This is a genomic window from Thermosynechococcus sp. QKsg1, assembly GCF_031586415.1.
Taxonomy (GTDB): domain Bacteria; phylum Cyanobacteriota; class Cyanobacteriia; order Thermosynechococcales; family Thermosynechococcaceae; genus Thermosynechococcus.
Genome location: NZ_CP134200.1, coordinates 1,397,695 through 1,454,495 on the forward strand (window position 1 = coordinate 1,397,695; position 56,801 = coordinate 1,454,495).

Annotated in this window: 57 protein-coding genes (2 of these 57 only partly in view); 29 read left to right on the forward strand and 28 right to left on the reverse strand. The window is 53.0% G+C overall.

Features of this window, described 5'->3' with window-relative positions; translation table 11 throughout:
• Positions 1-386: the 3' portion of a DNA/RNA nuclease SfsA gene (sfsA, locus tag RHP47_RS06995; protein WP_149819431.1), read on the forward strand. The gene continues 340 nt to the left of window position 1, outside the view; the window shows 386 of its 726 coding nt (coding positions 341-726); its start codon lies beyond the left edge, outside the window; the stop codon is at positions 384-386.
• Here sfsA and RHP47_RS07000 read toward each other — a convergent pair.
• Together RHP47_RS07000 and RHP47_RS07005 are read right to left on the reverse strand one after the other, a co-directional pair.
• The gene (locus tag RHP47_RS07000; protein ID WP_149819433.1) at positions 383-736 is read right to left on the reverse strand and encodes a VOC family protein; all 354 of its coding nucleotides are present in this window, start codon (positions 734-736) and stop codon (positions 383-385) included. The two genes, sfsA and RHP47_RS07000, sit on opposite strands and share 4 nt — an antisense overlap.
• Complete coding sequence (locus tag RHP47_RS07005; protein ID WP_190278015.1) at positions 736-1,272, reverse strand: phycobiliprotein lyase; 537 nt, start codon at positions 1,270-1,272, stop codon at positions 736-738. Before RHP47_RS07005 ends, RHP47_RS07000 begins: the two co-directional genes overlap by 1 nt.
• Before the next feature lie 184 nt (positions 1,273-1,456).
• Here RHP47_RS07005 and RHP47_RS07010 point away from each other — a divergent pair, with 184 nt between their 5' ends.
• The 3 genes from RHP47_RS07010 to RHP47_RS07020 are packed head-to-tail and all read left to right on the forward strand — an operon-like array spanning position 1,457 to position 3,275.
• Complete coding sequence (locus tag RHP47_RS07010) at positions 1,457-1,780, forward strand: DUF2605 domain-containing protein (RefSeq protein ID WP_286625093.1); 324 nt, start codon at positions 1,457-1,459, stop codon at positions 1,778-1,780.
• A gap of 36 nt (positions 1,781-1,816) precedes the next feature.
• Complete coding sequence (locus RHP47_RS07015; RefSeq protein ID WP_149819439.1) at positions 1,817-2,098, forward strand: DUF2973 domain-containing protein; 282 nt, start codon at positions 1,817-1,819, stop codon at positions 2,096-2,098.
• Positions 2,067-3,275: a GTPase gene (locus RHP47_RS07020; protein WP_310840060.1), complete on the forward strand. Its 1,209-nt coding sequence runs from the start codon at positions 2,067-2,069 to the stop codon at positions 3,273-3,275. The genes RHP47_RS07015 and RHP47_RS07020 overlap by 32 nt, the downstream gene beginning before the upstream one ends.
• Here the strand turns inward: RHP47_RS07020 and RHP47_RS07025 are convergent.
• The 5 genes from RHP47_RS07025 to RHP47_RS07045 form a co-directional block, all read right to left on the reverse strand.
• Complete coding sequence (locus tag RHP47_RS07025; protein ID WP_310840062.1) at positions 3,272-5,557, reverse strand: ComEC/Rec2 family competence protein; 2,286 nt, start codon at positions 5,555-5,557, stop codon at positions 3,272-3,274. The genes RHP47_RS07020 and RHP47_RS07025 overlap by 4 nt on opposite strands.
• A 95-nt stretch (positions 5,558-5,652) precedes the next feature.
• A complete protein-coding gene (locus RHP47_RS07030; protein ID WP_149819445.1) occupies positions 5,653-5,943 on the reverse strand; it encodes a DUF1816 domain-containing protein in 291 nt (96 codons plus the stop codon).
• 180 nt (positions 5,944-6,123) lie between these two features.
• Positions 6,124-6,804, reverse strand: coding sequence for a 16S rRNA (guanine(527)-N(7))-methyltransferase RsmG (gene rsmG, locus RHP47_RS07035; RefSeq protein WP_310840063.1), 681 nt, complete (start codon positions 6,802-6,804; stop codon positions 6,124-6,126).
• Complete coding sequence (locus tag RHP47_RS07040; RefSeq protein ID WP_286649450.1) at positions 6,791-7,126, reverse strand: hypothetical protein; 336 nt, start codon at positions 7,124-7,126, stop codon at positions 6,791-6,793. Before RHP47_RS07040 ends, rsmG begins: the two co-directional genes overlap by 14 nt.
• 150 nt (positions 7,127-7,276) lie before the next feature.
• Entirely contained in the window at positions 7,277-9,040 is a 1,764-nt protein-coding gene (locus RHP47_RS07045) for an iron uptake porin (RefSeq protein ID WP_310840064.1), read from the reverse strand.
• Positions 9,041-9,349: 309 nt separating this feature from the next.
• On the opposite strand from RHP47_RS07045, the gene radC reads away from it, so the two are divergent.
• Complete coding sequence (radC, locus tag RHP47_RS07050; protein WP_286668544.1) at positions 9,350-10,099, forward strand: DNA repair protein RadC; 750 nt, start codon at positions 9,350-9,352, stop codon at positions 10,097-10,099.
• Between the two features lie 43 nt (positions 10,100-10,142).
• On the opposite strand, the gene RHP47_RS07055 is transcribed toward radC, so the two are convergent.
• Complete coding sequence (locus tag RHP47_RS07055; protein WP_286668545.1) at positions 10,143-11,048, reverse strand: polyphosphate kinase 2 family protein; 906 nt, start codon at positions 11,046-11,048, stop codon at positions 10,143-10,145.
• A gap of 204 nt (positions 11,049-11,252) precedes the next feature.
• On the opposite strand from RHP47_RS07055, the gene RHP47_RS07060 reads away from it, so the two are divergent.
• Both RHP47_RS07060 and RHP47_RS07065 read left to right on the forward strand, forming a co-directional pair.
• A complete protein-coding gene (locus RHP47_RS07060; protein ID WP_149819455.1) occupies positions 11,253-11,672 on the forward strand; it encodes a hypothetical protein in 420 nt (139 codons plus the stop codon).
• 13 nt (positions 11,673-11,685) lie between these two features.
• Complete coding sequence (locus RHP47_RS07065) at positions 11,686-12,861, forward strand: hypothetical protein (RefSeq protein WP_302679207.1); 1,176 nt, start codon at positions 11,686-11,688, stop codon at positions 12,859-12,861.
• A 7-nt stretch (positions 12,862-12,868) separates the two neighbouring features.
• On the opposite strand, the gene RHP47_RS07070 is transcribed toward RHP47_RS07065, so the two are convergent.
• From RHP47_RS07070 to RHP47_RS07100, 7 genes are all read right to left on the reverse strand, one after another.
• Complete coding sequence (locus tag RHP47_RS07070) at positions 12,869-13,450, reverse strand: DUF1997 domain-containing protein (RefSeq protein ID WP_149819459.1); 582 nt, start codon at positions 13,448-13,450, stop codon at positions 12,869-12,871.
• Positions 13,451-13,522: 72 nt separating this feature from the next.
• Positions 13,523-15,148 carry an iron ABC transporter permease gene (locus RHP47_RS07075; RefSeq protein ID WP_310840068.1) on the reverse strand — a complete coding sequence of 542 codons (1,626 nt, stop codon included), beginning with the start codon at positions 15,146-15,148 and terminating at the stop codon, positions 13,523-13,525.
• A 71-nt stretch (positions 15,149-15,219) separates the two neighbouring features.
• Complete coding sequence (gene nadC / locus RHP47_RS07080) at positions 15,220-16,074, reverse strand: carboxylating nicotinate-nucleotide diphosphorylase (RefSeq protein ID WP_315863181.1); 855 nt, start codon at positions 16,072-16,074, stop codon at positions 15,220-15,222.
• A 13-nt stretch (positions 16,075-16,087) separates the two neighbouring features.
• Positions 16,088-17,107, reverse strand: coding sequence for an anthranilate phosphoribosyltransferase (gene trpD, locus RHP47_RS07085; RefSeq protein WP_286668547.1), 1,020 nt, complete (start codon positions 17,105-17,107; stop codon positions 16,088-16,090).
• A gap of 37 nt (positions 17,108-17,144) precedes the next feature.
• Entirely contained in the window at positions 17,145-17,498 is a 354-nt protein-coding gene (locus tag RHP47_RS07090) for a hypothetical protein (protein WP_206200216.1), read from the reverse strand.
• A 96-nt stretch (positions 17,499-17,594) separates the two neighbouring features.
• Positions 17,595-19,091 carry a cobyric acid synthase gene (locus RHP47_RS07095; protein ID WP_310840070.1) on the reverse strand — a complete coding sequence of 499 codons (1,497 nt, stop codon included), beginning with the start codon at positions 19,089-19,091 and terminating at the stop codon, positions 17,595-17,597.
• Positions 19,091-20,770, reverse strand: a complete 1,680-nt coding sequence (locus RHP47_RS07100; RefSeq protein WP_286649455.1) for an alpha/beta hydrolase — start codon at positions 20,768-20,770, stop codon at positions 19,091-19,093. Before RHP47_RS07100 ends, RHP47_RS07095 begins: the two co-directional genes overlap by 1 nt.
• A gap of 382 nt (positions 20,771-21,152) precedes the next feature.
• On the opposite strand from RHP47_RS07100, the gene RHP47_RS07105 reads away from it, so the two are divergent.
• Positions 21,153-21,884: a DUF928 domain-containing protein gene (locus tag RHP47_RS07105; protein WP_302679211.1), complete on the forward strand. Its 732-nt coding sequence runs from the start codon at positions 21,153-21,155 to the stop codon at positions 21,882-21,884.
• Here RHP47_RS07105 and RHP47_RS07110 read toward each other — a convergent pair.
• The 3 genes from RHP47_RS07110 to RHP47_RS07120 form a co-directional block, all read right to left on the reverse strand.
• Positions 21,881-22,720, reverse strand: coding sequence for a fatty acid desaturase (locus RHP47_RS07110; RefSeq protein ID WP_286625115.1), 840 nt, complete (start codon positions 22,718-22,720; stop codon positions 21,881-21,883). The two genes, RHP47_RS07105 and RHP47_RS07110, sit on opposite strands and share 4 nt — an antisense overlap.
• A gap of 94 nt (positions 22,721-22,814) precedes the next feature.
• Positions 22,815-24,197 carry an oxygen-independent coproporphyrinogen III oxidase gene (gene hemN, locus RHP47_RS07115; RefSeq protein WP_310840073.1) on the reverse strand — a complete coding sequence of 461 codons (1,383 nt, stop codon included), beginning with the start codon at positions 24,195-24,197 and terminating at the stop codon, positions 22,815-22,817.
• Between the two features lie 38 nt (positions 24,198-24,235).
• The gene (locus RHP47_RS07120) at positions 24,236-24,967 is read right to left on the reverse strand and encodes a heme oxygenase (biliverdin-producing) (protein WP_149819476.1); all 732 of its coding nucleotides are present in this window, start codon (positions 24,965-24,967) and stop codon (positions 24,236-24,238) included.
• Between the two features lie 273 nt (positions 24,968-25,240).
• Here RHP47_RS07120 and acsF point away from each other — a divergent pair, with 273 nt between their 5' ends.
• The gene (acsF, locus tag RHP47_RS07125) at positions 25,241-26,305 is read left to right on the forward strand and encodes a magnesium-protoporphyrin IX monomethyl ester (oxidative) cyclase (RefSeq protein WP_149819478.1); all 1,065 of its coding nucleotides are present in this window, start codon (positions 25,241-25,243) and stop codon (positions 26,303-26,305) included.
• A gap of 2 nt (positions 26,306-26,307) precedes the next feature.
• Here the strand turns inward: acsF and RHP47_RS07130 are convergent, their stop codons facing one another.
• On the reverse strand, positions 26,308-26,610 hold the full coding sequence (locus RHP47_RS07130) for a DUF3181 family protein (protein ID WP_149819480.1): 303 nt from the start codon (positions 26,608-26,610) through the stop codon (positions 26,308-26,310).
• Between the two features lie 328 nt (positions 26,611-26,938).
• On the opposite strand from RHP47_RS07130, the gene RHP47_RS07135 reads away from it, so the two are divergent.
• The 3 genes from RHP47_RS07135 (at position 26,939) to RHP47_RS07145 (ending at position 31,505) form a co-directional block, all read left to right on the forward strand.
• Complete coding sequence (locus tag RHP47_RS07135) at positions 26,939-29,338, forward strand: dynamin family protein (protein ID WP_310840074.1); 2,400 nt, start codon at positions 26,939-26,941, stop codon at positions 29,336-29,338.
• A gap of 134 nt (positions 29,339-29,472) precedes the next feature.
• Complete coding sequence (locus RHP47_RS07140; RefSeq protein ID WP_286625122.1) at positions 29,473-30,414, forward strand: diguanylate cyclase regulator RdcB family protein; 942 nt, start codon at positions 29,473-29,475, stop codon at positions 30,412-30,414.
• 2 nt (positions 30,415-30,416) lie between these two features.
• A complete protein-coding gene (locus RHP47_RS07145; protein ID WP_149819486.1) occupies positions 30,417-31,505 on the forward strand; it encodes a patatin-like phospholipase family protein in 1,089 nt (362 codons plus the stop codon).
• Between the two features lie 30 nt (positions 31,506-31,535).
• Here RHP47_RS07145 and RHP47_RS07150 read toward each other — a convergent pair whose 3' ends face one another.
• A complete protein-coding gene (locus RHP47_RS07150) occupies positions 31,536-31,955 on the reverse strand; it encodes a photosystem I reaction center subunit II PsaD (RefSeq protein WP_149819488.1) in 420 nt (139 codons plus the stop codon).
• Positions 31,956-32,332: 377 nt separating this feature from the next.
• Between RHP47_RS07150 and RHP47_RS07155 the strand changes: the two genes are divergently transcribed.
• A complete protein-coding gene (locus tag RHP47_RS07155) occupies positions 32,333-32,968 on the forward strand; it encodes a YqiA/YcfP family alpha/beta fold hydrolase (RefSeq protein WP_149819490.1) in 636 nt (211 codons plus the stop codon).
• Here RHP47_RS07155 and RHP47_RS07160 read toward each other — a convergent pair.
• A complete protein-coding gene (locus RHP47_RS07160; RefSeq protein ID WP_302679217.1) occupies positions 32,953-33,939 on the reverse strand; it encodes a methyltransferase domain-containing protein in 987 nt (328 codons plus the stop codon). The two genes, RHP47_RS07155 and RHP47_RS07160, sit on opposite strands and share 16 nt — an antisense overlap.
• A 232-nt stretch (positions 33,940-34,171) precedes the next feature.
• On the opposite strand from RHP47_RS07160, the gene ribBA reads away from it, so the two are divergent.
• The gene (gene ribBA / locus RHP47_RS07165) at positions 34,172-35,815 is read left to right on the forward strand and encodes a bifunctional 3,4-dihydroxy-2-butanone-4-phosphate synthase/GTP cyclohydrolase II (RefSeq protein ID WP_286627175.1); all 1,644 of its coding nucleotides are present in this window, start codon (positions 34,172-34,174) and stop codon (positions 35,813-35,815) included.
• Positions 35,816-35,869: 54 nt separating this feature from the next.
• Here the strand turns inward: ribBA and RHP47_RS07170 are convergent, their stop codons facing one another.
• From RHP47_RS07170 to RHP47_RS07180, 3 genes are read right to left on the reverse strand one after another with little or no spacing between them, the layout of a single operon-like run.
• A complete protein-coding gene (locus tag RHP47_RS07170) occupies positions 35,870-36,457 on the reverse strand; it encodes a 4'-phosphopantetheinyl transferase superfamily protein (protein WP_149819495.1) in 588 nt (195 codons plus the stop codon).
• A gap of 1 nt (position 36,458) precedes the next feature.
• Positions 36,459-36,896, reverse strand: coding sequence for a hypothetical protein (locus RHP47_RS07175; RefSeq protein WP_226971906.1), 438 nt, complete (start codon positions 36,894-36,896; stop codon positions 36,459-36,461).
• 60 nt (positions 36,897-36,956) lie between these two features.
• Positions 36,957-37,991, reverse strand: coding sequence for a Gfo/Idh/MocA family protein (locus tag RHP47_RS07180; RefSeq protein WP_149819497.1), 1,035 nt, complete (start codon positions 37,989-37,991; stop codon positions 36,957-36,959).
• A 143-nt stretch (positions 37,992-38,134) separates the two neighbouring features.
• On the opposite strand from RHP47_RS07180, the gene queC reads away from it, so the two are divergent.
• The 5 genes from queC to RHP47_RS07205 all read left to right on the forward strand — a co-directional run bounded on the left by queC (position 38,135) and on the right by RHP47_RS07205 (position 43,117).
• Complete coding sequence (gene queC, locus RHP47_RS07185) at positions 38,135-38,836, forward strand: 7-cyano-7-deazaguanine synthase QueC (protein WP_310840077.1); 702 nt, start codon at positions 38,135-38,137, stop codon at positions 38,834-38,836.
• A gap of 125 nt (positions 38,837-38,961) precedes the next feature.
• Positions 38,962-40,884 (forward strand): molecular chaperone DnaK, encoded by a 1,923-nt coding sequence (dnaK, locus tag RHP47_RS07190; RefSeq protein ID WP_310840078.1) that lies wholly within the window; start codon positions 38,962-38,964, stop codon positions 40,882-40,884.
• 205 nt (positions 40,885-41,089) lie between these two features.
• Positions 41,090-41,254 carry a hypothetical protein gene (locus RHP47_RS07195; protein ID WP_011057571.1) on the forward strand — a complete coding sequence of 55 codons (165 nt, stop codon included), beginning with the start codon at positions 41,090-41,092 and terminating at the stop codon, positions 41,252-41,254.
• Between the two features lie 10 nt (positions 41,255-41,264).
• Positions 41,265-41,564, forward strand: a complete 300-nt coding sequence (locus RHP47_RS07200; protein WP_149819503.1) for a TMEM165/GDT1 family protein — start codon at positions 41,265-41,267, stop codon at positions 41,562-41,564.
• Between the two features lie 125 nt (positions 41,565-41,689).
• A complete protein-coding gene (locus tag RHP47_RS07205; RefSeq protein ID WP_310840079.1) occupies positions 41,690-43,117 on the forward strand; it encodes a mechanosensitive ion channel domain-containing protein in 1,428 nt (475 codons plus the stop codon).
• 5 nt (positions 43,118-43,122) lie between these two features.
• Here the strand turns inward: RHP47_RS07205 and RHP47_RS07210 are convergent, their stop codons facing one another.
• The 4 genes from RHP47_RS07210 to RHP47_RS07225 form a co-directional block, all read right to left on the reverse strand.
• Positions 43,123-43,497: a YraN family protein gene (locus RHP47_RS07210; protein ID WP_149819506.1), complete on the reverse strand. Its 375-nt coding sequence runs from the start codon at positions 43,495-43,497 to the stop codon at positions 43,123-43,125.
• Between the two features lie 5 nt (positions 43,498-43,502).
• Positions 43,503-44,783 carry a glutamyl-tRNA reductase gene (locus tag RHP47_RS07215; RefSeq protein ID WP_149819508.1) on the reverse strand — a complete coding sequence of 427 codons (1,281 nt, stop codon included), beginning with the start codon at positions 44,781-44,783 and terminating at the stop codon, positions 43,503-43,505.
• Between the two features lie 103 nt (positions 44,784-44,886).
• A complete protein-coding gene (locus RHP47_RS07220; RefSeq protein ID WP_310840080.1) occupies positions 44,887-45,780 on the reverse strand; it encodes an Rpn family recombination-promoting nuclease/putative transposase in 894 nt (297 codons plus the stop codon).
• Between the two features lie 36 nt (positions 45,781-45,816).
• Positions 45,817-47,118, reverse strand: coding sequence for a valine--pyruvate transaminase (locus tag RHP47_RS07225; RefSeq protein ID WP_149819513.1), 1,302 nt, complete (start codon positions 47,116-47,118; stop codon positions 45,817-45,819).
• A gap of 145 nt (positions 47,119-47,263) precedes the next feature.
• On the opposite strand from RHP47_RS07225, the gene RHP47_RS07230 reads away from it, so the two are divergent.
• The 10 genes from RHP47_RS07230 to RHP47_RS07275 form a co-directional block, all read left to right on the forward strand.
• Positions 47,264-48,550: an efflux RND transporter periplasmic adaptor subunit gene (locus RHP47_RS07230; RefSeq protein ID WP_310840081.1), complete on the forward strand. Its 1,287-nt coding sequence runs from the start codon at positions 47,264-47,266 to the stop codon at positions 48,548-48,550.
• A 9-nt stretch (positions 48,551-48,559) separates the two neighbouring features.
• Complete coding sequence (locus RHP47_RS07235) at positions 48,560-48,979, forward strand: VOC family protein (protein ID WP_190278324.1); 420 nt, start codon at positions 48,560-48,562, stop codon at positions 48,977-48,979.
• A 55-nt stretch (positions 48,980-49,034) separates the two neighbouring features.
• Positions 49,035-50,525 carry a leucyl aminopeptidase gene (locus RHP47_RS07240; protein WP_286668552.1) on the forward strand — a complete coding sequence of 497 codons (1,491 nt, stop codon included), beginning with the start codon at positions 49,035-49,037 and terminating at the stop codon, positions 50,523-50,525.
• An 11-nt stretch (positions 50,526-50,536) separates the two neighbouring features.
• Positions 50,537-51,271, forward strand: a complete 735-nt coding sequence (locus RHP47_RS07245; RefSeq protein ID WP_310840082.1) for a 16S rRNA (uracil(1498)-N(3))-methyltransferase — start codon at positions 50,537-50,539, stop codon at positions 51,269-51,271.
• A gap of 56 nt (positions 51,272-51,327) precedes the next feature.
• Positions 51,328-51,732: a 30S ribosomal protein S12 gene (rpsL, locus tag RHP47_RS07250; RefSeq protein ID WP_149819523.1), complete on the forward strand. Its 405-nt coding sequence runs from the start codon at positions 51,328-51,330 to the stop codon at positions 51,730-51,732.
• Between the two features lie 71 nt (positions 51,733-51,803).
• Positions 51,804-52,274 carry a 30S ribosomal protein S7 gene (gene rpsG / locus RHP47_RS07255; RefSeq protein WP_149819525.1) on the forward strand — a complete coding sequence of 157 codons (471 nt, stop codon included), beginning with the start codon at positions 51,804-51,806 and terminating at the stop codon, positions 52,272-52,274.
• 74 nt (positions 52,275-52,348) lie between these two features.
• A complete protein-coding gene (gene fusA, locus RHP47_RS07260; RefSeq protein WP_149819527.1) occupies positions 52,349-54,424 on the forward strand; it encodes an elongation factor G in 2,076 nt (691 codons plus the stop codon).
• Positions 54,425-54,441: 17 nt separating this feature from the next.
• Complete coding sequence (gene tuf, locus RHP47_RS07265; RefSeq protein ID WP_149819529.1) at positions 54,442-55,671, forward strand: elongation factor Tu; 1,230 nt, start codon at positions 54,442-54,444, stop codon at positions 55,669-55,671.
• Positions 55,672-55,771: 100 nt separating this feature from the next.
• Entirely contained in the window at positions 55,772-56,086 is a 315-nt protein-coding gene (gene rpsJ, locus RHP47_RS07270) for a 30S ribosomal protein S10 (protein WP_149819531.1), read from the forward strand.
• A gap of 30 nt (positions 56,087-56,116) precedes the next feature.
• Positions 56,117-56,801 carry the beginning of a PDZ domain-containing protein gene (locus tag RHP47_RS07275; protein ID WP_310840084.1) on the forward strand. It continues 1,091 nt past the right edge of the window, so the window shows 685 of its 1,776 coding nt (coding positions 1-685); it begins with the start codon at positions 56,117-56,119; its stop codon lies off the right edge, out of view.

A 56,801-nucleotide genomic window follows, 5' to 3' on the forward strand; every position in this document is an offset into this window, starting at 1 on the left:
AGGTGGCCTATGGTCAAGAGCGCAGCCGCATTGACTTTTACTTGGCGGATCATCCCCAACAGCCCCCTGCCTATGTTGAGGTGAAAAATACCACTTGGGCGCAAGGGGGGTTAGCCCTGTTTCCTGATACGGTGACCATGCGAGGTCAAAAGCATCTGCGGGAACTGCAATGGCTACGGCAAACCCAACCTGACACTCGTGTGTGTATGCTCTACTTTATTAATCGCGGTGATTGCGATCGCTTTGCGCCGGGAGACAGTGCCGATCCCACCTATGGACAACTCTTACGCGCCGCCTACAACCAAGGGGTGGAAATTTTGCCCTATCGTTTTGCCATTGAGCCAACGGGCATTCAGTTTTTGGGAACGGCCAAGCTGGTACTCTAGGACACTTGGCTAAGTTCAATCAGATTGCCATCGGGATCTGCGACAAAGATTGCGGTTCGTCCTGAGGCACTGCGCTGCAAGGGAATTTGGGCTGCCACTAGGCGTTGTTCGAGACTGGCTAAATCAGTTACGCCAAGAGCAAAGTGGGGGTTACGTCCCCACCGCTGATCTTGACAGGGATCAACCACCTGCTCCGCTGGGATGAGATGAATTTGCACCGTACCGATTTGATACCAGCGGCCGGGGAATTTCAGGGGGCGATCGACGGGGGTAAGACCCAGCAACCCTTCATAGAAGGCCGCAGCTCGCTCCAAATCCGTGACGTTAATAGCAACGTGGAGAAAGACCATCAGGAATTGGCGGGTTGCGTCACCCCTAAGCGAATTTCTGAGCAAAAGGAGGCCATACTAAAGCCACCAAAGCGCTTGAGAATACTGGTGCGCAGGCGTAGATTGGGGCTGGCAAACCAAAGGCGCTCTTCAGAGTACATGGTTTCGTATTCGGTAATCAGTGTTAGGGCACCATCACTGCCCATACTGAAGCGACCGGCAACCGGTGCTTTTTCGGCATAGCCCATTTCCCGCAGGAGCTTGCCTTCCATCCGTGACCCCTGATCCATGATCGGCACCAGTACCGTTGAGCCTTCGTGCTTCTCGCTGTCCCATTCCATCGTGCCGTCCCAACTGACCCGTGCACCGCACACTGCCCAAGCGGGATCCATGTCATATTGCTGACACAGGGCAATGACCGCAGGATCATCCACAGACAGTAATTCAATGGTTAACTGAGACTTGCCTGACTCAGTTTGCTTAAAGGCCAAGTGATGACTGGTACGTTGGGAAAACCAGCGGCCAGCACTTTGGGCAAAAAAGTCGCGGATGTCCATACCTGCGCACACTATGTAATGGGGACAAGAGCAGTATTTTTGAGTCTTTTTTTAGGGTACACCGTCTCTTCGATTCCTTCCAAACGATCGCGCTGAGGAAAGATGCAGTCAAAGATTAACAATGTAACAATATGTAAACGAGTTTAAGATTTAAGATAGAAGTAGGTCGCCCTCATCAATCCCTATGCTGCACTCAAATTTACCTGAACCTCAACTGCTTAAGGTCTTGCTGGAGCCGCTACTCGAAGATTTTCAGTACTGGTTCACGCGATCGCGATCGCTCTTGCAGACAGAAGTGATTCCCTTCTTGAACGTGGCGGAACAGCAGGCACTCCTTGAACGGGTGGAGACGGCCCTCAATGATGTGATTGCTACCCAAAGCCTCTTTCGGGCAACGGACGGCCAAGTGGGGGTTGATACACAGGTACTGATGCAGTGGCATACGCTCTTGATGGAGTGCTGGCAGGTTGCCCACCACTATCGCTTATCCAAATCTTGTGACGCTTAAACCATTCTCGGCGCTTGGCTCGGAGGTGCTCTCTTCATGTTGCAGTTGATCTATATTGTTGCCTTTACAGTCTTGGCACTACTGGCCATGGCTAATCTGATTCGGAGTTTGTTGACCCTCGGCATTGAATCACAACGCCAATTTTCACCGCCACGGGTGACCCATCCCGAACTGTTAGATAGCGATGGTCATGTGATTGATGAGCCCCTGTTGGTGATGCGCTCTCTCAGTGTGGAGGATGCCCGTGCCCAACTGGATGCGATCTACCGCGAATCCCCCAGCTACGGTGACGACGCCCGTGGAGAAACCCAAGCCTAAATTCTTAGGCTCCTATGGGCAGTTCCTGACCCGCTGGTTTCAGGTGGATGCAACGGCACTGGCGGAGGTCTTGGCTAGGGCACGGCAGGAATTAGCGGCGACGGAGGTCTTGCTGATTGGCAAACCTCAATCGGGGAAAAGTTCGATTGTGCGGGCAATGACGGGTGCCGATGCCAGTATTGTCGGGGCGGGGTTTCGTCCCCATACGCGGCAAACACAGCGCTATGACTATCCCACGGCTGAACTGCCACTGCTCACCTTCACGGATACAGTGGGCTTGGGGGAAACGCCAGAGCAAACGGCTGAGGTGGTGGCGGAATTGGATCACCTGTTGCAGCAAAGTCAACGGGCACGAGTGATTATTTTGACGGTCAAGGTAACGGATTTTGCGGGCGATCGCCTGCACCAAGTGGCAAAGGCACTGAAGAAGGCTCATCCAGAGATTCCGTTTATTTTGGCCATTACCTGTCTGCACGAGCTGTATCCCCCCAACCAAGAAAATCATCCCCCCTATCCCCCAGAGATTCCTGAGGTTAATTTGGCGATCGCTGGCCATAAGGAGCGCTTTGCTGACATTAGCGATCGCGTCATTCCCCTTGACTTTACGTTGGAGGAAGACGGCTACACCCCTGTTTTTTATGGCTTTGAGACCCTTGCTACAACCCTAGAGGCAGTGCTGCCCAAAGCAGAAGCCCAACTGCTCCGCAAGCTGATCGCCCAATCCCATCTCAGTGATCAACTGGCTCCCCTCTATCGTCAGGTGGGGCGGCGCTACATTGCCCCCTTTGCAGTGATGGCGGGAACCTTGGCGGCAGTGCCTTTGCCCTTTGCCACGATGCCAGTCCTTGTGGGGGTGCAGGTGGTGATGGTGGTGCTGCTGGGGCAGTTGTACGGTCAGACCCTTTCGCCTTCCCAAGCCGGGGGCATCTTGACCACAATTGGCGGCGGATTTGTGGCGCGGTTGGTGGGGCAACAGTTGATTAAATTGATTCCGGGTTTGGGATCGGTGCTGTCTGCCTCTTGGGCGGCGGCCTATACTTGGGCCTTGGGGGAAGCCGCCTGTGTCTATTTTGGCGACGTGATGGGGGGCAAAACTCCCGATCCGCAGCGCATTCAGCAGGTACTCCAAGAAACATTGGCAACCGCACATTTACGCTTGCGCCAAAGCGAGTCCTAAATCAAGCCATCGTTTTGAGGGGCATTGGCCTTCAGGGAGCCATCCGCTTGCCAGCGCACTTCCCCGGCTTCTCCGACCACAAAATAGGGAATTTCTTTCTCCTTTAGATAGCGGGCGATCGCGGGATCAAGGGCGTTGCGACTAAGAATGACACTGCGCGGCTTAACAATCTCAAAGAGGCGTGGCGTTAATTTTCGCCCCCACCACCAGAGAACCTGCGGTGGCTCCACGGGCGTCACGGCCAGCCAATCCGTTTGAGCGGCATCGCGACTGGGATCACTGACAAAGAGCCACTGACTGTTGCCCATCTCCAAGGTCAAGATAGCCGGATCCGCCCGCAGGACAGTAATTTTCACCTGACCCAGTTGAACGGGTTGCCGCAGGGGAAGCGATTGATGGGGCACCTTGAGGGTGGTCAACATTTCCCGGTAGGCAGGATCACTCTTGGCCGTTGGCACATCCGTAAACTGGCGAATTGGGGTGATCCCATGAATCTCGCGCCAGCCCTGTTGTTGACGGTACTGGCGATCGCTGGCCACCGCCCAATCAATGCGGTTAATGCCCTCTTGAGCCAAGAAAGCCGTTAGCCCTTGGGGATCTCCCCCATTAATGACGACTGTCCCCGCTGGTTGCTGAACCACCAGTGTCGGCACCTGTGTATTGGCCAGAACCGTAGCTTGAAAGAGGGTGTTTTGGCGCAGAATAAAGGGCACGAGAACCAGAGTGACACCAAGGGTAAACAGCAAAAACCAACGGCGCCGCCAGCGAGGACTCAGCCACCCAAGGACAATCAGGCCATAGAGAACAACAACTTGCAGCCAACCCAAACTGCCAAGGGCGATCGTTGCCCCCGGCCACTGGCCGATGGTTTGAATCAGCCACAGGAGGAAAGCTGTGGGGTAGTAGAGGAGCCAAGCAAGCGCCGATCCCACAGGCGGAACGAGGAGGCCGACCATGGCACTGATGAAGCCGCCAACCGTCAAGAGAACCAAGGGCAGATTGGCAAGGACATTAGCCAGCAGACCATACACCGGGAAAATACCGAAGATTGCCAAAGAGAGGGGCAGTACCCAAAGGGTGGCCGCGAGGGGTACCGCGACAAGGTTGCGCAGGGGTGTTGGCAACCAATCGAGGCGATCGCTGATCGGTTGAGCACTGACAATGAGACCCAAGGTGGCTAGGAAGCTCAACTGAAAGCCAATGTCCTCAATCCACAGGGGATTGTAGATCAGCATGGCAGTGGCGATCGCCAGCAGAATCACGAGGGGTTGCCCCTTTTGACCATTCACCAAAGCCACCAGACCCGCCAAGCCCATCAACACAGCGCGAATTGCTGAGGGGGCAAACCCACTCAAACAGGCAAAGAGCACCAAGACCCCAGCCCCCAAACCATAGCGCCACTGCTGCGGCAGGAAACGCGTCACCGCCAAGACAACTGCCAACAAAATCGCCGTATGAAACCCCGAGGCCGCCAGAGCATGGGATAGCCCCACGCGCCGAAAGCTGTCGCGCACCTCAAAGGGAATGGCCACCGCGCGGTTCCCCAGCACCATTGCCGAGACCACCGCACCATAGCGATCGCCCAACCCTTGGGCATGGACTTGGATAATCCGCTGCCGCAGTGCCCACAACCCCCAAGGTGATCCCTGATCCAAAATCGTGACCTTGTTGCCTGCTAAGCCAGCAAAGGTGTGCTGTAACTGAAGCTGCCGCCGAAAGTTAAAGGCACGAAAAAACTCACTGCCCCCCCCACGAGGCAGATAGAGCCGCCCCGAAATCTGGATCCGTTGGCTGGGATGTAGCTTTGCCCCTTCCGCTGCTGGCAGTGTCACATAGAGGCGGCCACTGGCTCTCCCTTGCAGCACCTCACTTTGGGCCGGTACTTGACTGAGATTTTGATAGCGCTCCACCCCTAGGAAAAAGCGTCGTCGCCCAGCGCGATTAGGTAGTGGTGTGGTTTCAACACGCCCCTCGACGAGCACCGTTGACGGTAGGTTCAACCCCTCAAGACGGGGCACTAAACTGCTGATGTCATTCACCCCCGGCTGGGGCGTGCGCAGCCACACATAGGCCATCGCTAAAAGGGCAACCCCGGTGGCGATCGCGAAACTTCGACTCGAAGGCAGGCGCAGCCAAACCTTACCGCCCCAGCGCCGCCCGCTGTAGAGCATCCCTCCTAGGGCCAAGACCCCCAGCCAACCCCACTGAAAGAGACTGAAAACACACCCCGTAATGAAGGCGATCGCCCAGAGAATTCCATCCGCCTTGGTAATGCTGAACATAGCCTTGTTGGGGTTGGCGTCCAGAGACTTAGGAGAAACTTTAAGACGGCATCATGCTGTAGGGACAGAGTTTTAGAACCAATTCAGACTTTAACCTATGTCATGCCAACACTAAGGGGCACCCGCGTCTTTTTTTCGGCGTCAATGGTCACCTCTTCAGGACGGCAGCGCACGACACTGACCTCAAGTCCCTCTGCGCCCTCAGCCTTCAAGTCCTCAATGTAGCCATCCTTCTCTTTTTCCGCCTCCATGGGTGTCAGAAAAGGGCCAAAGTAGTAGGTGCAGGGGGGGGTTTTCGTTTCTATCTTGACCCACCATGCCAGACCCATACCATTGACGAGATCGGCGAGCCAGCTTGTAAAACTTGTATTGCTATCGTTAAACATTGACAGTATTCCTCCGAGACTTGCCAAGTTGCCCTAACCAATCAATTCAATACATTTGTTGGTTTACTCTCTATTTGTGTATAACTGATCCCCCCCTAAATGTGTAGGGTGAAAATTTCAAACCATCGATTGTCATAATTTATTTACATTAAGAGTCCCCACGAGGACAAGATCACTCATTCAACCCTGACGCTGAAGGTAAACGCAGTGGCGCTGGGCATGGCTCAAGGGGGTCGTGAATGCCTGAATGTCTAGCTGTTGACTGCGGTATCGCGGCAAGAGGGTCTCTAAATGCTGGGTATCCTCGTCGCTCCATTGGCCTCGGTACAGGACTAAAATGCCCCCCGATCGCAATAGGGGCAACCCATAGGCACAACAACGAGCCACATCACCGACGGCTCGAATCAAGGCCAAATCATAGCGGCGCTCATGGGCTTCTGCCCGTCCCCATTGCGGCTGAATGTTGGCCAAACCAACACTTGAAGGGAGAGAGTGCAAAAATTTGACTTTCTTTTGGGTCGCTTCAAGGAGGGTCACTGACCAATCGGGGCGGGCGATCGCCACCGGTACCCCCGGAAAACCACCGCCACTGCCAATATCAATGACCTGTTGAATCTTAGTTCCCCAAGGTGTTCCCCCAGTAGGCTGAAGCCATGGCAAAATCCCCCGCAACGAATCCCAGAGGTGCTTCTCCCAGAAATCAGGGACTGCCGTAATCCGCGTCAAGTTGATCCCTTGGTTGGCTGCGAGGATTGCCCCATAGAAGCGTTGGAACTGTTCCTGCTGTTGGGGTGTGGGTTGCCACTGGAGGGTCTCCTGCCAAGGGAATGGCTCAAGCAATAACGGCCTAGGACTCGCCATCACCACCACTGGGCAACTCTTTCTTTGCTGTTAGCACCTCCCACGCCGCTTTGAGTCGCTCCTCAAAATCCTTGACATGGCTAGAGACGGTATCAGCATTCGACTTCAGCTCTGCGATCGCCGTTTCAAGGGCTTTTTGCACATCTGCTGGCAGGGCTTTTAACTGAGCGGCGGCAAAGCGCTGGAGAGCCGCCAGCAGTTCTTTGGCTGCTTCAATCACCTCCTCAGCACTGACGGTTTCTCCAAGGGGCTCAGGGGTGGATGACTCGGCAGCAGCAACCGGTTCTTCAGTTGTTGTGGGTGGGACTTGTTCTTCAGACATGGAGGTAGGCTCCTAAACGTACTCATTCATAACTGCACAACTGGTACCCTTACCTTAGCAAATGCTGCCTTTGATCTTTTGCGGTAACTCGAAAACAAAACCCCACCCCCCTAGGGGTAGGGCATCTATTTCCTCACTAGCTAGGGACAGCTAGAAGCTAAAGGTTGTTCGCACAACCCCCAGAAGCAGCGGCGCGTTGTTACTGTTGCTGTTGGAATTGACCACGGCAATGAGGCCAGGTGTAATTGAAATATTCCGCGAGATCGGAATACGGTATAGCCCTTCGATGTGATAGGAGTTAAAGGTTGCACCCGGTGCACCCGGTACATTGCGGACGCTAATGGTTTGCGGGGGTTGACCGATAATTAAACCGAGAACGTCACCCTTACGCCAGATGTCCGGTACAGCAAAGGTGGCGGCCCAGTTTAAGACTTCTGCTTCTCGCCGTGGGCCTGTGAATCCTTGTACCTGATAGACATTGGAGTAGCCGACCCAGCCTGCAATGTTGAATTTTTGAATGGGGCGGTAGCTAAACTGAAAGCCAAAATTGTCAGCTGCTGCATTGGCATTATTGCCAATGGGGTTGGCAGCAGAGCCGGGAAAAACGGGAAGCCCACTGCTTCCTGTTCCGCCAGCAACACTGACACCAAAGGAGCGCACATAGGTAAATCCCATGGCGAGGTTCTTCGCAGGTCGCCAGTCGAGTTGGGCCAAGGCGGCATAGGCACCGTCGAAGAGACCATTAGTATTTGGTGTATTTCGATTTGGATTAGCTGCGTTCGGTGCCTGATAGCTCAGATTTAGGGTTAGGCCAGTGCCCCGCTCTCTATTTTCAAGGAGGGTATAGCGCAGTGTTAAGCCAGCGCCGCCACCAAAGCGATAGAGGGGGTTAAAGCGACCAAACCGGCTAATGGCTCCCGTTTCATCGGACTGCAAGAGGGGGTTAAAGGTAAAGACATTCTTGTCGAAATTGCCTGCTGATGCATCAAAGGCAAGGAACAGGCGGTTGGTCAGAGGGGTGCGGTAGTAGAGGTCGTCAATGGTGAATTGGCCGCCAGTGTTGGTGTCGTAGCTGAGCCGTGCCATGTTGGTACCGGTAACAGTTCCGTAGTTAGGCATATTGGCCGCCTGAATGCGCACCCGCAGGACATCCTTACCATAGAAGCTGGTGTCAAAGTTCAGCCGAGCGCGGTAGGTAGCAACGGTATTGTCCTCGATGGTGGGCCCGCGATTGGGAACAGCGTTAGCGGCAACGGATTGGGTGCCCGTGAGGACATCGGACACATTGAAGATGACTGAAGCGCGTAGTTTAGTAGTGGTGGCAAATCGAGTCGCTTCAAGGTTAGCAACGCGGCCTTCCAGATTCGTCACCCGTCCCTTGATCACGGCTAATTCGCTACTAAACTCCTCCGCCAGCCGCTGAAGTGTAGCTAGATCTTCCTTGCTGGCAAAGCGATCGCTGATCACATCCAAGCAGGCGTTCAAGGCTGCAGCCATCTCAAAGCGTGTGGCGGCACGGTTGCCGCGAAAGGTGCCATCGGGATAACCGGCAATGCAGCCATATTTCTCCACCAGTGAGGCCAAGGCTTGATAGGCCCAGTCCGTGGGGCGCACATCCGAGAGTTGATTCACTGAGGTCACTTGCGGCATTGTCCGCTGCATTCCCAAAGACGGCGCGGGGGCAGGGAGTCGGGGAGCTTGAGCCTCTAAGTCCGCCACTGCTGGCACTTGTGCGACTTGCAAGGGTGATTTTACTGAACGAGTGACTTGTTGCAAGTCATCATCAAGGAATCTAGAGGCACTCACATCACTCGTATGGGGTGTGTCTTGCAACTGATTCGCAGCTAATGCCGCTGACATTCCCCAAGCAGGAGCCAAAGCTAGCCCCAGCCAGACCGCGATCGATCTCGCCATTATTCACTCCTCAATCATGATCAAAGTATCTGCAAGCCTCGATTTATAGGATATTCAAGGGCAATCGGGCGATCGCCCCCAGCACTTCTGAACAGGCAACTCTCACCTGCCCCCTAGGAAAAGTTAGGAGTAGATTCGCAATACGTTCATTGAGGCTGAACAGAGGAAAACGGTTTCTTTACTTTCTTTAGCTTGAACTACTTGCAAATAAAAGTCAACTACTTCTTGCAAATTTCTCTAAACCAGTCCCAACGCTGCCGCAAGCAAATCTTGATATGCTTTTTAGCAATTCCCTTGATCGCTGCTGTCATGTCCTACTCCCTCCGTGTTGCTGATCTGCCCGTCGGCGATCGCCCCCGTGAAAAGCTACTCAGCCAAGGTGCCCGCTATCTCAGTTCCGCAGAACTGTTGGCGATTTTACTGGGGACTGGTCAAGGGGCGGGCAAACTCTCAGCCGTGGGCTTAGGACAATTTATCCTCAAACAGTTGGGGGAGCGCAGTGGTAACAGTACCGATGCCGTGAGCCTTTTACGCGACATTACCCCAGAGGAATTGATGGCCATCCCTGGTGTTGGCCCCGCCAAAGCCACGACCATTCTGGCGGCTGTGGAGTTGGGGAAGCGGGTCTTTCAGTCGCGACCGGGGGAGCAAACGATCATTGATAATCCTGCCCTTGCTGCCGCTGTCCTCAGTACTGATCTCATGTGGCAACCGACGGAACGCTTTGCCGTTCTCTTGCTGGATGTGCGCCATCGCCTATTGGGGTCTCATGTGATTACCGTGGGAACCGCCACAGAAACCCTTGTCCATCCCCGCGAAGTTTTCCGTGAAGCGGTGCGTCGCAATGCGAGCCGCCTGATCATTGCCCACAACCATCCCTCAGGCAATCTCTCTCCCAGTCAAGCGGATCTGGACTTAACCAAACAAATTCTGCAAGCGGGACAAATTATGGGCATTCCGGTGCTTGACCACTTAATTCTCAGCAATGGCGATTACCAAAGTCTCCGGGAAACAACCTCCCTATGGCAAGAGGTTCCCCAAGGGGATGGATCTGCCTAAGGATGTTCCCAAGCTCCTCGATTTCGGGAGGCAGTGGCAGCCGTTATTCCTCGTCGTCAGGTTCGTTTTCCAGTAATGCCTTGGCTTCCAGTAACTGCTCTTTGTGGGCTTCACTAACAATTGGGTAGTGCAGGTTGAGACTCGCCAATTTTTGATAAATGAAGTGAGCCACCATCAGCCGCGCAAACCACTTGCGATTGGCGGGAATAATGTGCCACGGTGCCCAGTCGGTACTAGTGTGGCGAAAGACATCGGCATAGGCCGCTCGATAGTCGTCCCAGTGGGCGCGATCGCGCACGTCATCAATCGAAAATTTCCAGTTCTTTTCCGGGCGACTAATGCGCTCCAAAAAGCGTTTTTTTTGCTCTGCTTTGGAGATATTCAGGAAAAACTTGAGGATGAGAATGCCATTGCGGGTTAAGTAACGTTCGTAGTGATTAATGTCCTCAAAGCGCTCTTTCCAGATGTGCTTGGTCTTGGTTTCGGGGGGAAGTTGCTGGCGATTGAGCAAATCGGGGTGCACCCGCACCACAAGAACTTCTTCGTAATAGGAGCGATTAAAAATACCAATACAGCCTCGCTCTGGCAATGCGCGGTTGGCTCGCCACAAAAAGTCATGATCCAACTCCTCGGCACTCGGTGCCTTAAAGCTATACACCTGACAGCCTTGGGGGTTAATGCCACTCATGACGTGTTTGATCGTGCTGTCTTTGCCCGCTGCATCCATTGCTTGGAAAATAATCAGCAGCGCATAGATATTCTGGGCATAGAGAACATCTTGGTAAGCGGCTAGCTTCTTAATCCCAGCAGCAAGGAGTTCTTGGGCTTCGGCTTTGCTTTTGAGGCCAGCGGTATCCGCAGGATCATAGTCCTGCCAGTGAAATTTCTCCCCCACGGGAACAATGTAGCGATCGGGGTTAATTTGGTCGAGAAAATCTTGGGGAATCATGATCAAGAGGGGTTGCGGCAGAACTGTATCCTAGCTTACATTCTCTCATTGCAGAAAAAATCGAAATATCCCCCTTTCGCGGCTATCTTTAACAAATTGTATAAGTCACAGGCAAAACAGAATTCTCTTTGTATGCTGTATCAGTAGGCGAGCGATCGCTCGCCATCGAATCATTTTCTGTCGTTTGCGTTTTGGACAGCCACCGTGGCTCCGATTAAACCTCACAAACTGGATCTCGATGCAAGTTACCCCTGCCCCTGTCGTCGCCAAGGGGAGTTGATGCCGATCGCCCTCACGGAAGCTTTTGGCTGTCGGCGCTGTCAGCAAATTTTTGTCGTCCGTCCCGATGGCTTTTCCATTGAGCAGTTGGCCACCACCTATCCCTACAAGCGAGCGTGGTATTGGACAGGATTGCAGTGGAATCAGTTGCAGCGGGGCTTCTCAGAAAGCTATTGGTATTTTGCGATTGGCCTGAGCTTCTTTTTATTGATGCCTATTCTCCTCTGGCTGCCCTTACTTCTACAATTGTCCTTAAAACCTGAAGGGCTGCTATGGATCATTGCCTCCCTGCTGATTGCACTGATGCCGGCATTTCTAGTCTGGATTGCCCTCTCCCGTCGTTGAATGCGCTACGGCCATGTTGCCTGAGCCGCTAAGGGGGGCGCGGGTCGCCAGTACACACCTCAGCCAAGTTAGCTATGCCCTCCGTCAGGACGCTCTTCGGCGATTGATTGAGGAGTTGGCAACAGCAGAACCCCTCCTGTTGGAGCAAAATACGCTCGATCTTGAATCTAGCCGCGATTTAGCAGTGTCCCAGATTGTTCTTGGCTGGCTACGGCTGACCCATGAGCGCCTGCACCGTATTCGCCAGTGGCTAGAGCACCTCTACCATGCTGCAGATCCATGGCAGCAATCATTGCCAACGCGACCCGAGCGGTTTCAGTATGCCGTGCCCCTAGGGGTGGTGGCCTTGGTCTATGAAGGGCTACCTACTTTAAGTTTGATGCTGGCGGGCATGGCCCTCAAAACGGGAAATGCCCTTGTGCTCTGGAGTGGTGAAAGTAGCCGCTATACTGCTGGGGCGATCGCCAGTCTCATCGAGGCCGCCCTAAGTAAAACTAGTCTGCCCAAAGCCACCATTCAAACCCTCTCCCTGAGTCCAACCAGTTGGCTTGCGGATCCCGTCGCTGTTGATCTCGCCCTTGTCTATGGCCGCTCCCGCTTTGTGGCCGAGCAACGCGCTGCTGCTCGCTGTCCCTTGGTCTCTCTTTCCCTTGGGAATACCTATCTGGTTTGGGATGGTTCGGTGTCGCCAGAGAGTGTCCTCAACTGTATTCAGCACAGCCACCAAGCCAATCCCGATCGCGCCCTTGCCATTGAAAAGGTCATTGTGCTCGGTAATGTCAATCCCTCCCATCTGGCATTTGTGATCAATGAACTGACCCAAGCGGGCTACAAGCAGGGGGTGGATGAGCACTTACACCGCAACTATCCCGAAATTCCCCTCGTGGACGCCAGTGAGTGGCCGCTCCCCTATCTGGATCAACGCTTGGCGTGGCACTACGAAGAGGATCTCACCGCCGCAGTGCATTGGATTCACCAGTATGGCAGCGCCGCCAGTGGGATTATTGCCAGCAGCTACGAAGACTGCCGTGCCTTTTATCAGCAGGTGCAAACTCCCCTTGTCTTTGTCAATCGTCCCCCCCAACTAGAGCGCTTGGATGCCTTGGCCATTGGTGCTGCTGCAAGGGGTTTTCAGCGGGGACTCTTTGGCCTTGGGCAATTACTCAGCACCAAGCAGGTCTATCTGTAGGGAAGTTTTAGCTGGAACTGACAGGGACAGGCGTGAGCCAATCGCCACTGCCATTGGTTTCCACTTCCGTGAGCCAGCGTTGATAATCGGCGACAAGGTGTTGACTGAGGCGTTGTTTCATCGTTAACAGAACGCTCTTGAGTAAGCCATTGCCGGTGGCTTCGAGAATCGGGCGCGGTGTGAGATCCAAAGGCGGCGGAATATCCACGCCCACCTGCAAGTCAGCTAGACCAATCAAATCCGTGCCGTTTGCCGTTGCTTGGGGAGACAAGTAACCTTCGAGGGCAAGGTGGAAGCGGCGATTAATGTAGTCCACCCCCCGAATTTCACAGCCGAGGGAGCGCAATTGTAAAGAGCCATCGCTATTAGCATGGACAGCCAGATCCACCGTGGGCTGCAAGCTGACCATGAGAAAGTTAAGGGGACGCATCTTGAGGCGAAAGCGATCGCTACCCAAAAATTCCACTCGGGTTGGATCGGTGAGGGCATAGACAAGCCGCTGGGGTTGGCGCAGGTAGTGCTGCAAGGGAGCCGTGGGTGTTTCAATACTGAGGCGCACAGATTGGCTGGCCTTAAATTCTAAGTACATAGCACACCTAGCGAACGTTGTTTCTAATGTAACGAATTATTAAGAAGATTGGTAAACGGTAAACCGAACTCCCTAATCTGCCCAGCGGGTTTGCCGTCCCAGCCAAATGACCGGAATGAGACCGACGACCACCAAGGCCAAAGCACTTAAGGCGGCTTCGGGAAGTCGCTCATCAGAGGCAAAGCGGTAAACCTGTATGGCTAGGGTATCAAAGTTAAAGGGACGAATCACCAATGTTGCAGGCAATTCCTTCATCACATCGACAAAGACCATCAGGGCAGCGGTAAAAAGGCCGGGCACCATCAGCGGCAAGTGAACCGTGCGCAGAATATTCCAGGGCGATCGCCCCAATGTCCGCGCCACCTCATCCAAGGACGGACGAATCTTCACTAGGCTGGCCTCCACACTGCCCAAGGAAACCGCCAAAAAGCGTACCAAGTAGGCATAGATCAGGGCTGTGATTGTGCCACTGAGAATCAAGCCCACTGCCACCCCCCACAGGTGCTCAGTGACATCGTTAATGACGTTATCTAGCCACCCCAAGGGCATGAGAATCCCCACCGCAATCACCGTACCGGGAATGGCATAGCCCATCGCCGCAATCTGTGTTCCCCAACGCACCCAAACCGTTGGCAGCAAGCGATGCCCATAGGCCAAGAGCAGGGCAATGCCCACCGCCAAAACCGCAGAGAGGGTGGCCAAAATCAAGCTGTGGCTGGCGTGTTCTAAAAATTCACGGCTGAGGTGCAGTTGTTGGTAGCTGATGGCCAAGTAGAGGAGTAACCCGCCGGGGAGTAGAAGACCAAAGAACACCGGTAGGGCACAGACCAGCCAAGCCAAAGCGGCTCGCCAGCCTTTGAGCACGTAGGGAATGGGGCGATCGCCCCCGCGATTGTAATAGCGTGCCTTGCCCCGAGACCATTTCTCCACGAGCAGCAGGGCAAAAACAATCACCACCAAAACTGAGGCCAACTGCGCCGCCGCCACGCGATCGCCCATGCCAAACCAAGTGCGGTAAATGCCGACGGTGAAGGTATCCACACCAAAGTACTGCACAGTACCAAAATCATTGAGGGTTTCCATGAGGGCGAGGCTTGTACCCGCAGCGATCGCTGGCCGAGCAAGGGGCAGCGCCACCGTCCAAAAGCTGCGCCAAGGCCCACAGCCAAGGGAACGACTGGCCTCTAAGCTACAGGTGGCCTGCTCCAAAAAGGCTACCCGCGCCAAGAGAAAGACATAGGGATAGAGAACGAGGGTGAGCATGGCGATCGCCCCGCCAAGGGAGCGGATATTGGGAAACCAGTAGTCACCGTAGCCCCAGCCTGTCACCTCCCGTAGCCACCCCTGAATGGGACCTTCAAAGGCGAAAAACTCCGTATAGGTATAGGCCAAAACATAGGCGGGTGCTGCCAAGGGGGTTAACAGTAGCCATTGCCACCAGCGCACCCCCCAAAACTGACAGTTGGTGACCAGCCAAGCAGTACTGACACCAATGACAATCACCCCTGCTCCCACCCCCAACATCAGCCAGAGGGAGTTGAGTAAATAGTCGGGTAAAACGGTTGTGGCCAAATGGTGCCAAGTGTCACCCGTATTCACAAAGAGTTGACTGAGAATGACCAAAATCGGTACCGCAATCACCACTGCAATCAGCGACACCACTAACTCCCAGGGTTTGAGCTGAACCAGCTGCGGCATTCTCATGGATTTCAACATCGGGCAACCTCCCAAAATAGGTACTAACGTTGTGGGCAAGAGGTGGACAGGACTCAAAGAATGGTCAAACTAAAGTCTAGCCAAGGGGAACGCGTGATCATCGCGCTGGTGGAGATGTAGTCTACCCCCGTCAAGGCCACCGAGCGCAAGGTTTCCAAGGTGATATTGCCAGAGGCCTCAATTTTAATGTGGGGAGCTGCAGCACGAATCAAGGCCACGGCTTTTGCCATCTCTGGAATCGGCATATTGTCGAGCATGATCCCATCCACCCCAAGGGAAACCGCTTCACGCACCTGCTCTAGGGTCTCGGTTTCCACCTCAATCGCCAAGGGAAAGGGACTGGCTTGGCGGACTTTTTCAACCGCAGCCGTGATGCCCCCCGCTGCCACAATGTGGTTGTCCTTGATCATAATTGCATCGTCAAGGCCAAAGCGATGGTTGACACCGCCCCCCACCGCCACTGCATATTTTTCTAACAGGCGCAGTCCGGGCGTTGTTTTGCGGGTATCGACGAGTTGCGTCGGCAAGTCAGCAATTTGCTGGGCATAGGTATGGGTGAGGGTGGCAATGCCACTGAGGCGCATCAAGCAATTGAGGGCCAGCCGTTCGCCAAGGAGTAAGGTTTCTAGGGGAGCTTCAATGCGAGCAACAATTGTCGGCGCCTCACAAAGGGTGCCCTCAGCCTGCTCGTAGGTAAATACTACTGCTGCTGTCAGGCGTTGAAACACCCGCTCCACAATGGGCAGACCGGCAATCACTCCCTGACTTTTGAGACGGATGTGGGCTTTTCCTTGGCGATCCTGAAGATGCAGGGCTTGGGTGGTGCGATCGCCCCGACCGATGTCCTCCTGTAACCATTGATCCAAGAGGGGATCTAAAACACACCAAGGGGGCAAATAGGCAGACACCACAGAGGTTTTCCTAGGATTGGTTAGACAGTGTAACAAGTGCCTGTAGCTTGTCCCAGGCGGCACCACTGGCCAGAATTGCCTTTGCCCGATCCACCCCTTCCCACCAATCTTGAACGACTGCTGCCACGTAGAGAGCTAAGGCGGCATTGAGCGCCACCACATCCTGCTGAGCCGTTGTGCCTTTGCCCTGCAGAACTTGGGTAAGAATCTCGGCATTGGTCTGGACATCTCCTCCAGCCAGATCCCTCAGGGGGGCACTGGCGAGTCCCAAGGCTTGGGGATCAAGGACTTCTTGGCGCAGCGATTCCTCAGGGCTACTAAACATGACAAGATCGGTCATATTGCCGAGGGTGGCTTCATCCACTCCTTCGCGACCATAGAGGACAATCCCGCGTTGGCGTCCGAGACGTTGGAGGGCGCCGGCCATGGCTTCAAGATAGCGATCGCTAAAGACACCAATCACCTGCCCTGTGGGGTGGAGCGGATTCACCAAAGGACCGAGGAGATTAAAGACGGTGCGAATTTTCAGGGTACGGCGCAGGGGAGCCACGGCTTTCATGGCGGGATGCCAACCGGGGGCAAAGAGAAACGTAATCCCCACTTCCTTGAGCAAAAAGGCGGGATCGCTGTGAGCAAGATTGATCCCAAGGCACTCAAGGACATCCGCTGAACCGACGCGGCTAGAGACGGAACGATTGCCGTGCTTAGCCACTTTGACACCGGCTGCTGCGACAACAAAGGCAACCGCTGTGGAGATATTAAAGGTACCCGCGCGATCGCCCCCGGTGCCGCAGGTATCAATGAGGGGTTCGGCTAAATTTAGCGGCGCACCAGCGGACTGCGCCAACAATACCTTGGCCATGCCCGTGAGTTCCTCAACTGTCAGCCCCTTGAACTGGAGTGCCGTGAGAATGGCACCGGCGAGGGCATCGGGAATTTCTGCTGCCAGCCATCCTTGCATTAACTGGGTGGCCTGCTCTTGCGTCAGGGCTTGGCGATCGAGGAGTTGTTGGAGCAGGTCAGACCACATTGAACTGTGTCGGCAGAGAATCGAGACTGAATTAGACTTAATTGAGTTGTTGCTGGCGCTGACGTGCCTGCCAATAGTGCATCGGTAAGCAAAGCAGCGAAGAGGTGGTGAGCAAAAAGGCCAAGAGTGCGGTGATTTTGCACATTTGACCTAAATCGGTGCCTTCTAATGGTACAGCGATTTGCAGACCCCGCGCACCACAATAGACGAGCCAATAGACAAAGATCATGCGCCAGAGGGTTTCACCATAGGCCTCTTGGGGGGAAGACTCCCGCAGGGGACATTGTTTTTCCTCTTGATAAGCTGTGTACAAGAGCCAGCTTAAGCCACTCAGGGCGGCGATCGCTGAAACAATTAAGATTCCCACTGACCAAGAAGCAGCCACTGTCATTGTTCTTTTGCACTCCCTATCATCAGCACATCGTTCCTCAGTCTAGGGGAGTCATTTGCAAGGGATGACAATTGCTAACAATTTGAAATTTTTACATCAACATAATTTACAAATGCTCCCTAGGTTCAGGTGAGCCATCACGGCTTCTGTAAGTTGATCCAGTGCAACAGTCCGTTGCTCGGCATAGTGGGGAATGGCTGTGGGTAGGGGGGGCAGTTGACGGCGCGATCGCAACCCATTCAGCCAATGGCGGCGCCAAGCACCATTTTCCAATAGCCCATGCAGGTAGGTGCCCCAAAGCGTGCCCGCTGTGTTAACAAGGCCGAGTTCTGAAGCAGAAAAAAGGGGCTGCCAACCGTTGAGATCACCTGTGTATTCACTTTGGCCTTGGTGAATTTCATAGCCCACGATCGGCTCAGGACAGGGGAAATAAATGGATTGGGTTTGTTGTTGCTGGGTACATTTGCTTACCCCCAATTGCGTGTGCAGTGGCATGAGTCCCAGTCCTTTATAGGTGCCGGGGCAGCCCTCTAGGCCTAGAGGATCGCTGATGGTGATACCCAAAATCTGCCACCCACCGCAAATACCGAGAATGGTTCCCCCTTGGGCAGCGTAGGCTTGTAGTTGCTCTGCCATGCCCGTTTGCCGTAGGACGTGGAGATCAGCAATCGTCGTTTTCGTCCCCGGCAGGATCACGGCATCGGGTTGCCCCAAGGGACGATGGGGGGGTAGAAACTCAAGGGAAACACTGGGTTCCGCTAGGAGGGGATCCACATCGGTGAAGTTGGCAATGCGCGGCAGCCGAATGACGGTGATTTTGAGGTCGGCGCCTTGGCGTTGGGGACGCGGATCCCACAGATCGAGAGAATCCTCGGCAGCGTAGTGGTGCTCGAGCCAGGGAATCACCCCTAAAACCGGTACTCCTGTAGTCTCCTCTAGCCATTGCACACCACTGTCAAGGAGCGATCGCTGGCCACGAAATTTATTAATGACAATCCCCTGAATGAGCGATCGCTCAGCAGGATCAAGAAGCATCAATGTCCCGACAATATGGGCAAAGACGCCCCCCCGATCAATATCCGCCACAAGGATCGTCGGTGCCCCAAGATAGGTGGCCACCCGCATATTGGTGAGATCGCGGTGCTTGAGATTGACTTCTGCGGGTGACCCTGCACCTTCACACACAATCCAGTCAAAGCGTTGTCGCAGATCCGCCAAGGCCTCGGTAATCGCCTGCCAACCCCGCTCAAAATAGTCCCGATAGTAGTCTGCTGCTTGGGTGACCCCCGCCACCTGCCCCTTGAGAATCACTTGGGAGGTCATGTTGCCTTGGGGCTTGAGGAGAATCGGGTTCATCGCCACTTCGGGTTCTATCCCTGCCGCCCAGGCCTGCATTGCTTGGGCATAGCCAATTTCACCGCCCTCACGGGTGACGTAAGCATTCAAGGCCATATTCTGTCCCTTAAAGGGAGTGACACGGTAGCCCTGCTGCGCCAGCCAACGACAAATCACCGCTGTGAGGAGAGATTTACCCACATGGGACGTGGTTCCCACTACCATCAGGGATTTAGCATTCACAGTCGAGTTGATCATTACTTCGCTGCCTGTGGAACCTTTTCCAACAGTTCTGGAGCTAGGGATTGGGTCAGGTTCAGGCCATGGGTGGGCGAACTCAACGCCATTGCTGCGGCCGGTGTCAGCCATTGCCGTGCCTGTTCATCCCCTAGAAGGTGCAAGCGTAAAAAGGCTAAGCTCAATCCTCGCAGATAGGTGCGCGATCGCGGGGGCATGGCACCGACAAGTGACTGGGGCACAGGCAACACCGGTTCATTTTGACCCGCCTCACCAATGGTTGAAAAATGGGTGGCATCGTCTATCAACACCAAGTAGCGATCGGGCGTCGTCAGCCATGTAAAGGGATAAATTTGCTCCTCGACCGCTGGGGCGATCGTATCGTCACTGGCAGCCACAAACATAACGGGAATTTTCAACTGCCTCAAGGATTCAGGACTAAAGACAGCACTGGTAATCGGGTTAACAGCAATCACCGCTTGCACACGGGGATCCTGTAGGGAATAGACCTTTGGTGGTAATGCTTGCGCTTGGCATTGGAGCAGCAGTGACACATTAAACGAGTCGAGAACACTTCTTGTGCAATGTCGCCGCAGTTGTTGAAAATCCAACGGTGCGCCCGCGAGGGTGAGAGCCGTGTAGCCGCCAAAGGACTGACCAATCATTGCCACCCGCTCCAAATTTAGCCGCCCTGCCCAAGGATAGAGTTGCTCAGGAAATGTCCCTAAACGATTGAGGACAAACGTGACATCGAGGGGGCGATCCAGAAATTCTTGGGCCGCCATCCTTGGACTGACATAGCCCATGGGAAAGGACAGTACCTGCCGGGTCGAGCTACCAACGTGCTCAAGGGCAATCACCGCAAAACCGTGGGAGGCCAGATGTTGACACAAATAGCGATAGCTGTAGCGACTTGCCCCCAGTCCATGGGAAACAATGACCACTGGAACCCGCTGTCCCGCAGGAACGATGGGTAGATAGAGATCCGCTGCAATGGGGCGGGAATGTCCCGTCAACTGCAACCGCCGAGGCGATTCATCCACTGCTGTCCAAGGCATCTCTAGCCACCGCCAAGGCCCCGGTTGGAGCAGTGATTGCACACTGGCAGGAATAGATTCTGGCTGATTTGCGATCGCCTGTTGACGAACAACATCCAGAATTGTCTCTGTTTCGCGGATTGTCTGCTGGAAGTTTTTGAGAATCACGAGTCCTTCCTTGAGGTCAAAGCGGATACTGCGGGAGGGGTAATGGCGCATCACACTCAACGCGGTGAGACCCTTGGGATCAGTGGCAGCGAGAATCAGGGCTGATCGCAGGGCAAGGGCATTTTCTTGACGGCTTTGGGTTTCGAGGATCCGACCCGCTTGCACCATCAATTCTTGACCTAGGGGGGAGTACAACAGTTGGGCAACAGCCACGGGGGACAATCGCAGCCGTTCTTGTAAGGCCAACCGCAATTGCTGCTGATGCACAGGCGGCAATAACCGTAAATAGCTGGCGAGTTCTGGGGAGGCTTGGCCAGTGGTAGCAAAGCGTTCTAAATCAGCAATGGGGAGCGATCGCTCCAAAGGGCCATAGCGAAAAATAATCCGTTCTGCTGCCGTTGCCGACAGCCCCCTTGATCCCGCCAAAAAGATGCTGAGACCCGCCACAACACTGAGGGGGGGCAAGAGAAACCACTTAAGGGAGAGAGTGTTCACAGCGAGGAGTCACGCAACACCACTAGATCAAGAAATTTAGAAAAGTAGTGGGAACAGCGCTCAGCGCAAAAATTCTATAGGTACTTTCCAGTATAGAGATAGCCCTTTGCTAATATGCCTGCTGCTGACATCATGCCCGCGCCACTTTGGAACTGCTAGGGTGCTGTCCTCGTCTGGAAAACTACTCAGGTTGTGAGCCAGCGCAATACCAGTACGTGATGGACATCATCACCCTCTCGTTGGCGCTATCACCCCGCAGCCCACACCCAACTCCTATGGTAGTAGTGTGGCAGGTAGGGAAATGACCAAAGATTAACGATAAGCCCCCCTAACACTTCCCGCTACCGCTTTTCATTAAGGATCTTGACCTATGAAACGCCTTATGTTCACGTCACTGCGATATTTCGTTCCTTGGAGCTTGGCCGTACTCATCCTCGATGCGGGTCTGAGTTGGGCGGGATTCACGCCCCCGAAAAACCTATCCCGGCCGGGGAATCGGGAGGGGGCAGCCACTCGCGGCGTCTGTAGAGTGCAAACAGCGGCGAACGAACCGGATTTAACCGCCTTAGTACCAGCAAGCAATATTGGTTTAACGGCAGCCAATCGTCCCACGTTTTACTGGTATTTACCCGCCAATAATTACCAAGCTCTGGAGTTTGCCCTCTTTCAGAACCTTGCCGATGGGACGCAGGTGCAAATTTACAAGCAGCAGTTTCCGATGGCCCATCGCCCGCGCCTAGACAGTATTACGTTGGCGGGTGACGTACCGCCCCTACAGGAGGGGGTGGATTACCGCTGGACGGTGAGTCTCATTTGTAATCCCCGGGATCCTGATCCATCACAGATTCGCTTTGTGGAAGGTTGGGTACAGCGGGTGGCACTACCAGCGACCTTGAACAAGCAACTGCGCCAAACCAGTCCTGTAGAACGCTATAACCTGCTGGCTAGCCATGGTCTGTGGTACGATGCCCTCGAGACATTGGTCAAACTGCGGCAGCAACAGCCAACTAACCCCAAGGTGAATGCCCTGTGGACAGAGTTAATGACCGCTGAGGAGGTTGGCCTCAAGCGCCTGAGCAATTTGGCGATCGCCCAACGGAGCCGAGGCAATTAGGACAATGCTGTGGGCGGGGGCAACTGTACCTTAGAAGCAAGACCCAGTCCTTGGAGCGTGCGAATCACCCACCATGTGGGATCCACTTCCCACCAGTACCAGCCGGCCTTGGCCACGTGGGGATAGGCGTGGTGGTTGTTGTGCCAACCTTCACCATAGGTAAGGAGTGCTGCCCACCAGAGATTGCGGGAGTTATCCGGCGTATCGAAGCGGCGGTAGCCCCATTTGTGGGTCACGGAGTTGATAAACCAAGTGCTGTGCCAGAGGAAGACCGCCCGCACAAACATCCCCCACAGCAGCCATGACCAACCCCCTAGGCCATAGAGCAGCAACGCAAGGGGCACTTGCAGCAGCAAAAAGTAGCGATCGAGCCAGCGGTAAAAGGCATCTCGTGTCAAATCCGGGGCATAGCGGGCATACTCCTCAGCATCAAAAAATTGGCGGTGGGGATAGACCAGCCAGAGCATATGGCTCCACCAAAAGCCCCGCCGCGCTGAGTAGGGATCTTTGACTTCATCTTCGGTGTGGGCATGGTGCAAGCGGTGACCGGCAACCCAAAAAATGGGACCTCCCTGCATGGCCAAGGCACCCAAAACAGCAATGATGTACTCCAGCCACTGGGGCACTTGAAAACTGCGGTGACTCAAGAGGCGATGGTATCCCAAGCAAATGCCGATACTACCAAAGAGCCAGTGCAGAAAGATGGTGACCGCCAAGGCTGACCAAGAGAAAAAGAAGAGGGCAACTACGGCTAAGCCATGGACCGTCGTTAAAAAAAGCACAAAAGCCCAATTGAGGCGGGCAGTTTCAGGTTGGAATTCTAGGGATGATGACATGGGCACTCCTCAACACCGTGTGCAGATTTAGACGCAAGTTGAAATCAAGTGTAATCTAAAGAATTTGAGCCACCAAGACAATCCTCGGCTGAGCCTAAATGGCCTTAGAAAATGTCTTACCAGATTTGTGTTGCAGGTAGGTATCAAAGAGGGCAGCCACATTGCGAATTAGGAGCCGACCCACAGAGGTAACTTCCACGCGATCGCGCCCCAAGTGAATGAGACCATCGGCAGCCAATTCCTGCAGTGCAGTTAACTCAGGAGCAAAGTGGGTATCAAAATCGAGATTGAACTGGCGGGCGATCGCCCCCTTGTCCAAGGTAAATTGACACATCAGCTCCATGATGATGGTGCGGCGCAGCACATCCTCAGGGTGTAATTGAATCCCGCGTTCTGTGGCCAATTGCCCCGCCGCAATGTTACTAAAGTAGGTGGCTAGATGCTTCTGATTTTGGGCATAGGCCTGCTGCAACATGCTAATTGAGGTGAGACCAAAGCCAATCAAATCTGCAGGGGGCAGGATCGTATAGCCCTGAAAGTTGCGCTTGAGGGTTCCAGCTGCTTGGGCGATCGCCAGCTCATCGGTGGGCTTAGCAAAGTGATCCATGCCAATGTACTGATAACCTTGGCTAGTCAGCGTTTCAATGACCCGCTGCAAAATGGCCAGTTTGGTCGTGCCATCGGGTAGGGTAGCGGGGTCAATTCGCTTTTGGATGGGTTTCAAATTGGGAAGATAGGCAAAGTTAAAGACCGCAATGCGATCGGGGTCAAGGCGCACTGTTTTGGCAATCGTGGTTTCAAAAGATTGCACCGTTTGAAAAGGCAGGCCATAGATCAGGTCAATGTTGACACTCTCAAACTCGGCAGCGCGAATCCACTCCATCACTTGAAACAGCCACGTCTCTGGCTGCACCCGATTGACGGCAAGTTGAACTTGAGGATCAAAGTCTTGCACACCAAAGCTGATGCGGTTGAAGCCCAGATCGCGCAAGCGAAAGAGATACTCGCGGTTGATATAGCGGGGATTGACCTCAATGGAAATTTCGGCATCCTTGGCAAATTCAAAGTGGTGGGTGAGCGTCCGCCACAAAGATTCCACTTGGTCAATGGTGAGATAGTTGGGGGTACCGCCGCCCCAATGCATTTGAACCACTGGACGAGTGCGATCCAGCCGTGCCGCCACTTGGGCAATTTCCTCTGCTAAGGCATCCAAGTAGGTTTTGGCAATGGTTTGGCTTTGGGTGACGATGACATTGCAACCGCAAAAATAGCAGGCGGTCTGGCAAAAGGGAATATGCACGTATAGGGACAGAGGCAGATGCCCTTCGTTACTCCGCAGCAGTTCCCGTTGGAAACAGTGGCTATCAAAGTCAGCAGTAAACTCGGCAGCCGTGGGGTAACTGGTATAGCGGGGCAAGGGGCGATCGTATTTTTGCAGTAGTGCCCCATCAAATTGAATCGGCTGAATCACACTCATGGATATTTGCAAGCTCCTAACAAGATCAACAGTGGGCCTTAAACGGCAACGGCTTCAGGACGGGGTTGCTCCCGCCGACTGGGCTGATTCTCGATCACCACGGACTGCCACATCTGATCGCCAATGGTGGCTTTTAACTCCGACTCAAGGGCGTGCATGAGGTTGCAGTTGAGGGCAAAGGCAAAGTTGGCTTCCTTGACAATGCGGGCGATCGCGACCTCATCGAGGCTGAGGCTATCCAAGGTTTCCCGATAGCGCTGCTTAAAGGCTTTCTTGTCTTCTGGGGTTGGCAGGGCTGGAAACTCGTAAAAGGCGGTGCCCTTGCCTGCGGGGAGGGTCAACTGCGAACGCACAATTTTGCTGAGGGCTTGTCCCCCAGAGAGATCCCCCATATAGCGGGTGTAGGAATGGGCAATGAGCAACAGAGGATCACTTTGGGCGAGGTCATGAATACGACTGAGGTAAACGCGGGTGGCCGTGAGGGGGGTAATCTGATCGCGCCAATCCTCGCCATAGTAGAAGGCCAAGTCTTCGGCCAGTTGGCCACTGCGGTTCAGTTCGGGGAAGTACATGGCTCGCAGGCGATCGCCCGTAGCACTGGCTAAGGCAGCTTCGAGGTCGGTGTACACAAAGTAGAGATTGGCCAAGAACTGGCGGAAGAGGCTCGGCGTAATCAACCCGCGGACAAAACATTTCATGAAGGCGGTGTGTTCGGCCAAGGTGTGAGCCTCAGCAGTTCCTTCCCGCAGCGCAAGAGAGAGCACGGTCATACCTGTAACTCCTGAAATCAGTTTTAACAATCTTTTTTGAGGCAAAGCCATCCTGCCAGCGGCGAATGGCCGTGGGCTGAACGGGGGCAGAAGGGCAAACTAAGGGTGAGTATTACTTTTTGACCATATGGCTGTCAAGTGAAACTTCAAAAAACATTACAAAACTGCCTACTTTTGCAAAATCGTCAAGACGGTTATTGACCGTCCTGAGGGATATAGTATAGTAAAACGGTATGACCTACATAGGTTTAGTTCTATAGGAGTGAACAGCTTATGGTGGCGATCGCCCCCAATCCCGATGCGAGTCAGAGCGTTAAAACCATTCGTGAAAACCTTTTAACCCCCCGCTTTTACACAACAGATTTTGAACACGCAGCAAAACTTGACCTGAGTCGCCAGCAGGAACAACTCGAAGCAATGTTGGCGGAAATGCGGGCAGACTACAACCGCCATCACTTTGTCCGCGATGACTCCTTCAAAGGCACATGGGACACCTTGGATGCAGAGACCCACAAAGCCTTTATTGATTACCTTGAGCGTTCCTGTGTCTCTGAGTTTTCAGGGTTTTTGCTCTTTAAGGAACTCTCGCGCAAGCTGAAGAATCGCAACCCCCTCTTGGCGGAAATCTTTCACCTCATGGCACGGGATGAAGCGCGGCACGCAGGGTTTCTCAACAAGGCAATGATGGATTTTGGCCATGCCATGGACTTGGGCTATCTCTCCAAGGCGCGCACCTACACGTTTTTCCCCCTGCCATGGGTGCTCTACACCGTCTATCTATCGGAGAAAATTGGCTACTGGCGCTACATCATCATCTACCGTCACCTAGAAAAGCACCCCGAACATTCCTTCTATCCCCTCTTTAACTACTTTGAAAGTTGGTGCCAAGACGAAAACCGCCACGGCGATATTTTCAAGGCATTGATCCACTCCCAACCCCAATTGATTCAAGGCTGGGGTGCCAAACTATGGATGCGCTTCTTCCTGCTGACGGTGTTTGCCACCCATACGCTGACGGTGCATGAGCGTGCCAAATTCTATGAAGCCCTTGGTCTTGATGCCACGGAATTCGATCGCGAGGTCATTGCCAAAACCAATGAAACGGCCGCTCGCACCTTCTCGGTGGTGCTCAATGTCGATCACCCTGACTTTTATCCGCGGCTGCAACGCTGTGTCGAAATCCATAAAAAACTCCAAGCCATTGAAGCCAGCAATCAACCCAAGTGGCTGAAGGCCTTGCGGAAGCTTCCTCACCAGTTGGCGATCGCCGGCCACCTGTTACGCCTGTATCTCTTGCCCCCCGTCAATGCCCAACAGGAATGGGGCACCGTGCACTAGGGCTAAAGCTCCTCTTGGCGAAAACGGTTGAGCAGTTCCACCAGCAGCTCTTGGTTGGCCTTGGGAATCAGGCGATCGAGGGAAAGGGACTGCTGACCCCCGCCAAGGGGAACTGAAACCTCTTGCAAGACACTCGTGACCTGTGCCGAATTAACCTCCCCCTGCTCTAGGAGGGGCAAAAAGGCTTCGGCGAGGGGGGTTGCCAGCTTTGCATCAGCGAGATACAGATGCCATTTGGCCACATCCATATAGATATCACGGCCAATTTCAGCCGCAAGACGTTCAATTAAGGGGGTACGACTCATTTAGAACACCGCTTTTTCATTCACTCTATTTGTACCAGTCAAAGGGGGCGATCGCTAAAACAGACCGATCATGGGATAGTAATCGGGAAAACACCTGTGGACAAGGATCAGGCTCACCCATAGAAGGCCAATCATTAATTTTTGTTAAGAACTAAAACCCTAACAGTCTTTTCCCTAAGTGCTGAATGCGCTCAAAGCAGCCAAAATCAATGGTTACAGGGAGCATGTCCTTTTTCTTTTAGGAAAGAGCTGTAGATTACAACAGTTTTTATTCTTTGTGCTACCATAGGCATCAGTTCTCTTTTAATTGCTCTTAATTGCTGATTGTATGGCTACAGCTATCTCCTCCGGCATTCCCCAAGACATTCAGCCAAGTGAAACTCTATTAGAAGACTTGCGCCAGGATGTCATTCATTTGCTGAAACAGACCGTTGGCATTGTTGAACGCTACAACAGCCTCCATAAAACAGCAGAGAGGGATTCATCTCAAGAAAAAACAGAATTTTCAGGTACAGCAGCGATTCGGCAAGCCCTCACCAACGTTGAGGAAATGGCTCTACGCATGGCCGTGGTCGCCCCCATGAAAGCCGGCAAATCCACGATTATCAATGCAATTGTCGGTCAACCGCTTTTGCCTGCCCGCAATACTGCCATGACCGCTACTGCAACGGAAATCGTTTTAGATACAAACTACCCTGAACCTGTTCTCTTTGTCCCCGAAGAAACCCTCGCTTTATTCAAAAAGGCAGCGGTGAAAATCCGCCAAGAATACAATAGGAACGGTGACAACGTTAAAGCTAAGTTACAGAAATATCCTCATCTTTACACCACATTTGAAAACATTATCAGGAATGACGGCACTTTGTTCAAAGAAGAAACAACAGGTGTCGAAAGTGTGCGTGAAGCCCTGCAACTAATGAATGATTTGGTACGTTTAGCCAGCCAAATAGTTCCTGCCTACAACCCTGTAAAGCGGATGCGGGAGCTACCCCAGATCAGAGTAGCACCTTTTACCTCTGAAGGCGAGGCTATCAACACCGCTTTGGGCAACCTTGTGATTATTGACACTCCAGGTCCTAACGAAGCAGGCGAGAACTTAGAAATCAAGAATATTTTTGCTGAACAACTTGAGCGTAGTAGTCTCATTTTGGTTGTCCTAGACTTTACCCAGCTCAAGACCGAAGCGGCTAAAAGTGTTCAAGAAACCGTTCAGGCAATTGCTGAGATTCGTGGTGGAACTGAAAATATCTATGCCCTCGTAAACAAAGTTGATCAACGACGCACAGGGGATATGACTCCTGCAGAAGTGCGGGAGTTTGTGCAGCAGGAATTTAGAATTCCTAGCTCTCATGTTTTTGAGCTATCTGCCCAACGGGCCTATTGTGCTGCTCGTTTCCTGAAGCAGCATGACTTAGGAGAAGACTGGCGGACTCGACCTGAAGCCAGAGATTTGGCAAGAGAAATTCTTGGGGATGACTGGGAAGAAGACTTAGAAGATATTGACAAAGACGCGTTTACTAAGAAAGCTAGAAAGCAGTGGTATGAACGCTCAGGATTTTATCAGTTTTTCACTAAAGTGATTAGTGAACTCATTAAAATTGCTGCACCGAAAGTAATCAGAGAATCTCTAAACATCACTCACGGCTTTATTCATAAGCTTCTTGAAGACATTAATTTGCGAAAAAGAAGCTATCAAGCAGCCCTAGGTACACTTGAGAATGAAATTAAGCAACTAAATCAAGATATTAAGAAAATTGAAAATTCGGCTAATCTTTTGAATATTATCGAGGAGTATCAAAAAGAAATTAAGAATCAGGTTGCCAGTGAAGTCTCTGAATTGAAGAACAAGGCAAGAGCAGACGTTAGTCATCTTTTTTCTCAAAAAGAGTATGAGCAGGCTGATGTTCTCAAAAAAGTAATGCTTTTTCTCACAGACTTTGCACACAAATTAACCAACGACAAGTCTCGTGAGGATCATTTAAGGATTCCTTTTAGCTCAAGGCATGACGCTGAAGATTTTCAGGGAAAAATATTTAACCTAGTTTCACAAGAAGCAGAAAAGTTTTTTGGTGATACCCAGAAAAAGATTGAAAAATTTGTAGGAGAAAAAATCCTTGGATTAAAGAAAGAAATAGAGGAAGAAACTCAGCCTATCCTAGAAAAAGCAAGAGAACGACTCCAGATGACTTTTAATGTGCAATTAAGCCTTCCTGATTTTCAGGTTTCAAAGGCTAGTTTTGGCAATTCTGAACTTCGACCCGAACCTTTAACTAGGACTGTCAATAAATTTCGAAAAGTGGAAAGGAGATTTTGGTGGCACTGGCTTTGGCTAATTCCTTATGAAATTTATACAGAGACTATTCAAGAATATGTAGTCTATCTCAATAAAGTCGTTGAGGAAATCAATCGACAAATAGACACCCAAGCGAATCAAATAGAACAAGAAGTTAATAATTATTTAGAAAACGGTTTTAAAGTAGAAGCAGAACAATACATCGAGTATCTCAGTAGCTATCTCAAGGATTATCGAACAACCCTGATTGAGAGCCAAGAATATCAGAGAAAGTCTGCTGTTGAAAAAGAAGAAGTGATGAAGCAACTAGAGCAACTCGAGGAGGATGCTCAAAAAGCGAAGTGTGATATTCCAATTTATTCGCGTCGAGTAGAGGAAGTTCTGGAAAATTATGGTTCTTCCTGCGATTCACCAGCAAATTTCTCTAATCAGTGATTAATTTAGCTTTCCTTGCCGTACAGTGTCAACACTTTTTATCTTTTATGCTAACCTAGCCCCCAGTACTCCCTGACTGCAGATGATGCCGATTTATTTATGTCGATTAAAGTACTTTTTGCGTTGTAGATTCTATGAATTACTCAGCCATTGAAGAGCGAATCCCTCTTGCCAATGATCAACTACTGATTGATTTAGCTAACAGCATTCACACGAATCAGTCTTTGATAGCGTATCGCGCCAATCGAGGTTTTTGGGGTAGGCTACTGGATAGTTTAACAGGTCGCACTTACCAGCAAGATACCCTTCTTGCCCAAAACTTGACCCGAGGACAGGAAGCATTACTGAGCATTACCAATGAACTGATTGAAAAGCTGCAATTTAATGAGTATGCCCTTGTCACTACGCAACACTCTCTCCGAGAAACTCGTGAATGTCTTGTAGCTACGCAGCACTCTCTCCGAGAAACTCGTGAGGGGCTTAATCACAACACGCAGGCATTGAATAGTTTATTGAATAGTTTAATTGAGACCTGCGATCGCAAGTTTCAAGAGCAAGAGAAACGCATTGCTACCCTTGAACGGCGAGTGACGGCACGGGAAGATTTCGATCGCATTTTCTCTCTCTGGCGAAGTGGCCAAAGCTATCACGATCTCCCTTGGGCTATCCAAATCTTATTTTTAGCCCGCGAAATCTACAACAGTTCCATTGCCTACCTAGAACTTGAACAACAAGTCACTTATTATCGCGACCTACTGGTGAATGAAATTTTGGCGCACCAGCGGCACGACTTACCCAAGCATTTCTTCAGTACCGCAACGCTGCTAAAAGTAACTCGGCAAGCAACAGCACAAGAGGATACAGAGATCGTTTACGACATTCTGGCGAGTTGCCGCTATTCAGACTCCTATCCCTTGCTGCACAATATGTCAGCACTATACTGCCAACAGCAGCCTTCCTTTGTCCCTCAGCACCCTCCTTATACCCTAGATGCCAAAGAAGTCATTCAACGGATTGTTCATGAAACTGCCGCTGCAACGTTGCATTCCCTCCAGTCTCTGAAATCCAAGGAGTGATTATGCTAAACACTGGTTCAAAAGTTGGTTTAGTACTCACGGGTGGTGGTGCCAAAGGGGCTTACCAAGTGGGGGCACTGCGCTACCTCGCTGAACAGGGATTTGAACCGCACATTATTGCAGGTACCAGTATCGGTGCCCTCAATGGCGCCATCATTGCCAGCTATCCCCAGCAATTGGCTCGGGGTGTGAGCAAGCTCGAGGAGATTTGGCGTGAGATTGGTGCCGCCAATATCATCTCCGCCAACCCCAACTGGCTCAGCATTCTCATCAGCTATGGCATCCAATCTGCCTTACCTGAATTTGGGGGATGGATCAATACTTTTTTGACAGTGACGGGGATTCTCCCCAAATGCCATTCCGTCTTTGACCCGCGCCCGATCGAAGAACTTGTGCGCTCCTATGTAAACTACAACCAACTGAAACGGGGTACGGAGCTTTGGGTAACGGTTTTTCCCTCATTGCAAATTCCGGGTCTGGGCTATAACCTGTTGATGACATTGATTGACATGTGTCGCGTTTGGACAGGCACAAAAGCTGAGTGGCTGCGGGCACAGGATATGGATGACCCAGAGACGTTATTGAACTTGCTGCTGGCGAGTGCGGCCATTCCTTTGGCCTTTCCGCAGCGACAGGTCAATGGTCAAACCTATGTGGATGGGGCACTTCAGGATAATGTGCCCTTGGGAGCGTTGGCGCAGCGGGGCTGTACCCATGCCATTGTCATTCACCTTGAGGATGGGGTGCCTTGGAATCGTTATGACTTCCCTAATTTGACGATCATTGAGATTCGACCACAGACAGTGCTGAATACTTCAAACACGGTTGTACTGGGGAGTCTAGAAAGCTTGCTCGATTTCCGGAGCGATCGCATTGCCGCCCTGCAAGCACAGGGGTATGCCGATGCCAAGGCAGCCATTGAGCCGATCCTCACCCTTGTGCAGAACCTGAGAACCCTGCGCCAAACTCATGGGGAGTTAAAGGCTTCTACGGCAGCACTCTTGAATCCCGATGAGTTAAAAACCTCTACAGCAGCACTGCTCAATCACAACGTTACTTTAAAATCAATACCCCCCATGGTTGATCCATAGGGGGTCATCAGGAGATAGCTCAGCACCGACCTATGGATCGTAGGGCTTCTTGCCGGTGAACTTCAGTTGCGAGGGATTGGGATTTTGGCCAATGGAGCGGGGCACTGAGTTGACGGCTTCACGCCCTTGGTTCACCTTCTCAGGGAAAACACCATCCTTGGGATGGATCAACACCGTTTCGCCATCGGGGAAAATGCGGTAGATTTTGTAGTCATTGATTTTGCGGGGACGCAGTTGCTGAGCGGCTAGGGCAAGGCACTGCTCCTTACGGGCAAGGTAAACAAGATTTTCCCCTTCACGCATAACCGCAGCCCCAGCCGTCGGCATTTCAAAAACCTGCTCTTTGGGGCTTGTCCAGGTGATGGCGTATTTCTCTTCGGTGTCCGCTGCGCTGAGGAGGCCGCCGGTGCTGCCACCATAGAGCGGGGGTTGCCCAGTGAGTGTTGTCATGCGTTCGATCCTCAATCTCTCACGTTTTCATCTTTAAGATCGGCCAGAGACAACCCTTTTCTTGGATATGGGATACATCAAGGGGATGCAATCTTCTCCCAAGGGCTTTCGCAGTTTTGAGCGTTTGCCCTCCTTGCGAAAAGGGCTGTAGCCAGATTCAACGGCATCGTAGCATTGAAATCGCGGTGTTGACGCGAGTTGTGAGAAACTGTAACAGTTCCCTCCAAGTAGGCGCTGTCATAGGCTTTTTCGATGGAGATCCACGGCTATCCTCAATTGCCGTTAGTCTTAAGCCGATGTTTGAAGGGCAAATTGGTTAAGATTATTGACAAAGTGCAGCAAAAATATGTCCACTCCTCACAGGGAATGGTTGAGCAATGCAATATCTCTACCTCCATGGATTTGCCTCGTCGCCTCGCTCTGCGAAGGCCCAGTATTTTCGCGATCGCTTTGCGGAACTCGGTCAACCGCTACTCATTCCTGATCTCAATCAAGGGGATTTTTTTCACTTGACCCTGAGTCGTCAAATTGACCAGGTAGAAGCGCTGCTCGCCCCAGAGGAACCCGTCACATTGATTGGCTCCAGTTTTGGTGGCCTGACGGCTGCTTGGCTAGCCGAAAAGCATCCCCAAGTGGTGCAACTCTTTCTTCTTGCTCCTGCCTTTGAGTTTGCGATCCATTGGCTGCCGCGCTTGGGCGATCAATACCGCCGCTGGCAAGAAACGGGTGTGCTGGAGGTGTATCACTACACCAAAGAACGCCTGCTGCCCCTTAGCTATGGCTTTGCCAAGGATTTACTGGAGTACGACGATCGCCAGCTGCAGCGGCCTGTGCCCACCCTCATTTTCCATGGTCTTCAGGATGAGGTGATTCCCATCGAAGCCAGTCGTCGCTACTGTGAAGGCCGCCCTTGGGTGAGTCGGGTGGAATTGGACAGTGATCACGCCCTCAAGGACGTACAGCCGGCCATTTGGGGCATGATGTATCCGATCATCTATCAGCAGTTAACTTGAGAGGCTGGGTCAAGGGAGACCGCAGGAATTTCTGCTCGCACAGCGCGAAACATGCCAAAGCGGCACAGTCCCATGCCAAAGGCAATCCGCATCAACAGAAATGTGGGTACTTCCCGCAAAGATTTCACTAGCCCCGCTAGGCCAAAGCGAATCAGCCCCTCTGGTCGCACAATTCCCTGCCAAATCGAATCTAGCCACGAGGGGAGCGTTTCCTGTGTCCAGTCAGCAGTGATCACCTCTCCAGCCACTAAACCTGTTGCGGCAAGGGCTTCGGCAAAGCCTTCAATACTGGCAAAGGCGGGGTGTGCCCATTGATCCAAGAGCTGCCGCATAATGAGCCGCTCCCAGAGGTTCAAGGGGTGCTGGCGATCGTCCCTTTGGTTCCAATCGGCAACCACAAGAATCCCCCCCGGCTTTAGGACACGGAGTAATTCCTTAGCAAACTGCTGTTTATCGGGCATGTGCGGGCCTGCCTCAATTGACCAAACCACGTCAAAGCTGGCATCTGGAAATGACAAGGCTAGAGCGTCATCCACTTGAAACTGCACATTGAGATCGGCAGGAGTGAGTTCCCGCGCCCGCCGTACCTGTTCAGGGCTGATTGTAATTCCCGTCACGTGAAAGCCATAGTCACGCGCTAGCATACGACTGCTCCCGCCAATGCCACAGCCCACATCCAAAACCGTTGTCCCCGGCGGCAGGCGATCGAGACCCCCCCAGCGCACCATTTCATGGACAAAATCTGCCTTTGCTTGGCGAAAGTCCTTGGGACGGGGGGGCGAACCATAGTGGCCAAGGTGAATATGCTCACCCCAGTAAAATTCAAGAATGCCGTCATTGGTCCAGTCGTCATAGGACTCGGCGACAGAGCGGGCAGACTCGTACTTGCGAGGAAACAGGAGATAAAGCGCTAACCCCACGAGGACTAACGCACCAACAATGATAACCAGTATGAGCAATAGATGAGACATGCAGCAGATTGGCTGGTGAAACCTTTCACTATGATGACGAGGTTTTTAGCATTTCCACAAGGGAAAGAGCCACAGATGGGTTTTCATAGGAGATCGTACGCTGTTCAATACTATCTTGAAAAGTTGGTGCAATCCTGCCTGCTAGTGCTGCGGGCACCCAATCCTCGTGAAAAAGGCTGTAACTTAATAATAAGGAGCCTTAAAAATTCTGGAAGGAACTGCCTTGGCGGATGTGCCTGTGTTTGACTCGATTGAATCTGCGTTGGATGCCCTGCGGCGGGGTGAAGTTATCGTCGTGGTGGATGATGAGAATCGTGAGAATGAGGGGGATCTCATTGGTGCCGCTGAGCGTGTGACCCCAGCCATGATTAACTTTATGGCGGTTCATGCCCGAGGACTGATTTGCCTCGCCATGGAGGGCGATCGCCTCGATGAATTGGATTTGCCCTTGATGGTAACAACAAACACCGATAGCAATCAAACGGCTTTTACGGTCAGTGTGGATGCCGGCCCGCGTTGGGGCGTGACCACAGGCATTTCCGCCGAAGACCGTGCCCGCACCATTCAAGCCCTCATTGACCCGACGACCCAGCCTCAAGATTTACGTCGCCCCGGCCATGTCTTTCCCCTGCGATCGCGCCCTGGGGGGGTTCTCAAGCGAGCCGGCCATACCGAAGCCGCCGTCGATCTGACACGGTTGGCAGGGCTGTATCCAGCGGGGGTCATCTGTGAGATTCAAAATCCCGACGGCACCATGTCGCGGCTGCCCCAACTCATTGAATATGCTCGCACCCACCAACTGAAGATTATTAGCATTGCCGACTTAATTAGCTATCGTCTCCAGCATGAGCGTTTTGTCCGCCGCGAAGCTGTGGCCAAGCTACCGACGGAGTTCGGTGAATTTCAAATCTATGGCTATCGCAATTCCCTCGATCAATCGGAGCACGTCGCCATTGTCAAAGGAGATCCTGCCACGTTTAGCGAGCAACCCGTGCTGGTGCGCGTTCATTCTGAATGTTTGACGGGCGATGCCCTCGGTTCACTGCGCTGCGATTGTCGGATGCAACTGCAAGCGGCTCTGAAAATGATTAACGCGGCAGGACGCGGTGTGGTGGTTTATCTGCGCCAAGAGGGTCGTGGCATTGGCCTAGTCAACAAGCTACGTGCCTATTCCCTGCAAGATTTAGGGATGGACACCGTGGAAGCTAATGAGCACCTCGGCTTCCCAGCGGATTTGCGTAACTATGGTGTTGGCGCCCAAATGCTCAATGACTTGGGAGTGAAGCAGATTCGCCTGATTACCAATAACCCCCGTAAAATTGCTGGCCTCAAGGGCTATGGCCTCGAAGTGGTGGATCGGGTGCCCCTGCTGATTGAAGCGACGCCCTACAACACCCCCTACTTGACGACTAAGGCGGAGAAACTGGGGCATCTGCTGCTACAAACTTACCTGATCACAGTGGCCTTTCGCTGGCAGGAGTTGCAATTAGATGCGGGCGATCGCTATGAGCGGTTGGAAAAAATACGTCATCTGGCCGCAGGCGTCCATTTGCTAGTGCGCGAAGAAGCTCGGCCCGTTGCCCAGGCCATCTTTGGACATCCTGACCTGATTGTTCACTTTGGCTTTGACCAACCCCATGTGGCCGATCGCCAGTGGTATCAGCAGCCGGAACACCCCTATGTGCTTGCGGTGCAAACCCTGCTGCGGCAATTTTGCCAATGGCCCACTCTCAAGGGATTTGAGTTTCTCGTAGCGACAGGCAGCGATCCAATGCTCAACCTACCGATGGCTCTCGATCGCCAAGCCTACACCCAACAGCCCCCCAGTGAGTGGCAGCCTCATCTCATCTATTCATGGTCAGCAGTAGCAGGTTAAAGCGTCGATGGGTATCTTGGAAGATTTACGCCGTTTTCAAGTGTGAACATTCATTTATCCCACTACTTCTGGCCGAAAAAAGACACACTGGAGCGGCGTTGGCGTTAGCACAACAACACTGGCAATGGCGCGATCGCCCACGGGGAAACTGACTGCCCAATGTTCTAAAGGCTGAGCTGCTGTTCGCTGCCATACCCCGATCCCCTGAGCCTTGAGCCACGCTTCATAGTATGTCCATGCCTGGAGAAACGAGCGATCGCTCCCCTCTAATATCCTTTGTTGCAGAGCCGCCCCAAAAAACCGCCGACTAATGGCTGAACGCTGAGGACAGGGGCGCAAGATCTCTACATCTACCCCTACAGCCGCCCGGCCACTCACAGCCAACACTGCTAAGTTACCACTATGGCTCCAGTTAAATTCCAAAGCATCCAAATAGGGCTTACCCCCAGCGGTACGCGGTAGAGGCTTCTCGCCAAGATTCGGCTGATAGCGTCGTAAATAGGCGCGCAGGGTAACCTCACGGGGCACATCAGGGGGAAGCGTTAACCACCAAAGATGCAGCGCATGGGAATACAAGGTGAGATTGTCGTGTGGCGCCTGCCATTGAGGGGCAACAATCGGGGGTAGGGGGAAATCCCACACATTAGAGACTGAGGCGTTTTTTTAGTGACAATAGGTGAGTGCGGGGATTAATGGGGCTGCGGGGCAGCGGTAACTCAAAATTCGGCCAATTGGGCAGACTGGCACAGGGACAGTGTACAGGGGGTAACCCATGACAGGGTAGAGGCACAGGCATTTGGCAGCGGGCACAGGGGGTAATGTCCCAACAGTCGCTCAAGAGTTGCGTAATCGTCTCCGCCGTGTCCTCAAGAAAGCAGTCTCCTGCCTGACCAGAGATCACATAGGCCCAGCAGGCCTCAAAGGCTTGACTGTAGCGATCGCCCTGAAGGACAGGTTGCGGCAGCACCGTATGCGCTCCGCCCCAAATACACAGCCGTTTGCCCAGCTGAAACCAGTAGGCGAGATAGGACTTCACCTTTGCTTGGGCTGCCAAAAAGGCACAACCTTCCAGATCCGTCATTGACACAACCCTCGCTGCTGTACTTACTACCCTAGCGCAAGGAAACGAGGGCGATGCGTGCTAACGAATCAGTGCCGCCAAGGAAGCATCCAACTGTCCCCAACTGTGGCCATCAAGGGCTAACTGCTCAATGAGACTGGCCAAGCGCAATGCTTTGAGTGCCTGCTCCCCACCCACCGAGGGGGGTTGACCGCCACGGACGCAGTTGACGAAGTGCTCCAACTCGGCATGGAGAGGTTCAATATTGCTGGTATAGACCTTCTCAATGAGACCGTCTTGGCGGTAAAGGACTTGGCCATGATCGGCACTGCACGATGCGGTGGTTTTGCGGTGAATGAGAATCTCGTTTTTCAGGAAATCTGCCTCCGTGAGGGAATTTTTGCAGTGGGCAGCAATGCGCCGTTGTTTGCGGTGGGTGACTTTACTGGCTGTGAGGGTGGCAATAATGCCGTTGGCAAAGCCCAATGTGGCGGTCACGTAGTCCAGATACCCAGAGTTGGCAGAGCGACTGCCGGCGGCCGTTAGGCGCACCACCGGGGAATTGGTGAGTTCCAGCAACAGGTCAATGTCGTGAATCATTAAGTCGAGAACCACTGAGACATCATTGGCGCGATCGGAGTAGGGACTCATGCGATCGGCTTCAAGGGCAAGGATTTCCTCCGTGCGCAGAACTTTGCTCAGTTCTTGAAATGCAGGGTTAAATCGCTCAATATGTCCGACTTGGAGGATGCACTGGCACTCCGCTGCTGCGTTGACGAGGGATTCTGCTTCACTAATACTGGCGGCAATCGGTTTTTCCACCAAGACATGTACCCCGTGGCGCAAGCAGGTAATGCCTACTTCATGGTGGAGACGGGTGGGCACGGCAATACACACCGCCTCAACGTGGGGCAGCAAATCAACATAGTTTTCAAAAAATTTCACCCGATATTTGCTAGCGGTATCAATGCCCCGCTCCAGATTCACGTCAGAGATGCCCACAAGTTCGACATCTTTGAGTAAACTCAAAACACGGGTGTGGTGCTGACCCATGTTGCCAACACCGATGACGCCAATGCGCAGTGGTTCGGGCTGGGGACGGACGGCAGAACTCATGTCTAGTTATTTCACTCCTCTACGCAACCGGGGAAGGGCTTGGTGTTGGCGATCGCCCGCCGTAAGTAGAAACTCACAGAATGAACATTTTCAGAAAGATGCTACCACAGCATTGCCAAATGTAAAGGTTTTGATAGACAGCTATGATGACGACACCAAAGGCCGTCGTGTTGCTCTCAGGGGGGTTAGACTCCAGCACGGTGTTATTTCGTGCCAAGGCACTGGGTTATGCTTGCTATGCCCTCTCCTTTGACTATGGGCAGCGCCATCGGCGGGAATTAGAAGCCGCGATCGCCATTGCCAGTGCCGCGGGGGTGATTCAGCATCAAATCCTCTCCTTGAATTTGCAGTTATGGGGCGGCTCTGCCTTGACTGATTTGACGATTGACTTGCCCCGCGATCGCGATCTGGCCACCATGAGCCAAGAGATTCCCATTACCTATGTCCCCGCCCGCAATACAATTTTCTTGAGTGTTGCCCTTGCCTATGCCGAAGCCCTAGGGGCGCAAACTGTGCACATTGGCGTCAGTGCCCTCGATTACTCTGGCTATCCCGACTGTCGCCCCGACTATATTGCCGCAATGCAGGAGGTCTATCGCTTGGGTACCAAACAGGGGCGTGAAGGCCAGCCCATTGAAATTGTCACCCCCCTCATTGAACTTCACAAAAAAGACATCATTCGTCTGGGGAATGAGTACGGCGTTCCTTGGGAAAAAACTTGGTCCTGTTACAGCGATGACCAACAGGCCTGTGGTCGCTGCGATGCCTGTCGATTGCGTTTAGCGGCCTTTGCCGAGTTGGGTTTAGGGGATCCCTTGCCCTACGCGGTTCACCCCCCGCTCTAGGTTCGGTAAATCCCCCTTTTGCTCATGGCAGCAGCGATCGCACTATAGGAAGGAGAGAGGGTTAAGCCCAATATGGGTGCTGTGCCCCGCATCGAAGTTAGCCTGCAAAGGGAGTTTTCGTCGCTATGGCAAAAGTTGTCGGAATTGATCTGGGGACCACCAACTCCTGTGTGGCCGTCATGGAAGGGGGCAAGCCCACGGTTATTGCCAATGCTGAAGGGTTTCGGACAACGCCCTCCGTTGTTGCCTACACCAAAAATGGCGATCGCCTCGTGGGTCAAATTGCCAAACGGCAAGCAGTGATGAACCCCGAAAATACCTTTTATTCTGTGAAGCGCTTTATTGGCCGTCGCTTTGATGAAGTGACCCACGAAGCCACCGAGGTCTCCTACAAAGTTTTGAACGTCAATGGCAACGTTAAGCTGGATTGCCCTGCCCTTGGCAAACAGTTTGCCCCCGAAGAAATTTCTGCTCAAGTCTTGCGCAAACTAAAAGAGGATGCCAGCAAATATCTTGGCGAGGAAGTCACCCAAGCGGTGATTACTGTGCCCGCCTACTTCAACGACTCGCAGCGCCAAGCCACCAAAGACGCTGGCAAAATTGCCGGTCTTGAAGTGCTGCGGATCATCAACGAACCCACCGCCGCTTCCTTGGCCTATGGCCTAGATAAAAAAGCCAATGAAACCATCCTCGTCTTTGACCTTGGCGGTGGTACCTTTGACGTGTCCATCCTTGAAGTCGGTGATGGCGTTTTTGAAGTGCTCGCCACCTCCGGGGACACCCACCTTGGTGGTGACGACTTTGACAAGAAAATTGTGGACTACTTGGCTGAGTCCTTCCGTGCCCAAGAAGGCATTGACCTGCGCAAAGACAAACAGGCGCTGCAACGGCTGACGGAAGCGGCAGAAAAAGCCAAGATTGAACTTTCCAGCGTCATGCAAACGGAAATTAACCTGCCCTTCATTACTGCAACGCAGAATGGGCCTAAGCACCTCGACATGACGCTCACCCGCGCCAAATTTGAGGAACTCTGCTCTGACCTCATTGACCGTTGTCGCGTACCCGTTGAGCAAGCCCTCAGGGATGCCAAACTCAGCAAAGAGCAGATTGATGAAGTGGTGCTCGTCGGCGGTTCCACCCGCATTCCTGCCATCCAAGAGCTGGTCAAACGGCTATTGGGCAAAGACCCCAACCAGAGTGTGAACCCCGATGAAGTCGTGGCGGTGGGTGCCGCTATTCAAGCTGGGGTGCTGGCAGGGGAAGTGAAAGACATTCTTCTCCTCGATGTCACACCGCTGTCTTTGGGGGTGGAAACCCTTGGGGGTGTGATGACGAAAATTATTCCCCGCAACACCACGATCCCGACGAAAAAATCTGAAGTCTTCTCTACTGCGGTTGATGGTCAAACCAATGTGGAGATCCACGTCCTGCAAGGGGAGCGGGAAATGGCCGCCGATAACAAGAGCCTCGGTACCTTCCGTTTGGATGGCATTCCGCCGGCACCCCGTGGCGTGCCCCAAATCGAAGTCACGTTCGATATTGATGCCAACGGTATCCTCAACGTCACCGCTCGCGACAAAGGCACCGGCAAACAGCAGTCCATTAGCATCACCGGCGCCTCAACGCTGCCTAAGGATGAAGTGGAACGCATGGTGCGCGAAGCGGAAATGAATGCCGCTGCCGATAAAGCCAAACGCGAGAAAATTGAGACCAAAAACCAAGCGGAGCAACTCTGCTATCAAGCGGAGAAACAACTATCCGAATTAGGTGACAAAGTCTCGACCAACGACAAAGACCGCCTCACCTCCCTCATTGCTAACCTGCGATCGGAAATCGGCACTGAAGCTGAGAAGAAACCCATTGAGTCCATTGACTTTGGACGGGTGAAATCGCTGATGCAGGATCTGCAACAAACCCTCTACAGCGTTGGCTCCAGTGTCTACCAAAGTGCGCAGTCCAGTGATGGAACTGGCTCCAGCAGCAGCGGTAGCAGTGGTAGTGGCGGTGATGATGAAGTGATTGACGCTGAGTTCTCGGAAACCAAATAGTCCCGCCCATTGGCAACTTTCTGCCAGAACAAGACTCCTCCTCCCCCTAGGTGAAAGCTTAGGGGGTTTCTCATTTTTGTGAGGGGGTATAGTCACCGTTTTTTCGATCACAGGCTTCTTGTGCTAGGGGAAAAATTCCGATACAATAAAGTTTCTGTCCTTAATTTTTGTTGAGTGCTGAGACCACCCCACCATTGAGGTAAGCATGGCCAAACGCCGCAATCCCAAGAAAGAAAAAGCTCTTCGTAACCAAGCCTATGCTCGCAAGTTTCGCAAGCGTTCTTCGGGTCGCTACAGCCGCCGCCTAAATACGGAGAATCGCCCAGAGACGAAAACCACCGAGACGGTTGAGGAAATGACGGACGCCTAGAGGGCAGTCGGTGATCAAGCGCGCGTTGCCATGGCGAGAGTTCGGGGTTGCGTTTTTAACCGTTTTTTTGGCTGAATTTGCCGATAAAACTCAAATTGCTGTATTTTTCATGGCCGCCCGCGCTGCCTCCCCTTGGTTGGTGTTTTTGGGAGCAGCTTTGGCCTTAGTAACCACTAGTTTGATTGGGGTATTGATTGGTCGCTGGCTATCACAGTACCTCTCAGAACAACGATTACAAACACTGACCGGCAGTAGTCTCTTGGCGATCGCCCTTTGGCTATTGTGGGATATGCTGCACCCAAGCCTTTGATGACCAAAATATCGCCACTTAATGGCGCGAGAAAGTTCCTTCAGTTGACGATCGCCCCCTGCTAAAGTGAGGGGGTTAGCTTAGGCACTGTCTAAGTTTGTGAACCCCTGAGGAGACTGTGGAGAATGCCATCCCAAGTCATTGAACTGTGGTCATCGTTCGTTAGTATTGCCGATGCACCGTTGTTTCGCCTTGGGCGGGAAACGATTTCCCTGCGTTGGCTGTTTCAAGTGGTGCTGTTGCTCATCCTCGTTGCCATTTTGGCGCGCTTTTTCAAGGGGGTGCTGAAAAATCAACTCCTACCGCGCCTTGGTTTGGATTTAGGCAACCGGGAGGCCATTTCCACTGTGATGAGTGGTGCCGGGGGAGCACTGGGCTACATTATTGTTTTGCAAGCAGTGGGGATTAATCTCGATTCCCTTGCGGTGATTATCGGTGGCTTGGGGGTGGGGATTGGTTTTGGTTTGCAGGATGTCACCCGCAATCTCATCAGTGGCCTGACGCTCCTGATTGAGCGCAAAGTGCGTGTCGGCGACTTTGTGGAAATTGAAAACATCAGTGGCTACGTTCAGGAAGTTTCGATGCGAGCCACGGTGATTCAAACTTTTAACGGTTCAAATGTGGTGGTGCCCAATACCTACCTTGCCGATAGTCCGGTGCTGAATTGGTACTATGAAACCCACCGCGGTCGCATTGATGTTCCCATTGGGGTGGCCTATGGGACAGATCCAGTTTTGGTGACGGAAGTCTTGCTCAACATTGCCCATTCTGAACCAGATGTCCTCAGGGAGCCAGCCCCTCGGGTGATTTTCCGTGAATTTGGCGATTCGGCGCTTGAGTTTGAACTTTGGGTATGGACGGATGCCATTGAGCGGCGAGTGTTCATCAAGAGCAGTCTCAATTTCAAGATTGATTATTACTTTCGGCAGCATAATATCTCGATTCCTTTCCCGCAACGGGACATCTGGATCCGCAATGCGCCAGCGCTCTCTCCCCTCAGTGAGCCAGCCGAAACGGTAGGCATGCCCTTGGCACCGGCAACGCCCTCCTTAAAGTCGCTGCTTCAGCAGGTGAGCTATTTTCAGTGCATGAATGACTTGCAATTACGCTTTCTCATTGAATCGGGCTACCGCAAGCACTTGGCAGCGAAGGAAATTTTGTTCCGTGCTCAGGAGGCAATCAGTAACTTCTACATCGTATTGCAGGGGCAGATGGCGGCGGTCTATGAAGAGAATGGCGAACTCAAGCCGATGATGACGTTTAACCCGGGGGAGCACTTTGGCGAGCTACCACTGATGCTGGGGGTGGCCTGCCCAACAACGATGATGGCAATGACGGATACGGTCTTGTTTGTCCTACCACGGGAGGGATTTGAACAGTTGCTAAAAGAACATCCTTCCCTTGCTGATGAGATTGCGGTGGCGATCGCCCGCCGTCAGGATGTCCTGGCGCAACATCAACAGGAGCTTCAGCAACTGAGTCGCCAAGAGTCGGATCAAAGTCGTCCGATTAACTGGATTCGCGATCGCCTGCAAAAACTCCTGAGTTGGTAAAGTGCTCAATCGGTGGCGTCCAGCGTAAATGCGTGCTCCAAGTATTGATGCAGCCGATAGGTACCTGCTTGGTATCGCACCAAGGCCACATCGAAGCGACAGGGATGATCCTGCCACTGGGGCTGACGTTCTAGGAAGGCTTGGGCGGCCAAAATGAGTTTGCGTTGCTTGCTAGGGGAAATCGCGCCAAGGCCATCATAATCCCAGTTGTGGGAACGGCGGGTTTTCACTTCGACAAAGCGCACCACTCCCCGCGGATCACAGACAACAATATCCAGCTCACCCCAAGGGCAAGACCAGTTCTGAGCCAAAATTTGACACTGCTGGGTTTGTAGCCACGCGACAACTACCGCTTCGCCGCGATCGCCCACGTGGCGCATAGGCCCTAGGCTTCAATGGGTTCGAGATTAAACAAGTCTTGGAGGGTCTGCATAGCGCGTTGACGACTCTCTAAATCCCGCTGTGATTGCAGTTGCACTGTTGGATCATGGAGAATCTTGTTAATAATCGTGCGCGTCATTGCTTCAATGACCCCTTGGTGCTTATCACCAAACTCACTGCCTAAGCGGGAGAGGGCTTTTTCCAGCTCTTGGGTGCGAATGGCTTCCATTTTTTGGCGCAGACTGCGGATGGTGGGAATTGTTTCTAGGGCGTGCCACCAAGCTAAAAAAGTCTCTAATTCTTCCTCAAGGATACCCTCGGCCTCTTGAGCCAATTGGCGTCGCGCCTCTTGGTTTTGGGCGACCACTGCTTCGAGATCATCCACATTAAACAGTTGCACGGAGGCCAATTCTGTCACGTTGGCATGGACATTGCGGGGCACGGAAATATCAATGATGGATAGGGGGCGATCGCCCGTGAGCACCGACCCTAAATTCTCGCGATCCAAGAGGGGTTGTGTCGCTGCTGTACCCGTAAAGACCAAATCCATTGCTGCCACAATCGGCAGTAGATCTGTCATCGTAAAGAGTTCAAAGCGTACTTCGGGAAACTGCTGCGCCAGTTCCTGTGCCCGTTCCAAGGAGCGGTTGATAATGCTCATTTCTTTCACCCCTCGGGCAATCAGGTGTTGCACCACCAAGCGAGACATTTTGCCCGCACCGACAATGGCAATGCGGCAGTTCTGGAGATTTTGCAACCGCAAGTCGGCGAGTTCCACCGCCGCTGAGCTAATGGAGACCGCCCCCGTCCCAATGCTGGTTTCTGTGCGTACCCGTTTACCGGCAGCGATCGCCCCCGTAAAGAGGCGATTGAGAATAGACCCAATGGACTTGTACTGCTGCCCTAACTGATGACAGCGCTTCACTTGGGAGAGAATTTGCCCCTCGCCAATCACCAAGCTATCCAAACCCGAGGCCACCCGCATGAGGTGCATCACCGCATCCTGATGCAGCAGGATAAAGAGGTAGGGACGCAGTTGGGGCAGGGGAATATGACTCCACTCACTGAGAAACTGATGCACTTCCCGCACGCCCACCTCAGTGTCACTAGTAACAATGTAAATTTCTAAGCGGTTACAGGTGCTAAGGATGGTCGCTTCCTGAATATGGGCGTAGCCGCATAGATGTTGCAGTGCCCGCTCCCGCACATCCTCTGGCACACTCAATTTTTCGCGCACATCCACAGGGGCGGTTTTGTGACTCAAGCCAATGACAGCAATATTCATAGGAATCGGTTGACGTTCGGCTGCAACTCCATCAATTGTTGTATCAGGATTCTTGAGCCTCCTTCACGCTTGTTTGCAAGTCTTTACTAAAGGAGGATTCTCCCTAACCGAGATTCCTGAGCCAGCCCCTCAGGTCTTCTAGGGTCGCAAAGTCAAGGAGAGCTTCTGCCAACGCTTCAATCTGATGGGGAGGGAGCTGGCGAATGCGCTCTTCAAGACTAGTTGGTAAATCGCCAAACCGCCGTCTTAACTGCCGCAAGACAACAAGTACCTCTCCCTGCTGTAATCCCTGCTGTAATCCCTGCTGTAATCCCTGCCGTAAGCCCCGTTGTAACCCTTCCTCTTGTGCCTCGGCATAGACCTCTTGGTAAAACCGTGTCCGCTTCAGCTCCTCCGTCGTAAACCCCAGCATGCGCAGCACCTCCTCCCGACTCAGCTTGGTGAACTTGTACAGCACAATGGTAGTGATTAACTCTATTATGGCTTCCAAGTTTGGCGCTCTTTCGGTCTGGCTGCGCTGGGCAAGTAATCGGGCGACTCTGGGCATCTCTGCCTCTGGTACCACCATCAACTGCATCAGGGCAAGGCTCAAGGGCAATTCCGCTGGCGACCCCAGTTCATTCAAATACACCCGCCGCAGGCGATCGCTCTTGACCAACACGTCATAGGGTTCAAAGGAAACTTGTTCGGCTTGGCGATGGGGATAAATGACCACCGCTTGCCAATCAGAGAAAGTTTGGCGGTACAGGCGCAAGTAGAGAAAAATCTCAGCAAAGAAGCGTTCGTAGAAGGTAGTGTCCCGCTGAAACTGAACTTCACAGAAATAGACGGTTCCTGAGGGGTCAGGGGGGAGAAAGACGCCGTCAATGCGAAAGGCCGTTTGCTTCAGCTCCACGGAGTCAAAGCGGTAGCCCTGCGGGGGATTGATTCCCAAAAGGTCAAACAGTGTCTGGGGCAGCTGGGCAAACAGTTGGTAAAAGAGGGAGTCACGGCGCATTGAGAAATGAGGAAGTACTTACCCATGAAGGAGGGCTTAAGCGAGGACATCAGAATAGGAGCGGCTAGGGAACTCTTGATACACCTGTGTAATAGTGGCGGCGAGCCGTTGCATGCCAAGGGCAATTTCCTCATCACTGGCAGTGAGACTAATACGCAGGCACTCCTGTTTGTGGCGCCACGGCTCGGTCAAGCCGGGGAAAAAGGAACTGCCGGGAACCACAATCACCCCTGCTCGCTTCAGGTGTTGATATAATTCCCAATCTGTCATGGGTAAATCCCGTAGCCACAGCCACGCGAAAATTGCCCCCTCACCGCGATGCAAAAACCAAGGAAGATCCTTGGGCAAAGCAGTTCGTAGGTTTTCTTCGAGAACTGTAAACTTGCGCTGATAAAAGGGACGAATGACATTGACGGATACTTCGGCTAGGGCACCATTGGCAATGGCTAAGGCCGCGATCGCCTGACCGTAGCGCGAGGCATGAATACAGGCATTGGTTTGAAAGGCTTCGAGAACACTCAAAATCTCGCGATCGCCAATGGCAATCCCCACCCGTTCCCCCGGTAGTCCTGCTTTTGAGAGGCTGAGGCAGTGGACAATATTGCCGCCAAAAACGGGTGCTAGTTCCGTAAAGTTCAAGCTGGGATAGGGGGGGCCATAGGCAGCATCAATCAACACTGGAACGCCATAGGGGACAGCGAGATCAGCAATTTGCCGCACCTCGACATCCGTGAGCACATTTCCCGTCGGATTGCAGGGACGAGAGAAGATGACGCATCCAGTCGTCTCATCAATGTGGAGTTGTTGAAAGTCGGGACGATACTTAAAGGTGTGATCCGCTTCAAAAATCTCAAGGCGCGGACGATAGGCAACAACGGTATCAGGGGTAAGGCTGACGCCACCATAACCCGTATATTCTGGACTCAAGGGGAGAACGACTTTCTTTAATTCACCGTTGGCGCTAAAGCCCCCAAAAGCATTGGCAGCAAAGAAGTAGATGGCCTGACTGCCGGGGGTGACAAGGACATTGCGCTCCGTCAGGTTCAAACCATAGCGGCGATTAAAATCATCGACAACGGCAGCAATTAGCGGTTCATACCCTTGGCTTGTGCCGTAGCGGCAGACCACTTGGCCAAATTCTGGGCTGGCCATTAGCTCGTGGGTACAGTCGCGCCATAGTTGCTCCACCTCAGGGACAATGAGGGGGTTACCTGCACTCAGGTTAATCAGGTCTTGACCGCGATTCAGGCGCAACGTCTCAATAATATCCTTCATGATTGCCCGAACTCCCGTCAGTTGGGACATTTGCTGGCCAATCTGGGAGAGTGCAGGATTCATAGGCAAAGGACATAGACAGTATTGGTTAGGATAGCATCTGCGCTTCTATTGAGGGACAGATGGAACCAATAGACACGGTCAATGCTGCTATTCGGTGGGTCACTGTAACATAACGTTAGAATAGGCCAAGAACTGTAAGGCATTCATGGCAGCGTTTATCCCCTTTGTTGGTAAACCTTCTTCCCCTTGGCGATCGCTCGTGGTTGGGGTGATTGCTGCTGGTTTGATTGGCAGTGGTGGCCTACTGCTGTGGCGATCGCGCCAAACGCCCCTTGATTTAGATCGCTACACCGTACCCGTTCAAGACAGTCGCGATTTAGTCGCTCGCATCGCTGCCACGGGCAAAGTTGTCCCTGTACAAACCGTCAATATCAGTCCAAAACGGGCAGGTCTTCTCGCCGAACTCTACGTTGAGCAGGGCGATCAGGTCAAGGCGGGTCAAATCATCGCCCGTATGGACAACCGCGATGAGCAGGCGCAACTTGCCCAAGCCCAAGCCAACCTCGCCGATGCCATTGCCCGTCGCGATCGCGTGGTTGCCGGTAACCGTGCCGAGGAAATTGCCCAAGCCGAAGCCCAAGTGCGAGCAGCCGCCACCCGTGCTCAATTGGCAGAAGAACGCCTGAAACGCAATGAATTGCTCGCGGCTGAGGGTGCGATTCCCCGCGATACCCTTGATGAATTAAAAGCCAATCGGGATAGCGCGATCGCCAGTCTGCAGGAAGCCCAGAAGCGTCTGCAACTGTTACAGCGGGGTTCCCGCACTGAAGAGATCCGTCAAGCGGAAGCGGCCGTGGCTGCTGCCCAAGCCCAAGTCCAAGCTGCCCGTGCGGCTCTTGAAGATACAGTGATTCGCGCTCCTTTTACGGGCATTATTACCCAGAAGTACGCCAATCCGGGAGCCTTTGTGACACCCACCACCACCGCCTCTGCCACGACCTCTGCCACTTCCACCTCAATTGTGGCCATTGCCCAAGGCCTAGAAATTCTTGCCGAAGTACCGGAAGTGGATCTTGGCCAAGTAGTCGTGGGGCAACCCGTTGAAATCCGTGCCGATGCCTATCCGGGGGAAACCTTTGAAGGACGAGTGCGCTTAGTGGCACCCGAAGCCGTGGTGGAGCAAAATGTGACGTTCTTTCAGGTGCGGGTCTCCCTTGTTACTGGGTTGCAGAAGCTGCGCTCTGGGATGAATGTGGACTTAGATTTTCTGGGACAAAAAATTAACAATGCTCTGCTGGTACCCACCGTGGCCATTGCCGTTGAGCGTGGCCAAACAGGTGTTTATGTGGTGGGGGAAGACAATCGACCAAAATTTCGCCCTGTCACCATCGGCAGTAGCTGGCAGGATCAAACGCAAATTATCAGCGGCCTGAGGGCGGGTGAGCGGGTCTTTATTGATTTTCCGGAACGGCTGCGGCCAAAACAGGAGTAGTTTATGGGCTTGCACCACGTTTCCATTCGCACCGCCAATATTCAGCGGGCGATCGCCTTCTATGAATGCCTAGGCTTTACGATGGATGTCCGCTTTACCACGGGCTATACCCTTGCCTGTTGGCTCAAGGGCTGGCACACCCGCCTTGAACTTGTGCAAGTCCCTGAACCCCACCCTGCTGCTGACCCTTTTCACGATGAGCACTATGTTGGCTACTATCACCTCTCCTTTGATCTCAGTAATCATCCGCATCCTCTAGAAACCTGGCTCCAGCAAGTGGCGCAAACCTTGGCTGCCCAGCAATTGCCCTTTGAGCTACTCCTGAAGCCTAGTCAACAGGTGATTGGTTCCCACCTCTATCACGTCGCCTTTATCCGCGATTGTGATGGTCTACCCCTTGAGTTTTTGCAGTGTCTTGGTTCCTGCTGAAGTCTAAACCCCGATAAAATAAGGGGGTCGAGAGATTTTTGGGTCGTCCATAGGCATGCAACTGCAAACAACCACTACGGCAATTCCAGACTGGTCTGGTGATTTACTGGCGATCGCCGTCTTTCAAACGGAAGGCACCCTCACCCTTACAGATCCCTATACGACCCTCGATCAGCGCCTCAATGGCCTCTTACAAGAACTCATCAGCGAAGGGGAGTTTCAAGGCAAATCTGGCACCTCCCTGCTCATGCGCCTATTGCCCAACTTCCCCGTTAAGAAACTCCTCCTTGTCGGCTTAGGCAATCGCGATGACTTTAACCTAGAGACCCTGCGCCGCACTGCTGCGACCATTGCCCGTACGGCTCGCCGTGAACGCGCAAAAACATTAGGCATGGCACTGCCCCATGAGACTTTAGAAGTGGCGGATGCTGCCCAAGCCATTGCCGAAGGAGTTCTCCTTGCCCTCCACAGTGATGTGCGTTTTAAGTCGGATCCCGAAGCTCGTAAACTCCTGCCCTATCCAGAATCCGTCAGCCTGTTGGGTTTAGGGGAGCAAACAGCAGCCTTGACCCGTGCCCAGCAGATTTGTGATGGGGTGATTTTGGCGCGCGAACTCGTGAATGCCCCGGCCAATGAAGTGACGCCTGTCACCCTTGCGGAAACAGCTCAGCAATTGGCGGCTACCTACGGCCTCACGGCAAAAATTTTGGAGCGCGATGAGTGTGCCGCCTTGGGTATGGGTGCCTTTTTGGGTGTGGCTCAGGCGTCTGACCTACCGCCGAAATTTATTCACCTTACGTACACTCCCCCCGGCAACGTCCAGAAGAAGATTGCCCTCATTGGCAAAGGGTTAACGTTTGATTCCGGTGGCCTCAACCTCAAGACCCAAGGAGGCATTGAAACGATGAAAATGGACATGGGGGGAGCCGCAGCCGTTTTGGGAACCGCCAAGGTCATCGGTCAACTCAAACCCGCTGGCATTGAAGTTCACTTTATTATTGCCGCCACCGAAAACATGATCAGTGGCCATGCCATGCATCCGGGGGATATTCTCACCGCCTCCAACGGTAAAACCATCGAGGTCAACAACACCGATGCTGAAGGCCGCCTCACCCTTGCCGATGCCCTGGTCTATGCGGAAAAACTAGGCGTAGATGCCATTGTTGATTTGGCAACGCTGACCGGTGCCTGTATTGTTGCCTTAGGGGATAATATTGCCGGTCTTTGGAGCAACAATTCAGAATTGGCGCAAGCTCTGCAACAGGCTAGCGATCGCTCCGGTGAAAAATTCTGGCAAATGCCCCTTGAAAATAAATACTTTGAGGGTATGAAGTCCCAAGTGGCCGATATGAAAAACACCGGTCCGCGATCGGCCGGATCAATTACCGCTGCTCTATTCCTTCAGCAATTTGTCGATCACACCCCTTGGGCACACCTTGACATTGCTGGCCCTGTTTGGGCTGAAAAAGAGGATGGCTACAATAATCCCTGTGGGACGGGCTACCCTGTGCGCACATTGGTGGAGTGGCTATGCAGTCTCAGTTAGATAGAAACTGAATGCGATCGCCCCAGCGGTTAGTCGTCTCACCCTCACAAATCCAAGACCGACAGGTGTGGCTCACTCCTGAGCAAGTCCACTATCTCCGCCATGTCCTGCGCTTAAAAGATAACGATGTCATCTCGATTTTGGATGGCCAAGGCCAGCGATGGCGGGGCACGCTTGGTGTAAATGGGCAGACTGTCGAATTATTGGAGGCTGAACAGCAAGAGACGGAGCTCAGTGTAGAAATTATGCTCTGCCTAGCTCTACTGAAGGCGGCGAACTTTGAGCAGGTGTTGCAACAGGCAACGGAATTGGGGGTCAAGCGTATCATTCCTGTTCAAACAGCGCGATCGCTCCTGCAGCCGAGTACCAGCAGATACCAGCGTTGGCAGCGCATTCTCCAAGAAGCCGCCGAGCAAAGTGAGCGTCTTTATGTGCCTACCCTCAGTGATCCCCTCTCCGTTGCCGAAATGGTCAGCCTCACCCGCAAGGGCTACATTGCCAGTTTGAATGCCTCACAGCTCCTGTGGGACTGCTTGCCCCAGATGGATCTTTCCCAGCCCATTTATCTGGCGATCGGACCCGAGGGGGGATGGACAGCCTCAGAAGTGGAGCAAGTTTTGGCCGCTGGTTGGCAAGCATTTTCCTTGGGGCAGCGTACCCTGAGAGCCGTCACCGCCGCGATCGCCAGCCTGACCTTAGTGAGCCATTACACTGAGAGACACTGCGCAACAGCACAACAGCATTGACAACGCCACGGCCACCTCGATACACTAGAAGTTCGGTGAAATTAACGTAAGCAGCAATGCCCACCATCCAGCAACTGATCCGCCAAGAGCGGGAACTGTTGAAAAAGAAAACAAAATCTCCTGCCCTCAAAAGCTGCCCCCAACGGCGTGGGGTGTGCACACGGGTCTATACCACAACCCCCAAAAAGCCCAATTCTGCCCTGCGCAAAGTGGCACGGGTACGCTTAACCTCTGGCTTTGAGGTCACCGCCTATATTCCCGGAATTGGCCACAACTTGCAGGAGCACTCTGTGGTCATGATTCGTGGCGGTCGGGTTAAAGATTTGCCCGGTGTGCGCTACCACATTATCCGTGGCACGTTGGATACCGCCGGCGTCAAAGACCGTAAACAAGGTCGCTCCAAGTATGGTGCCAAGCGTCCCAAACCCGGTGAGGCTGCTGCTACCGGCAAGAAGAAATAATTTCCGTTCTCCTATCTCCTTGAGTCCACCCTTGAAATCTTAAACTTCACTAGAGCAAACAGCAAACACCTATGTCTCGTCGCACTCGCGCTCAAAAACGGCCTACTGCCCCTGATCCCGTCTATAACAACGTGCTGGTGAATATGTTAATCCAGCGGATTATGCTCAATGGCAAAAAATCCCTTGCCAGCCGCATTGTCTATGACGCGATGAAAACCGTACAGGAGCGCACCGGCGAGGATGCTCTGCAAATTTTTGAGCGGGCAGTAAAAAATGCAACGCCCCTAGTGGAAGTGAAAGCCCGCCGTGTGGGGGGTGCCACCTACCAAGTGCCGATGGAAGTTCGTCCCGATCGCGGCGTCGCCTTGGCTTTGCGCTGGTTAGTGCAATTTTCTCGCAAACGAGCCGGTCGTTCGATGTCCGCCAAGCTGGCTAATGAATTGATGGATGCCGCCAATGAAACCGGCAGCACCATTCGTAAACGGGAAGAAACCCACAAAATGGCAGAAGCCAACAAGGCCTTTGCCCACTATCGCTACTAAACCGTCACACGGTTCAAGAGTTGGATACAATTATTTAAGAATTCTAACGTAATGCAACAAACAAGGAGGTAGCTGTGGCACGGACGACCCCGCTAGAGCGAGTGCGAAACATCGGGATTGCCGCTCACATTGATGCGGGTAAAACAACCACAACTGAACGTATTCTTTTCTATTCCGGTGTGGTGCACAAAATTGGCGAAGTGCACGAGGGTACCACGGTTACCGACTGGATGGAACAGGAGCGGGAGCGGGGCATCACCATTACAGCCGCCGCCATCAGCACCTCTTGGAAAGACCACCAGATCAATATTATTGACACCCCCGGCCACGTGGACTTCACGATTGAGGTGGAGCGCTCCATGCGGGTTCTTGATGGGGTGATTGCGGTATTCTGTTCCGTCGGTGGTGTGCAACCCCAGTCAGAAACCGTATGGCGGCAAGCCGATCGCTACAGCGTCCCGCGCATCGTCTTTGTCAACAAGATGGATCGCACTGGGGCAAACTTCTACAAAGTCTATGACCAGATTCGCGATCGCCTGCGGGCAAATGCTGTGCCGATTCAGTTGCCCATTGGTGCTGAAGATCAGTTCAAAGGCATCGTTGATCTGGTGCGGATGCGCGCCAAAATCTACAAAGACGACCTTGGCAAGGAAATCGAAGATACCGAAATTCCTGCCGAGATGACTGAACTGGCGGAAGAGTATCGCACCAAGCTCATCGAGGCAGTTGCCGAAACCGATGATGCCCTCATGGAAAAATACTTTGAGGGGGAAGAACTCACAGAAGAGGAAATCCGCGCCGCCCTACGCAAAGGGACGATCGCTGGCACCATTGTGCCGATGCTCTGTGGCTCCGCCTTCAAAAATAAAGGCGTGCAATTGCTCCTTGATGCCGTGGTGGACTATCTGCCAGCGCCCATTGACATTCCAGCGATTAAAGGTCATCTGCCCGATGGCACAGAGGTAGAGCGGGCTGCCGACGATGATCAACCTCTAGCGGCATTAGCCTTCAAAATCATGTCGGATCCCTATGGCCGCCTCACCTTCGTGCGCGTTTATTCCGGTGTTCTCAAAAAAGGCAGCTATGTCCTCAATGCCACTAAGGGCAAGAAAGAGCGCATTTCTCGTCTGATTGTGCTCAAAGCCGATGAGCGGATTGAAGTAGATGAACTGCGAGCCGGCGATTTAGGAGCTGCCTTGGGTCTGAAGGAAACCTTCACGGGGGATACCCTCTGCGATGAAAGCTCGCCCGTGATTCTTGAATCGCTCTACATTCCAGAGCCAGTGATTTCCGTGGCTGTGGAACCCAAAACCAAGCAGGACATGGAAAAACTCTCCAAAGCCCTGCAAGCCCTCTCTGAGGAAGACCCCACCTTCCGCGTCAGCGTTGATCCTGAAACCAACCAAACCGTGATTGCGGGCATGGGGGAACTGCACCTCGAGATCCTTGTGGATCGGATGCAGCGGGAGTTCAAAGTGGAAGCCAATATTGGCCAACCCCAAGTGGCCTACCGCGAAACGATTCGCAAACCTGTCCGTGCCGAAGGCAAGTTTATCCGTCAAAGTGGCGGTAAAGGCCAGTATGGTCACGTTGTGATTGAAGTAGAGCCTGCCGAACCCGGTACTGGGTTTGAATTTGTCTCCAAAATTGTTGGTGGTGTCGTCCCCAAAGAGTACATTCCACCCGCTGAGCAGGGAATGAAGGAAGCCTGTGAATCGGGGATTTTGGCAGGGTACCCAGTGATTGACCTCAAGGTCACATTAGTGGATGGCTCCTACCACGAGGTTGACTCCTCAGAAATGGCCTTCAAAATTGCTGGCTCCATGGCCATTAAAGAGGCAGTGATGAAAGCCAATCCGGTGCTGCTGGAGCCAATGATGAAGGTCGAGGTCGAGGTTCCAGAAGAATTCCTTGGGACAGTGATGGGAGACCTCATTTCCCGTCGCGGTCAAATTGAGGGACAAACCGTGGAAAATGGCATTGCCAAAGTGACGGCAAAAGTCCCTCTCGAACGGATGTTTGGTTATGCCACTGACATTCGCTCGAATACCCAAGGTCGGGGAATTTTCTCGATGGAATTTAGCCATTACGAGGAAGTCCCCCGTAATGTGGCTGAGGCGATCATTGCCAAAAATAAAGGGAACGCATAGTCTATACGAGGAACAACATGGCACGCGCTAAATTTGAACGAACCAAACCCCACGTTAACATCGGTACGATTGGTCACGTTGACCACGGTAAAACCACACTGACCGCAGCCATTACCATGACATTGGCTGCCCAAGGGAAAGCTCAGGCTCGCAAATACGATGAGATTGATGCTGCCCCTGAGGAAAAAGCCCGTGGGATTACCATCAACACGGCTCACGTGGAGTATGAGACCGAAAAACGTCACTATGCCCATGTGGATTGCCCCGGCCACGCTGACTATGTGAAAAACATGATCACGGGTGCCGCCCAAATGGACGGTGCTATTCTCGTGGTGGCCGCTACTGATGGTGCGATGCCCCAAACCAAGGAGCACATTCTCTTGGCTCGTCAGGTGGGGGTGCCCAGCATTGTTGTCTTCCTGAACAAAGTGGACATGGTGGACGACGAAGAACTGCTGGAGCTGGTGGAACTGGAACTGCGGGAACTCCTCAGCGAATATGAATTCCCCGGTGACGAAGTGCCCATCATCCGTGGTTCGGGTCTGAAAGCCCTTGAAGCCATGACCGCCAATCCAAAAACCCAACGCGGTGAAAATGAGTGGGTCGATAAAATCTACGAGCTAATGGATGCCGTGGATAACTACATTCCCACCCCTGAGCGGGATGTGGATAAGCCCTTCCTGATGGCCGTAGAAGACGTGTTCTCCATTACCGGTCGGGGTACCGTGGCCACGGGGCGGATTGAGCGCGGTCGCATTAAACTCAACGAAACGGTTGAACTCGTGGGTCTGCGGGAAACTCGCACAACGACGGTCACCGGTATTGAAATGTTCAAGAAGAGCCTCGAAGAGGGGATTGCCGGTGACAATGCTGGTTTGCTCCTGCGCGGCCTGAAAAAAGAGGATGTGGAACGGGGAATGGTGATTGCCAAACCCGGCTCCATTACGCCCCACACCCAATTTGAGGGTGAAGTGTACGTGCTCACTGAAAAAGAGGGTGGCCGTAAAACCCCCTTCTTTGCCGGTTACCGTCCGCAGTTCTATGTGCGTACCACCGATGTGACCGGTACGATTACCTCCTTCACCGCTGATGATGGTAGCGCCGCTGAAATGGTGATGCCTGGTGACCGCATCAAAATGACCGTGGAACTGATCCAGCCCATTGCCATTGAGCAGGGGATGCGCTTTGCCATCCGTGAAGGTGGCCGGACGATTGGTGCGGGTGTTGTCTCCAAAATCCTGAAGTAGTTGATCTTATGGCCGCTAGCCTTTCTGTGGTGTTGGCGGCCTTTTTTTGTCTGAATTTTGTCGGATTGTCTCTGAACCTTGACAAGTAAGGAAGATTCCTATGGCTGCTCTACAACAGAAAATTCGTATTCGCCTTAAGGCCTTTGATCATCGCTTGCTCGATACTTCCTGCGATCGCATTGTCGATACTGCAAAAAGAACCGGCGCTTCCCCCGTTGGCCCAATTCCCCTACCCACTCGCCGTCGAATCTATTGCGTCCTGCGATCGCCCCACGTGGATAAGGACTCACGGGAGCATTTTGAAACCCGTACCCACCGTCGCATACTCGACATTTACCAACCTTCACCGAAAACGATTGATGCCCTGATGAAGTTGGACTTGCCGGCGGGCGTAGATATTGAAGTGAAATTGTAAGCGTCGCCAAAGTTCACTACACTGGGGGGTATGACGCATACGATCATTCATCCTTCCCCCTCTGAGTCTTCTCTTCAGCCCCCTGCCATGGCCTACAGAATCAACTGCCAGCAGGGGCATACGCATCTTTTATGGGTAACGCTGCGGCTAACGGCACCGCAAACCGATGTTCTTGATCTGCACTTGCCGGTGTGGACGCCGGGTTCCTACCTTGTGCGCGAATATGCGAGGCATCTTCAGGACTTTACAGTAACGGCCGCCGACGGTACCCCCTTGGAATGGTGGAAGTGTGCCAAGAACCAGTGGCAGGTGGCCTGCACACCGGGTCTAGAACTAGAAGTGCGCTATGCCATCTATGCCCATGAACTGTCAGTGCGCACCAATCATTTTGATCCCAGCCATGCCTACTTCAATCCGGCAGCGGTCTGTCTCTATGTGCCAGAATATCGCGATCGGCCCCTAACAGTAACGATTGTGGCACCGCCGCACTGGCGGGTGACGACTCCGCTTGAACCCTTTGGCGAGGATGGCTTCACCTTTTGGGCAGCAAATTACGATCTGCTGGTGGATAGCCCCTTTGAGGTGGGTACCCACCCTGTTTATGCCTTTGAGGTGGACGGTAAACCCCATGAATTGGCGGTGTGGGGCAAGGGCAATTTTGAGCCGCAGCGGGCGATCGCCGACATGCAGCGGATCATTGAAACAGAGGCAAGTT

Bases quoted from the DNA above. Each gene is read 5' to 3' on its own strand.
- RHP47_RS07000 (WP_149819433.1), bottom strand. From the start codon at position 736: ATGGTCTTTCTCCACGTTGCTATTAACGTCACGGATTTGGAGCGAGCT.
- RHP47_RS07005 (WP_190278015.1), bottom strand. From the start codon at position 1,272: ATGGACATCCGCGACTTTTTTGCCCAAAGTGCTGGCCGCTGGTTTTCC.
- RHP47_RS07010 (WP_286625093.1), top strand. From the start codon at position 1,457: ATGCTGCACTCAAATTTACCTGAACCTCAACTGCTTAAGGTCTTGCTG.
- RHP47_RS07015 (WP_149819439.1), top strand. From the start codon at position 1,817: ATGTTGCAGTTGATCTATATTGTTGCCTTTACAGTCTTGGCACTACTG.
- RHP47_RS07025 (WP_310840062.1), bottom strand. From the start codon at position 5,557: ATGTTCAGCATTACCAAGGCGGATGGAATTCTCTGGGCGATCGCCTTC.
- RHP47_RS07030 (WP_149819445.1), bottom strand. From the start codon at position 5,943: ATGTTTAACGATAGCAATACAAGTTTTACAAGCTGGCTCGCCGATCTC.
- rsmG (WP_310840063.1), bottom strand. From the start codon at position 6,804: ATGGCGAGTCCTAGGCCGTTATTGCTTGAGCCATTCCCTTGGCAGGAG.
- RHP47_RS07040 (WP_286649450.1), bottom strand. From the start codon at position 7,126: ATGTCTGAAGAACAAGTCCCACCCACAACAACTGAAGAACCGGTTGCT.
- RHP47_RS07045 (WP_310840064.1), bottom strand. From the start codon at position 9,040: ATGGCGAGATCGATCGCGGTCTGGCTGGGGCTAGCTTTGGCTCCTGCT.
- radC (WP_286668544.1), top strand. From the start codon at position 9,350: ATGTCCTACTCCCTCCGTGTTGCTGATCTGCCCGTCGGCGATCGCCCC.
- RHP47_RS07055 (WP_286668545.1), bottom strand. From the start codon at position 11,048: ATGATTCCCCAAGATTTTCTCGACCAAATTAACCCCGATCGCTACATT.
- RHP47_RS07065 (WP_302679207.1), top strand. From the start codon at position 11,686: ATGTTGCCTGAGCCGCTAAGGGGGGCGCGGGTCGCCAGTACACACCTC.
- RHP47_RS07070 (WP_149819459.1), bottom strand. From the start codon at position 13,450: ATGTACTTAGAATTTAAGGCCAGCCAATCTGTGCGCCTCAGTATTGAA.
- RHP47_RS07075 (WP_310840068.1), bottom strand. From the start codon at position 15,148: ATGCCGCAGCTGGTTCAGCTCAAACCCTGGGAGTTAGTGGTGTCGCTG.
- trpD (WP_286668547.1), bottom strand. From the start codon at position 17,107: ATGTGGTCTGACCTGCTCCAACAACTCCTCGATCGCCAAGCCCTGACG.
- RHP47_RS07090 (WP_206200216.1), bottom strand. From the start codon at position 17,498: ATGACAGTGGCTGCTTCTTGGTCAGTGGGAATCTTAATTGTTTCAGCG.
- RHP47_RS07095 (WP_310840070.1), bottom strand. From the start codon at position 19,091: ATGATCAACTCGACTGTGAATGCTAAATCCCTGATGGTAGTGGGAACC.
- RHP47_RS07105 (WP_302679211.1), top strand. From the start codon at position 21,153: ATGTTCACGTCACTGCGATATTTCGTTCCTTGGAGCTTGGCCGTACTC.
- RHP47_RS07110 (WP_286625115.1), bottom strand. From the start codon at position 22,720: ATGTCATCATCCCTAGAATTCCAACCTGAAACTGCCCGCCTCAATTGG.
- hemN (WP_310840073.1), bottom strand. From the start codon at position 24,197: ATGAGTGTGATTCAGCCGATTCAATTTGATGGGGCACTACTGCAAAAA.
- RHP47_RS07120 (WP_149819476.1), bottom strand. From the start codon at position 24,967: ATGACCGTGCTCTCTCTTGCGCTGCGGGAAGGAACTGCTGAGGCTCAC.
- acsF (WP_149819478.1), top strand. From the start codon at position 25,241: ATGGTGGCGATCGCCCCCAATCCCGATGCGAGTCAGAGCGTTAAAACC.
- RHP47_RS07130 (WP_149819480.1), bottom strand. From the start codon at position 26,610: ATGAGTCGTACCCCCTTAATTGAACGTCTTGCGGCTGAAATTGGCCGT.
- RHP47_RS07135 (WP_310840074.1), top strand. From the start codon at position 26,939: ATGGCTACAGCTATCTCCTCCGGCATTCCCCAAGACATTCAGCCAAGT.
- RHP47_RS07140 (WP_286625122.1), top strand. From the start codon at position 29,473: ATGAATTACTCAGCCATTGAAGAGCGAATCCCTCTTGCCAATGATCAA.
- RHP47_RS07145 (WP_149819486.1), top strand. From the start codon at position 30,417: ATGCTAAACACTGGTTCAAAAGTTGGTTTAGTACTCACGGGTGGTGGT.
- RHP47_RS07150 (WP_149819488.1), bottom strand. From the start codon at position 31,955: ATGACAACACTCACTGGGCAACCCCCGCTCTATGGTGGCAGCACCGGC.
- RHP47_RS07155 (WP_149819490.1), top strand. From the start codon at position 32,333: ATGCAATATCTCTACCTCCATGGATTTGCCTCGTCGCCTCGCTCTGCG.
- RHP47_RS07160 (WP_302679217.1), bottom strand. From the start codon at position 33,939: ATGTCTCATCTATTGCTCATACTGGTTATCATTGTTGGTGCGTTAGTC.
- RHP47_RS07175 (WP_226971906.1), bottom strand. From the start codon at position 36,896: ATGACGGATCTGGAAGGTTGTGCCTTTTTGGCAGCCCAAGCAAAGGTG.
- RHP47_RS07180 (WP_149819497.1), bottom strand. From the start codon at position 37,991: ATGAGTTCTGCCGTCCGTCCCCAGCCCGAACCACTGCGCATTGGCGTC.
- queC (WP_310840077.1), top strand. From the start codon at position 38,135: ATGATGACGACACCAAAGGCCGTCGTGTTGCTCTCAGGGGGGTTAGAC.
- dnaK (WP_310840078.1), top strand. From the start codon at position 38,962: ATGGCAAAAGTTGTCGGAATTGATCTGGGGACCACCAACTCCTGTGTG.
- RHP47_RS07195 (WP_011057571.1), top strand. From the start codon at position 41,090: ATGGCCAAACGCCGCAATCCCAAGAAAGAAAAAGCTCTTCGTAACCAA.
- RHP47_RS07205 (WP_310840079.1), top strand. From the start codon at position 41,690: ATGCCATCCCAAGTCATTGAACTGTGGTCATCGTTCGTTAGTATTGCC.
- RHP47_RS07210 (WP_149819506.1), bottom strand. From the start codon at position 43,497: ATGCGCCACGTGGGCGATCGCGGCGAAGCGGTAGTTGTCGCGTGGCTA.
- RHP47_RS07215 (WP_149819508.1), bottom strand. From the start codon at position 44,783: ATGAATATTGCTGTCATTGGCTTGAGTCACAAAACCGCCCCTGTGGAT.
- RHP47_RS07220 (WP_310840080.1), bottom strand. From the start codon at position 45,780: ATGCGCCGTGACTCCCTCTTTTACCAACTGTTTGCCCAGCTGCCCCAG.
- RHP47_RS07225 (WP_149819513.1), bottom strand. From the start codon at position 47,118: ATGAATCCTGCACTCTCCCAGATTGGCCAGCAAATGTCCCAACTGACG.
- RHP47_RS07230 (WP_310840081.1), top strand. From the start codon at position 47,264: ATGGCAGCGTTTATCCCCTTTGTTGGTAAACCTTCTTCCCCTTGGCGA.
- RHP47_RS07240 (WP_286668552.1), top strand. From the start codon at position 49,035: ATGCAACTGCAAACAACCACTACGGCAATTCCAGACTGGTCTGGTGAT.
- RHP47_RS07245 (WP_310840082.1), top strand. From the start codon at position 50,537: ATGCGATCGCCCCAGCGGTTAGTCGTCTCACCCTCACAAATCCAAGAC.
- rpsL (WP_149819523.1), top strand. From the start codon at position 51,328: ATGCCCACCATCCAGCAACTGATCCGCCAAGAGCGGGAACTGTTGAAA.
- rpsG (WP_149819525.1), top strand. From the start codon at position 51,804: ATGTCTCGTCGCACTCGCGCTCAAAAACGGCCTACTGCCCCTGATCCC.
- tuf (WP_149819529.1), top strand. From the start codon at position 54,442: ATGGCACGCGCTAAATTTGAACGAACCAAACCCCACGTTAACATCGGT.
- rpsJ (WP_149819531.1), top strand. From the start codon at position 55,772: ATGGCTGCTCTACAACAGAAAATTCGTATTCGCCTTAAGGCCTTTGAT.